Annotated in this window: 47 protein-coding genes, 2 pseudogenes and 1 riboswitch (2 of these 50 running past the window's edge); of the genes and pseudogenes, 29 read left to right on the forward strand and 20 right to left on the reverse strand. The window is 71.3% G+C overall.

The window, feature by feature from the left end; translation table 11 throughout:
- The 9 genes and pseudogenes from O5O46_RS19750 to O5O46_RS19790 form a co-directional block, all read left to right on the forward strand.
- Window positions 1–136 (forward strand): annotated as a pseudogene (locus O5O46_RS19750) (leucine zipper domain-containing protein); its annotated part reaches 80 nt to the left of the window's first position; the annotation flags it as partial.
- Between the two features lie 122 nt (window positions 137–258).
- Window positions 259–588: a hypothetical protein gene (locus O5O46_RS19755; RefSeq protein WP_269856823.1), complete on the forward strand. Its 330-nt coding sequence runs from the start codon at window positions 259–261 to the stop codon at window positions 586–588.
- A gap of 277 nt (window positions 589–865) precedes the next feature.
- The gene (locus O5O46_RS19760; RefSeq protein ID WP_269856824.1) at window positions 866–2,419 is read left to right on the forward strand and encodes a carboxylesterase/lipase family protein; all 1,554 of its coding nucleotides are present in this window, start codon (window positions 866–868) and stop codon (window positions 2,417–2,419) included.
- Between the two features lie 173 nt (window positions 2,420–2,592).
- A complete protein-coding gene (locus O5O46_RS19765) occupies window positions 2,593–3,531 on the forward strand; it encodes a LysR family transcriptional regulator (RefSeq protein ID WP_269856825.1) in 939 nt (312 codons plus the stop codon).
- Between the two features lie 213 nt (window positions 3,532–3,744).
- Window positions 3,745–5,019, forward strand: a complete 1,275-nt coding sequence (locus O5O46_RS19770; protein ID WP_443072578.1) for a CaiB/BaiF CoA transferase family protein — start codon at window positions 3,745–3,747, stop codon at window positions 5,017–5,019.
- Window positions 5,016–5,840 (forward strand): crotonase/enoyl-CoA hydratase family protein, encoded by an 825-nt coding sequence (locus tag O5O46_RS19775; protein WP_269856827.1) that lies wholly within the window; start codon window positions 5,016–5,018, stop codon window positions 5,838–5,840. The genes O5O46_RS19770 and O5O46_RS19775 overlap by 4 nt, the downstream gene beginning before the upstream one ends.
- The gene (locus O5O46_RS19780) at window positions 5,837–6,610 is read left to right on the forward strand and encodes an acetoacetate decarboxylase (RefSeq protein WP_269856828.1); all 774 of its coding nucleotides are present in this window, start codon (window positions 5,837–5,839) and stop codon (window positions 6,608–6,610) included. The genes O5O46_RS19775 and O5O46_RS19780 overlap by 4 nt, the downstream gene beginning before the upstream one ends.
- Window positions 6,607–7,578 (forward strand): 3-hydroxyacyl-CoA dehydrogenase NAD-binding domain-containing protein, encoded by a 972-nt coding sequence (locus O5O46_RS19785; RefSeq protein WP_269856829.1) that lies wholly within the window; start codon window positions 6,607–6,609, stop codon window positions 7,576–7,578. The genes O5O46_RS19780 and O5O46_RS19785 overlap by 4 nt, the downstream gene beginning before the upstream one ends.
- Before the next feature lie 60 nt (window positions 7,579–7,638).
- Complete coding sequence (locus tag O5O46_RS19790; protein ID WP_269856830.1) at window positions 7,639–8,823, forward strand: acyl-CoA dehydrogenase family protein; 1,185 nt, start codon at window positions 7,639–7,641, stop codon at window positions 8,821–8,823.
- 21 nt (window positions 8,824–8,844) lie between these two features.
- On the opposite strand, the gene O5O46_RS19795 is transcribed toward O5O46_RS19790, so the two are convergent.
- The gene (locus O5O46_RS19795; RefSeq protein ID WP_269856934.1) at window positions 8,845–11,901 is read right to left on the reverse strand and encodes a SpoIIE family protein phosphatase; all 3,057 of its coding nucleotides are present in this window, start codon (window positions 11,899–11,901) and stop codon (window positions 8,845–8,847) included.
- 293 nt (window positions 11,902–12,194) lie between these two features.
- A complete protein-coding gene (locus O5O46_RS19800) occupies window positions 12,195–14,435 on the reverse strand; it encodes a family 2 encapsulin nanocompartment cargo protein terpene cyclase (protein ID WP_269856831.1) in 2,241 nt (746 codons plus the stop codon).
- Between the two features lie 380 nt (window positions 14,436–14,815).
- Between O5O46_RS19800 and O5O46_RS19805 the strand changes: the two genes are divergently transcribed.
- Complete coding sequence (locus O5O46_RS19805) at window positions 14,816–16,822, forward strand: polyprenyl synthetase family protein (RefSeq protein WP_269856832.1); 2,007 nt, start codon at window positions 14,816–14,818, stop codon at window positions 16,820–16,822.
- A gap of 93 nt (window positions 16,823–16,915) precedes the next feature.
- The gene (locus O5O46_RS19810) at window positions 16,916–17,851 is read left to right on the forward strand and encodes a helix-turn-helix domain-containing protein (protein ID WP_269856833.1); all 936 of its coding nucleotides are present in this window, start codon (window positions 16,916–16,918) and stop codon (window positions 17,849–17,851) included.
- Window positions 17,852–17,899: 48 nt separating this feature from the next.
- Here O5O46_RS19810 and O5O46_RS19815 read toward each other — a convergent pair whose 3' ends face one another.
- Window positions 17,900–22,495 (reverse strand): cation-translocating P-type ATPase, encoded by a 4,596-nt coding sequence (locus O5O46_RS19815; protein ID WP_269856834.1) that lies wholly within the window; start codon window positions 22,493–22,495, stop codon window positions 17,900–17,902.
- A gap of 50 nt (window positions 22,496–22,545) precedes the next feature.
- Window positions 22,546–22,992 carry a hypothetical protein gene (locus O5O46_RS19820; RefSeq protein ID WP_269856835.1) on the reverse strand — a complete coding sequence of 149 codons (447 nt, stop codon included), beginning with the start codon at window positions 22,990–22,992 and terminating at the stop codon, window positions 22,546–22,548.
- 485 nt (window positions 22,993–23,477) lie between these two features.
- On the opposite strand from O5O46_RS19820, the gene O5O46_RS19825 reads away from it, so the two are divergent.
- On the forward strand, window positions 23,478–23,762 hold the full coding sequence (locus O5O46_RS19825; protein ID WP_269856836.1) for a hypothetical protein: 285 nt from the start codon (window positions 23,478–23,480) through the stop codon (window positions 23,760–23,762).
- Window positions 23,763–23,781: 19 nt separating this feature from the next.
- Window positions 23,782–24,105: an antibiotic biosynthesis monooxygenase family protein gene (locus tag O5O46_RS19830; protein ID WP_269856837.1), complete on the forward strand. Its 324-nt coding sequence runs from the start codon at window positions 23,782–23,784 to the stop codon at window positions 24,103–24,105.
- Window positions 24,106–24,163: 58 nt separating this feature from the next.
- Here the strand turns inward: O5O46_RS19830 and O5O46_RS19835 are convergent, their stop codons facing one another.
- Window positions 24,164–24,892: an amino acid racemase gene (locus tag O5O46_RS19835; RefSeq protein WP_269856838.1), complete on the reverse strand. Its 729-nt coding sequence runs from the start codon at window positions 24,890–24,892 to the stop codon at window positions 24,164–24,166.
- A 634-nt stretch (window positions 24,893–25,526) separates the two neighbouring features.
- On the opposite strand from O5O46_RS19835, the gene O5O46_RS19840 reads away from it, so the two are divergent.
- The 3 genes from O5O46_RS19840 (at window position 25,527) to O5O46_RS19850 (ending at window position 27,146) form a co-directional block, all read left to right on the forward strand.
- Entirely contained in the window at window positions 25,527–25,928 is a 402-nt protein-coding gene (locus O5O46_RS19840) for a hypothetical protein (protein ID WP_269856839.1), read from the forward strand.
- A gap of 79 nt (window positions 25,929–26,007) precedes the next feature.
- Window positions 26,008–26,196, forward strand: coding sequence for a putative ATP-grasp-modified RiPP (gene tgmA, locus O5O46_RS19845; protein WP_269856840.1), 189 nt, complete (start codon window positions 26,008–26,010; stop codon window positions 26,194–26,196).
- On the forward strand, window positions 26,196–27,146 hold the full coding sequence (locus O5O46_RS19850) for an MvdC/MvdD family ATP grasp protein (protein ID WP_269856841.1): 951 nt from the start codon (window positions 26,196–26,198) through the stop codon (window positions 27,144–27,146). Before tgmA ends, O5O46_RS19850 begins: the two co-directional genes overlap by 1 nt.
- Before the next feature lie 48 nt (window positions 27,147–27,194).
- Here O5O46_RS19850 and O5O46_RS19855 read toward each other — a convergent pair whose 3' ends face one another.
- Together O5O46_RS19855 and O5O46_RS19860 are read right to left on the reverse strand one after the other, a co-directional pair.
- Window positions 27,195–28,010: a peptidase gene (locus tag O5O46_RS19855; protein ID WP_269856842.1), complete on the reverse strand. Its 816-nt coding sequence runs from the start codon at window positions 28,008–28,010 to the stop codon at window positions 27,195–27,197.
- Between the two features lie 2 nt (window positions 28,011–28,012).
- On the reverse strand, window positions 28,013–29,302 hold the full coding sequence (locus tag O5O46_RS19860; protein ID WP_269856843.1) for a VWA domain-containing protein: 1,290 nt from the start codon (window positions 29,300–29,302) through the stop codon (window positions 28,013–28,015).
- Between the two features lie 243 nt (window positions 29,303–29,545).
- Here O5O46_RS19860 and O5O46_RS19865 point away from each other — a divergent pair, with 243 nt between their 5' ends.
- The 3 genes from O5O46_RS19865 to O5O46_RS19875 all read left to right on the forward strand — a co-directional run bounded on the left by O5O46_RS19865 (window position 29,546) and on the right by O5O46_RS19875 (window position 33,862).
- Complete coding sequence (locus O5O46_RS19865; RefSeq protein WP_269856844.1) at window positions 29,546–31,615, forward strand: phosphocholine-specific phospholipase C; 2,070 nt, start codon at window positions 29,546–29,548, stop codon at window positions 31,613–31,615.
- Window positions 31,616–31,771: 156 nt separating this feature from the next.
- A complete protein-coding gene (locus O5O46_RS19870) occupies window positions 31,772–32,977 on the forward strand; it encodes a hypothetical protein (protein ID WP_269856845.1) in 1,206 nt (401 codons plus the stop codon).
- A gap of 123 nt (window positions 32,978–33,100) precedes the next feature.
- On the forward strand, window positions 33,101–33,862 hold the full coding sequence (locus O5O46_RS19875) for an SDR family NAD(P)-dependent oxidoreductase (RefSeq protein ID WP_269856846.1): 762 nt from the start codon (window positions 33,101–33,103) through the stop codon (window positions 33,860–33,862).
- Between the two features lie 39 nt (window positions 33,863–33,901).
- Here the strand turns inward: O5O46_RS19875 and O5O46_RS19880 are convergent, their stop codons facing one another.
- Both O5O46_RS19880 and O5O46_RS19885 read right to left on the reverse strand, forming a co-directional pair.
- Complete coding sequence (locus O5O46_RS19880; protein ID WP_269856847.1) at window positions 33,902–34,780, reverse strand: hypothetical protein; 879 nt, start codon at window positions 34,778–34,780, stop codon at window positions 33,902–33,904.
- A gap of 129 nt (window positions 34,781–34,909) precedes the next feature.
- Window positions 34,910–37,339, reverse strand: coding sequence for a SpoIIE family protein phosphatase (locus O5O46_RS19885; RefSeq protein WP_269856848.1), 2,430 nt, complete (start codon window positions 37,337–37,339; stop codon window positions 34,910–34,912).
- 275 nt (window positions 37,340–37,614) lie between these two features.
- Between O5O46_RS19885 and O5O46_RS19890 the strand changes: the two genes are divergently transcribed.
- The 4 genes from O5O46_RS19890 to O5O46_RS19905 all read left to right on the forward strand — a co-directional run bounded on the left by O5O46_RS19890 (window position 37,615) and on the right by O5O46_RS19905 (window position 40,708).
- A complete protein-coding gene (locus O5O46_RS19890; protein WP_269856849.1) occupies window positions 37,615–38,004 on the forward strand; it encodes a VOC family protein in 390 nt (129 codons plus the stop codon).
- A gap of 126 nt (window positions 38,005–38,130) precedes the next feature.
- Complete coding sequence (locus O5O46_RS19895) at window positions 38,131–38,757, forward strand: LysE family translocator (protein ID WP_269856850.1); 627 nt, start codon at window positions 38,131–38,133, stop codon at window positions 38,755–38,757.
- 89 nt (window positions 38,758–38,846) lie between these two features.
- On the forward strand, window positions 38,847–39,665 hold the full coding sequence (locus tag O5O46_RS19900) for a PP2C family protein-serine/threonine phosphatase (protein ID WP_269856851.1): 819 nt from the start codon (window positions 38,847–38,849) through the stop codon (window positions 39,663–39,665).
- 59 nt (window positions 39,666–39,724) lie between these two features.
- A complete protein-coding gene (locus tag O5O46_RS19905; protein ID WP_443072579.1) occupies window positions 39,725–40,708 on the forward strand; it encodes an MASE1 domain-containing protein in 984 nt (327 codons plus the stop codon).
- 191 nt (window positions 40,709–40,899) lie between these two features.
- Here O5O46_RS19905 and O5O46_RS19910 read toward each other — a convergent pair whose 3' ends face one another.
- The 5 genes from O5O46_RS19910 to O5O46_RS19930 form a co-directional block, all read right to left on the reverse strand.
- Window positions 40,900–41,442 (reverse strand): type 1 glutamine amidotransferase domain-containing protein, encoded by a 543-nt coding sequence (locus O5O46_RS19910; RefSeq protein WP_269856853.1) that lies wholly within the window; start codon window positions 41,440–41,442, stop codon window positions 40,900–40,902.
- A 33-nt stretch (window positions 41,443–41,475) separates the two neighbouring features.
- Window positions 41,476–41,631 (reverse strand): DUF6131 family protein, encoded by a 156-nt coding sequence (locus O5O46_RS19915; RefSeq protein WP_269856854.1) that lies wholly within the window; start codon window positions 41,629–41,631, stop codon window positions 41,476–41,478.
- A gap of 93 nt (window positions 41,632–41,724) precedes the next feature.
- Complete coding sequence (locus tag O5O46_RS19920) at window positions 41,725–42,579, reverse strand: SAM-dependent methyltransferase (RefSeq protein ID WP_269856855.1); 855 nt, start codon at window positions 42,577–42,579, stop codon at window positions 41,725–41,727.
- A gap of 227 nt (window positions 42,580–42,806) precedes the next feature.
- Window positions 42,807–43,142 carry a hypothetical protein gene (locus tag O5O46_RS19925; protein ID WP_269856856.1) on the reverse strand — a complete coding sequence of 112 codons (336 nt, stop codon included), beginning with the start codon at window positions 43,140–43,142 and terminating at the stop codon, window positions 42,807–42,809.
- 74 nt (window positions 43,143–43,216) lie between these two features.
- Window positions 43,217–43,405 carry a hypothetical protein gene (locus tag O5O46_RS19930; RefSeq protein WP_269856857.1) on the reverse strand — a complete coding sequence of 63 codons (189 nt, stop codon included), beginning with the start codon at window positions 43,403–43,405 and terminating at the stop codon, window positions 43,217–43,219.
- Window positions 43,406–43,480: 75 nt separating this feature from the next.
- On the opposite strand from O5O46_RS19930, the gene O5O46_RS19935 reads away from it, so the two are divergent.
- A complete protein-coding gene (locus O5O46_RS19935; RefSeq protein ID WP_269856858.1) occupies window positions 43,481–44,014 on the forward strand; it encodes a hypothetical protein in 534 nt (177 codons plus the stop codon).
- A 63-nt stretch (window positions 44,015–44,077) separates the two neighbouring features.
- On the opposite strand, the gene O5O46_RS19940 is transcribed toward O5O46_RS19935, so the two are convergent.
- Window positions 44,078–45,685: a phospholipase D-like domain-containing protein gene (locus tag O5O46_RS19940; protein ID WP_269856859.1), complete on the reverse strand. Its 1,608-nt coding sequence runs from the start codon at window positions 45,683–45,685 to the stop codon at window positions 44,078–44,080.
- A 190-nt stretch (window positions 45,686–45,875) separates the two neighbouring features.
- Window positions 45,876–46,094: pseudogene (locus O5O46_RS19945) on the reverse strand (Lrp/AsnC family transcriptional regulator); the annotation flags it as partial.
- Window positions 46,095–46,266: 172 nt separating this feature from the next.
- Between O5O46_RS19945 and cobM the strand changes: the two are divergent.
- Window positions 46,267–47,028, forward strand: a complete 762-nt coding sequence (gene cobM / locus O5O46_RS19950; RefSeq protein ID WP_269856860.1) for a precorrin-4 C(11)-methyltransferase — start codon at window positions 46,267–46,269, stop codon at window positions 47,026–47,028.
- On the opposite strand, the gene O5O46_RS19955 is transcribed toward cobM, so the two are convergent.
- A complete protein-coding gene (locus tag O5O46_RS19955) occupies window positions 47,019–48,152 on the reverse strand; it encodes a cobalt-precorrin-5B (C(1))-methyltransferase (RefSeq protein WP_269856861.1) in 1,134 nt (377 codons plus the stop codon). The two genes, cobM and O5O46_RS19955, sit on opposite strands and share 10 nt — an antisense overlap.
- A gap of 11 nt (window positions 48,153–48,163) precedes the next feature.
- Between O5O46_RS19955 and O5O46_RS19960 the strand changes: the two genes are divergently transcribed.
- Window positions 48,164–48,913 carry a cobalt-precorrin-6A reductase gene (locus tag O5O46_RS19960; RefSeq protein ID WP_269856862.1) on the forward strand — a complete coding sequence of 250 codons (750 nt, stop codon included), beginning with the start codon at window positions 48,164–48,166 and terminating at the stop codon, window positions 48,911–48,913.
- A gap of 183 nt (window positions 48,914–49,096) precedes the next feature.
- Here O5O46_RS19960 and O5O46_RS19965 read toward each other — a convergent pair whose 3' ends face one another.
- Genes O5O46_RS19965 through O5O46_RS19975 form a run of 3 tightly spaced genes read right to left on the reverse strand, consistent with a single transcriptional unit; the run spans window position 49,097 to window position 52,508 of the window.
- Complete coding sequence (locus O5O46_RS19965) at window positions 49,097–50,614, reverse strand: precorrin-2 C(20)-methyltransferase (RefSeq protein ID WP_443072573.1); 1,518 nt, start codon at window positions 50,612–50,614, stop codon at window positions 49,097–49,099.
- Window positions 50,611–51,237 (reverse strand): precorrin-8X methylmutase, encoded by a 627-nt coding sequence (locus O5O46_RS19970; protein WP_269856863.1) that lies wholly within the window; start codon window positions 51,235–51,237, stop codon window positions 50,611–50,613. Before O5O46_RS19970 ends, O5O46_RS19965 begins: the two co-directional genes overlap by 4 nt.
- Entirely contained in the window at window positions 51,234–52,508 is a 1,275-nt protein-coding gene (locus tag O5O46_RS19975; protein ID WP_269856864.1) for a cobalamin biosynthesis protein CobG, read from the reverse strand. Before O5O46_RS19975 ends, O5O46_RS19970 begins: the two co-directional genes overlap by 4 nt.
- A gap of 84 nt (window positions 52,509–52,592) precedes the next feature.
- Window positions 52,593–52,747: riboswitch (cobalamin riboswitch) on the forward strand.
- Window positions 52,748–52,779: 32 nt separating this feature from the next.
- Between O5O46_RS19975 and cobN the strand changes: the two genes are divergently transcribed.
- The 3 genes from cobN to O5O46_RS19990 form a co-directional block, all read left to right on the forward strand.
- Window positions 52,780–56,394 (forward strand): cobaltochelatase subunit CobN, encoded by a 3,615-nt coding sequence (cobN, locus tag O5O46_RS19980; RefSeq protein ID WP_269856865.1) that lies wholly within the window; start codon window positions 52,780–52,782, stop codon window positions 56,392–56,394.
- A 118-nt stretch (window positions 56,395–56,512) separates the two neighbouring features.
- Entirely contained in the window at window positions 56,513–57,322 is an 810-nt protein-coding gene (locus O5O46_RS19985) for an ABC transporter substrate-binding protein (RefSeq protein ID WP_269856866.1), read from the forward strand.
- Window positions 57,323–57,388: 66 nt separating this feature from the next.
- A protein-coding gene (locus O5O46_RS19990; RefSeq protein ID WP_269856867.1) for a PE-PGRS family protein crosses the window boundary here: on the forward strand, window positions 57,389–57,671 show its start. 509 nt of this gene lie beyond the right edge of the window; 283 of the gene's 792 nt are visible here — the first part of the coding sequence; the start codon lies at window positions 57,389–57,391; the stop codon falls past the right edge of the window.

Raw genomic sequence — 57,671 nt, forward strand, 5'->3', positions numbered from 1 at the left:
CCACGTCGCCGAGGAAATGGGCAACTCCCGCATCACAGCCCACAAATGGGTCTGGCGCTGGCGAGCCGAAGGCGATCCGGGGTTGCATGACCGCTCCAGTCGTCAGCGCGCAACCACACATCCACGGGATACCGACCCTTGATCACTAGCCGACTTGCCACTCTATCGAGTGAAAAAGTGCTATTACACACTGAAGATCTTGAAAAAGGCTGATCCTGACGTCCGAGGCTCTACTCGTCAAAGAAGGGTGAGGCTCTTATGAATGCCTTCAGGAGCGCAGGCCGACTCGCCCTGGCCGCCTGCGCCGCGCTCGCGCTGGTGACCGGGGTCTCCGCCGAAGGCCACGCCGCCACCGGCAATTTCACCTACACCGACACTGACGGAGTGCCGCACACCTGGGCCGACCCGCCGAACGGTGAGTGCATCAGCTTCGGCCTGCCCGCGGTCAGCGCGGACAACGAAACGAACGCCACGGCGACCGTCTACGAGAACACCGACTGCAGCGGCGCCGTCCTGGACCGAGTTCCACCGAAGTCAGACAGGATCTGGGGGAGGTACCCCAACGCAGTGCGATTCAATTTCCTCTGATGCCCGAAGCGGGCAGGCCGTATCTGCACGCTGCTCGGCATCGGATCGTCCCGCGCCCTGACGGTCGCCGTCTCACCACACGCGCCTCCCACTCGGCGGTTGCCTGTCCGGGCGGCTTCCAGTCAAGGAACAACTCCTTCTGGTCACCGCGGCCTGTGCCAAAGTCCTGCCGGATAGCGTCGGGGTTGCATGGGGGCTCGTCGTCCCCGTGAGGCGATCCGCTCGGCAGGGCGCCAAGGCGCGGGTCGCGTCGCCCGCATCCGGCCCTGGGAGCCGCATGTCCGAGACCATCACCATCGTCGAGACCGCCTACGGCCCGGTGTCCGGCATCGTCGAAAGCGGGATCGCCCGCTTCCTCGGCATCCCGTACGCCGCCGCGCCGCAGGGCGTCCAGCGGTTCGCGGCACCTGAGCCGCCCGCGCGGTGGACCGGTGTGCGGGCGGCTCACGAGTTCGGCGCCACCGCGCCGCAGTTGCCTGTGCGGGGCAAGCTGGGCGAACTCATCCGCAACCCTGTGGTCGAGGGCGACGAGCACCTGAACCTGAACGTGTGGACCCCCACCCCCGGTGGGACACGATCCCTGCCGGTTCTGGTGTGGATCCACGGCGGTGGCTTCATCACCGGCTCCAGCGCCGTGACCGCCTTCGACGGTGCCACGTTCGCCCGCGACGGCGTGGTGTGCGTGTCCGTCAACTACCGGCTCGGCGTGGAGGGTTTCGCCTACGTCGAGGACGCGCCCGCCCAGGCCAACCGCGGCCTGCTGGACCAGATCGCCGCCCTGGAATGGGTCCGGGACAACATCGAACGGTTCGGCGGGGACCCGGACGACGTCACCGTCGCGGGCGAGTCCGCCGGTGCGATGAGCGTGCTCACGCTGCTCTCCCTGGACCTCGGCCTGTTCCACAAGGCCATCGTGGAAAGCGGCTCCGCCCACATCGTCCAGACCCGCCAGGACGCCGCGCTGGTCACCGCCGAGGTCGCCGAACGCCTGCGCGTCGATTCCACCGCGCACGCCCTGGCCGACGTGCCGGTGCGTGAACTCCTCCTCGCCCAGCAAGCCGTCTGCGACGACGTCGCCACCACGGTCAACGCGCGGCGCTTCGGGGTGTCCACCATCGCCGCCTGCGGTCTGGCCTTCATGCCCGTCATCGACGACACCCTTCTGCACCGCGCGCCGATCGACGCGACGGCAGAGGGCGCCGGGCACGGCATCCCCCTCCTCATGGGCACCGCCACCGAGGAGTTCCGGCTCTTCCTGGCGCCCACCCCGCTGGCTGCCCGGCCCGAGGAGAGGCCCTTCCGCGACAGCCTGCGGGCGTACGGCGTACCGGCCGACTTCTACGACCGCTACGCCGAGACCAACGCCCCGCCGTACGTGCGCGACAGTCCGCTGGACATCGCCTGCGCGGTACTCACCGACCGGGTCTTCCGCATCCCCTCGATCCGAGTCGCCGAAGCCCGCGCCCAAGCCCCCGCCCCCACCCATCTCTTCGAGTTCGGATGGCGCACCGACAGCGCGCCCAACGCCCCCGGTGTCGAGTTCGGTGCCTGCCACAGCCTGCCGCTGCCGTTCGCCTGGGACACCCTCGACAACCCCGACAGCCGGGAGTTCACCGGCCTCAACCCGCCACGGGAACTCGCCGACGCACTGCACAGCCGCTGGGTGGAGTTCGCGCGGGCGGGCGAGCTGAGCGGATGGGCACCGTACGACACCAGCCAACGCCCCGTCATGGTCTTCCACCGGAACGGCCAACCAGGCAACGAGGTCGTGCGGGACCCGCACGGCAACGAGCGCGAACTGTGGAAGGACCACCTCAACCCCCGACAGTGACGTGTCGGTGCGTCAGGCCGGTAGCCGGGGACTAACCACGCGCATTCCCGGCGGCACCGTCTCATCCGCGTCCCCGACAAGCTCACGCGGGTCAACGTGATCGACGGCCAGGGGCGCCGACGGCAGGGTGTTCCTTTCGGGGAGGTTCCCCGGCGCCCGGATAAGGTTTGGCGATGGAGATCTTCCATCTGCGCTACTTCGTGGCAGTCGCCGAGAACCTCAGTTTTTCCCGGGCCGCGCGTCAACTGCACATGGCCACCTCGCCGTTGAGCCAGCGGGTACGGGATCTGGAGCGGGAACTCGACCAGCGGCTGTTCGACCGGGATTCGCACCATGTGGCGCTGACGCGCGCCGGTGCGGCACTGCTGCCGGTGGCGAAGGACATCCTGAGCCGGTTCGACGACATTCCCTGGCAACTGCGCCGAGCCCTGGGGCCCGAGCGGCGGGCGGCATATGTGGGCGTCGTACCGGCCCTGCACCCGAGGCTGCGGGAGCGGCTTGTGCAGCTCGAAGGGCGCTGTGCCGAGGATTTCGACGTCAAGCGCTGGCCCGGGAACAGCGGGAACCTCCTGAGTGCGGTACAGCGCGGTGATCTGGCCATGGCGCTGCTCCATCTGCCCGTGCACGCCGAGGGAATCGAGGTGCTGGAGTTGCTGCGCGAGCCGCTGGGCGCGCTGCTGCCCGCCGCCGAATTCGGTTCGCGAAGCTCGGTGTCGTTGAGCGAACTCAGGGACCACACATATGTGACGTCGGCACCCGGGACGCTCCCGACGTATTTCGACCAGCTCAAGGTGCGCTTGAAAGCCGCGGGAATCCACAAGGAGACCACGCTCAACATCGGGGATTACGCCAGCGTACGCGAGATCGTGGCGAACGGTTCGATATTCGCCATCACATTGCTCGGTTCCGGGAATTCCGGCGGCGGGAGCACGGAAGGCACTTCCAGGGGTTACGGGAATGAAGCGAGTGTAGTGCTGCCGTTCCGGGACTTCTCGCCCGCCCTGCCGACCGGGCTGGTCTGGCGCCGGGACCGGGCCGAGCCGGAAGGCGACCTGCACGGCCTGGTCAGCGAGGCCAAGGAGGTGTTCTCCCCTCCAGTAGATCCGTCCTGACCAGGGTGAACCCCGCGACCGTGCAAGGACGGAAAAACGGCGTGACCGCTGCGGTCACGCCGTTTTTCGCGTATTGGTGTCACTGATCGCTTGGGTCTCTCCACCGCACCGGACTAGCGTTTTCCTTAGAGCCGGGAATGCCCCCGAAGAGGGTGGCGCTTTTCCCCTTCCTGTCCCGTTTCCCGTACTGGAGTGGTGATGGAATCCGCTGAAATGGCCGAGGTAGAACCGGCATGCTCCGCCGATGCGGGCAGGCCGGCCGAAGCGGACGAGCGGGGCGGCCCGCTGGCCGGAGTGCGCGTCATCGACATGGCCACGGTGGTGATGGGGCCGTACGCGGCGCAGATCCTCGGCGACCTCGGTGCCGACGTCATCAAGATCGAGTCACCGAACGACACCGTGCGGGTCGGCGCGCTGCACCGTACGCCCGGCATGACGCCGCTGAACCTCAACGTCAACCGCAACAAGCGCAGCGTGACGCTCAACCTCAAGGACGACGCTGAGCGCGCCAAGGCGCTGGAGTTGATCGGCACCGCGGACATCCTGATCACCAACATGCGAATCGGCGCCCTGCGCCGCCTCGGCATGGACTACGACAGCCTCGCCGCGGCCAACCCCCAGCTGGTCTACGCCCACGCCCAGGGGTTCCGCCCGGACTCCGACCGGGCCCAACTGGCGGCGTACGACGAGACGGTGCAGGCCGCCTCCGGGCTGCTGGACCTGGCGCAGCGCGCGGGTGACGTGGGCGCACCGGTCGTGCTGCCCAGCATCTTCGCCGACAAGGTCGCCGCGCTGACGATCGTGTACGCGGCGCTGGCCGCGCTCGTCCACCAGCGCGCGACCGGCCAGGGGCAGCACGTCGAGGTGCCGATGGTGGACACCCTGCTGGCGTTCAACCTGGTCGAGCATCTGCAGGGCCGGACCTTCGAGCCTCCGATGGGCCCGACCGGCTTCCCGCCGTCCATGAACAAGGGGCACCGGGCCCGCCCGACCAAGGACGGCCTGGCGATGGTCATTCCGTACAGCCCGAAGAACTTCCGCGATCTGTTCGCCGCGGCGGGACGCCCCGATCTGGCCGAAGACCCGCGCGTCAACGGCGAGTTCATCGACTCCGCGCGCGACGGCGAGGCGCTGTCCGAGCTGCTGGAGACGGTGACGCCAGAGCTGACCTCGGCGCAGTGGACGGAGGTGTGCACCAAGCACAGCATTCCCGTCGGTCCAGTGCTGCGGCTCGAAGAGGCCACCGAGGACCCGTACGTGCGGGGAGGCCATCTGCTGGATGTCGCCGAACACCCCAGTGAGGGCGCCTACCGGGTGATCGGCATACCGCTGGCCTTCTCCGCCACCCCGGCGTCGGTGCGTCGGCACGCGCCGCTGGCCGGCCAGCACACCGAGGAAGTGCTCGGCGAACTCGCCGGTACGCGAGGCACCAACCCCCGTAAGACGAAGGCCAATCAGACCGCTGAGTTCGATGAGGAGAACCGATGAGCGGCAGCATTCCCACGCCCACGACCCGCACACCCGAAACCCCCGCGACCACGCCAGCGGCCCCCGTCGTCGGAACACGCGACGTCGGCGGTGTCCTCGTCATCACGATCAACCGGCCGCGGGCCCGCAACGCCGTCAACGCCGAGGTCGCCCAGGGCATCGCCGCCGCCGTCGACCGCCTGGAGTCCGACCCCGGCCTGCGGGTGGGCGTTCTCACCGGCGCGGACGGCACCTTCAGCGCGGGTATGGACCTCAAGGCCGCTGCCCGCGGCGAACAGGTGAACATCCCCGGCAAGGGCTTCGCCGGGCTCGCCGAGGCCCGTACGGCCAAGCCGCTGATCGCGGCCGTCGAGGGATACGCCCTGGGCGGAGGCTTCGAACTGGCCCTGGCCTGCGACCTGGTGGTGGCCGCCGAGGGGGCCCGCTTCGCTCTCCCGGAGGTCAAGCGCGGGCTGATCGCCGGTGGCGGCGGAGTGGTACGGCTCCCCAGGCGCATCCCCTACCACCTGGCGATGGAGCTGCTGCTGACCGGCCGCACGGTCACCGCCGAACGCGCCCGCGAACTCGGCCTCGTGAACCGCCTCACCCCCGACGGCGAGGCGCTGTCCGCCGCCCTGGAACTCGCCGAGGAGATCGCGGCCAACGCGCCGCTGGCTCTGGCCGCGGTGAAGAGGACCGTCCAACTCGCCGACGGCGTACCGGAGTCGGAGGCGTTCACCGAGCAGGCCGCCGAGGTCGGCGCGCTGCTGCGCTCGGCCGACTTCACCGAAGGGGTACGCGCCTTCAGTGAGAAGCGCGCGCCTGAGTGGAGCGGGCGATGAAGCACGCACCCGCACCTCGACTGGGCCGGGCACATCTTGTGCGTGCCCTCAACACCCCCCTCACGGCGCCCGCGTACGCCCCCGCCACAGCCCGTTTCACCGACCGCGAGTACCTCAACATCGTCTATCGCACCGACCCCGACGCACTGCGAGCAGTGGTGCCCGAGCCGCTGCGCGTCGACGAGCCGCTGGTGCGGTTCGAGGTGATGAAGATGGCGGACGTCACGGCATACGGCCCGTATGTCGAGGCCGGACAGGCGATCCCGGTGCTTTACGGGGACGAGCGCGGCGAGTATCTGCACGCGATGTACCTGGACAGTTTCGCCGCCACCGCCGCTGGCCGCGAGGTGAGCGCCTATCCGAAGGCGATGGGCGCACCCGCCCTGTACGCCGAGCACGCCGCGCTGGTCGGGACGCTGGACTACGGGAGCGTGCGGGTCGCCACCGCGACGATGGGCTACAAGCACCATCCGCTCGACCCGGGGCTCGCCCGCGAGCAGATCGCGGTACCCACCTACATGCTCAAGATCGTTCCCGGCTACGACGGCACTCCACGGGTCTGCGAGCTCGTCCGCACCCAGATCACCGATCTCGTGGTCAAGGAGGCCCACACCGGGCCCGCGCGGCTGCAGTTGTTCGAGCACGTACTGGCGCCGCTGGCGGATCTGCCGGTGCGCGAGATCGTCTCGGCCAGCCACATCGTCACGGATCTCACGCTGGACAGGGCCGTTCCCGTCCACGACTACCTGACCGAGGAGGATCCCTCGTGACACCCCGTGCCCTGACACCCCGACCGCCCACGGCCCCGACGTCGGTCGCCGTCGTCGGCGCCGGCACCATCGGCCTGGCATGGGCCGCGCTGTTCGCCGCCCACGGAATCGAGGTGGCCGTCACCGACCCGCGCGACGACCTGGACCAGGCCGTCGACGAGGCGATGCCGATGCTCGCCGCCGGACTGCCCGGCAGCGAAGCAGCGGTCCTGCGCGACCGCATCCGCACCACCCACGACCTGGCCGAGGCCGTGGACGACGCACGGCTCGTGCAGGAAAACGGCCCGGAGAACCTTCAGTTCAAACAGCGGCTGTTCGCCGACATCGCCCGCCATGCCCCGGCCGACGCGGTACTGGCCACCTCCAGCTCCGGCATCGTAGCCTCCCTGATCGCCGCGCAGCTGCCGGACGAGGTCGCCGCGCGACTGCTGGTCGCGCACCCCTTCAATCCCCCGCACATCGTCCCGCTCGTGGAGATCGTTCCGGGCGAGCGCACCGCGGAGGAGGTCATCGAGACGGCCATCGCCTTCTACCAGGCGCTGGGCAGGACGCCGGTACGGCTGCACAAGGAGGTCCCCGGGTTCGCGGCCAACCGGTTGCAGGGCGCGGTGCTCCAGGAGGCGATCCATCTCGTCCTCAGCGGTGTGGTCGAGGCCAGGGAGCTCGACACGGTGATGAAGGCGTCGCTGGGCGGCCGATATGCCGCCATCGGTCCCTTCGAGAGCTTTCACCTCGGCGGCGGCCCCGGCGGCATCCGGCACATGATGCGGCACCTGGGTCCCGGCCTCGCCGAGAGCTGGCAGAGCCTCGGCCATCCGGTGCTGGACGCCGATGGCATCGCCACGCTGGTCGCCCAGACCGAGGCCGCGTACGGGAAGGGCCCTGAGGCGTACCAGAAGCGCGCCATGCTCCGCGACCGCAAACAGCTCGCCTTGAACGCCGCGCTGCGCCGGGCCGAACAGGCCTGAGCCCCCTCCCCCGCGTTCAGGGCACAAGAACCTTCGATACCCAGCCCACAGGAGTCAGCCATGCCCAAGCCGGCCAACCCCACGCCCGATTTCTTCGGCTACGCCGAACTGCTCAGCGATGCCGAGCGGGCCGAACTGGCCACCATCCGCGACTACTTGGAAAACGAGGTCAAGCCACTGGCCAACGCCGCCTGGGACCGGGCGGAGTTCCCCTTCGCGGTGATCGAGAAGATGGCCAAGCTCCAACTGGCCGGATACTCCTACCCCGAATACGGCGACGGCCGCCACCGCAGCGAACTGTTCTCGGGCTTCCTCAGCCTCGAACTCAATCGCGTCGACCCGTCGTTGGGGGTGTTCTCCGGAGTCCACACCGGCCTGGCCATGGGCAGCATCCATGGAGGCGGCAGCCAGGAGCAGCGCGACCGCTGGCTGCCGGACATGGCCGCGATGAGGAAGATCGGCGCCTTCGCCCTGACCGAGCCCGAGGGCGGCTCCGACGTCGCGGGCGGAATGCGCACCACCGCCCGGCGCGAGGGCGACACATGGATCCTCAACGGCGCCAAGCGGTGGATCGGCAACGGCACCTTCGCGGATCTCGTCGTGGTCTGGGCGCGCGATACGGCCGATGACAACGTCAAGGGTTTCGTGGTGGAGAAGGGCACTCCCGGGTTCACCACCACGAAGATCGAAGGCAAGATCGCGCTGCGGACCGTGCAGAACGCCGACATCGCCCTCAACGAGGTGCGTGTCCCCGATGCCAACCGCCTGCAGCGGGTCGACAGCTTCCGCGACACCGCCGCCATCCTGGCGCGCACGCGGGGCGGGGTCGCCTGGCAGGCGCTGGCGGTCGCGGTACGCGCCTACGAGCTCGCCCGTGAATACGCCGTCACCCGGGTGCAGTTCGGCAAGCCCATCGGCGCCTTCCAGCTGATCCAGGACCTGCTGGTGAAGATGCTCGGCAACGTCACCGCCATGTTCGGCATGGTGGTCCGCCTCCACCAGTTGTCGGCCGCGGGCCGCGGCAGCGCCGAACAGGCCGCTCTGGCCAAGGCGTTCACCACCACCCGGATGCGCGAGTGCGTCGCCTGGGCCCGCGAACTCTTCGGCGGAAACGGCATCGTGCTCGAATACGAGATCGCCAAGTTCTTCGCGGACGCCGAGGCCGTCTACTCCTTCGAGGGCACGCGTGAGATGAACACCCTCATCGTCGGCAAGTCCATCACCGGCCACAGCGCCTTCGCGTGACGAGCGCTCCCCGCTGGCGGGTCAGGCGCCGGTGCCGGGTGGGATTTCCAGTTCGAACCAGACCACCTTGCCGTGGCGGGTCATGCGGCTGCCCCAGCGGTGGGCGAGCTCGTTGACAAGCCGCATGCCGCGACCGCTCTCCAGGTCCTCCTCGACGGGGCGCAGCAACGGGATCTGGCGGCTGGTGTCGGCGACCTCCACGGTGAGTGTGCGGTCCCGGAACAGGCGCAACTGCCGTGGTGGGCCGGCGTGCCGCAGGGCGTTGGTGACCAGCTCGCTGACCAGCAGTTCGGTGATCTCGGCGAGTGAGCAGAGCCCCCAGGACGCAAGGGTGCCGCGGGTGAACCGGCGCGCCTCGCCCGCGAGGGCCACGTCCTCGGCGAGCGGCAGCGTGGCGATCTTGTCCTCGGGGACCGGAAGCACCCGCGCCATGATCACCGCGATGTCGTCCTCGGATCCTTCGGGCACCAGCGCGGTGAGCACCGCGTCACAGCTCTCCTCCAGATCGCGGCCCCGGTCGGCGAGGGTGCGGCACAGCAGCTCCAGGCCCTCGTCGATGTCCTGGCCACGCCGTTCGATCAGGCCGTCGGTGTAGAGCGACAGGATGCCGCCCTCCGGCATGGTGATCTCCACGCTCTCGAAGTCCACTCCCCCGACACCCAGCGGAACACCGGCGGGCAGGTCGACCGGCCGGCTGCCGCCGCCGGGGGCCACCACGACGGGCGGCAGGTGTCCGGCGCACGCCAGGGTGCAGCTGCGGTCGACCGGGTCGTAGACGGCGCACACGCAGGTGGCGAACTGGCCGTCGCCGACCCCGGAGGCCGTCTCGTCCAGCCGGGTCAGCACCTGGTCGGGCTGCATCTCCAGGGTGGCCAACGTACGGGCCACGGTGCGTAGTTGGCCCATCGTGGCGGCGGCCCGGATGCCGTGGCCCATCACATCCCCCACCACCAGCGCGACGCGCCCGCAGGACAGCGGGACCACGTCGAACCAGTCGCCGCCGACCTCGCTGCCCACGCTGCTCGGCAGATAGCGGTGGGCGATCTCCATGCCCAGCGTGTGCCGGGTCTCCTGGGGCAGCAGGCTGCGTTGCAGGGTGAGCGCCGTCTCCCGCTCGCGCCGGTACAGCCGGGCGTTGTCGATGGACACCGCGGCGCGGGCGACCAGTTCCTCGGCCAGCGCCGTGTCGGCGGGCGTGAACGGCTCGGGATGGCGGGTACGGACGAACTCCACGCCGCCGAGCACCGCGCCACGGGCGAGCACCGGCACCATCAGATAGGAGTGGACGCCCGCGGCAAGGCCGGGCGCCACCCGGTCCTGCGAGCTGACGATGGCGGACAGGCTCTCCTCGTCCACCTCCGGCACCAGCACCGAGCGTCTCCTGCGCAGCGCCTTCGCGTAGAGCTTGCGGGACTCGAAACGGGAGACCTCACCCACCGCGTCGGCGACGTTGGTCATCCCCGAGTCACCCGACTCGCCGACCGCGACCGCGCGCAGCACCAACTCCTTGTCACCGCGCAGCTTGTCGGGTTCCTCACCGCTCAGCACGGGCTCCAGCAGGTCGACGGTGACGAAGTCGGCGAACCGTGGGACGACCACCTCGACCAGTTCCTCCGCGGTGCGCTGGAGGTCCAGTGTGGTGCCGATGCGGCTGCTGGCCTCGTTGATCAGGGCGAGTTGCGCCCGAGCGGCGTTGGCCTCGCGCAACGCAGCCTGACGCTCCATCAGGTTCTCGTGTTCCCGCAGATAGAGCCGGGCGTTGTCGATCGAGGCCGCCGCCCGCGAGATCAACTCGTCGCCGAACGTGCTGTCCTGGGCGTCGAACGGCTCACGGTCGACGCTGCGGCCGTAGACCACGATGCCGAGCACCGTCGACCGGGCGACCAGCGGCGCCACCCGAACCGGCTGGGCCCTGCGGGCCAGATAGCCGCTCACCCGGTCGGCCCGTACGTCGGTGAGCGGCGGCAGCTCGGCGCCGGGGACGATCACGGTACGCCGCCCGGTCATCGCCTGTTCGTACGGTGAGCCGGACGGTATGCGGTACACGCCCTCGGTCGGCAGGTCGGCGGCGGGGAACTCGGTGCTGGCGGAGGCGAGAGCCAGCCGCCGCACGTAGACCGACTGCGCACCGCCCACCGGTTCCGGGTCCATCCCGCCCACCAGCCGGTCAAGTACATGCACCGCACATACATCTGCGAGCTGCGGGACCATCGCCTCGGACAGTTCCCGGGCCGCCCGGCGCAGGTCCAGGGTGGCGCCGATCCGGGCGCCCGCCTCGGCCAGCAGGGAGAGCCGCTGCTGGGCCTGCTCCGCCTGGGCCTCGGCGTGGAACCGCTCGGTGACGTCGATGATTGAGGAGCAGACGCCGAGCACCTGGCCGGACGGCGCCTCCAGACGGAAGTACGAGGCCGACCAGGCCCGGTCGTGCTCCGGATCACCCGGTGTACGGCCGTGCGACCGGGCGTCGACCACCGGCTCGCCGGTGGCCAGCACCCGCCGCATCACCTCTTCGATCTCCTTGGCGTTGATGCCCGGCAGCACCTCGCTGAGCGTTCCGCCGATGTGCTGCTCGGACGACAGGCCGTTCATCCGGGCCAGCGCGTCGTTGATCCGCATGAACCGCAGGTCGGTGTCGTAGACGGCCAGGCCGATCGGGGACTGGCTGAAGAAGCCGTCCAGGATGGCCAGGTTCTGCTCGACCGTGCGCAGCGCGGCGACCTCGGACGCGGTGGCGAGCACGAACCGCCGTCCCTCCGGGCCGACGATCGGGTAGGTATGGAACTCCAGCTCGACGTTGCTGCCGTCACGGTGCCTGACCGGAAAGGTCCCGGACCAGCCGCGCCCGGAGGTGATGCTGTCGAACATCGACAGCACCTGCGGCCACTGCTCCTCGTTCACCAGCAGCCGGGCGGCGAACTGGCCCACCGCCTCGCTCGCCGGGTAGCCGACGAGCTTCTCGGCGTCCTCGCTCCAGTGCAGGATCCGCCCGTCCGAGTCGAGCAACGCGGTCGCCAGGGGAAGCAGCCGATGCCCCTCCAGCCGCGCCCCTGCCGCGTTCTGCGACTCGTACCGGTGCATTGCCAAGAAACCGCCAGTCCCGCGCTCACCTGCCCACCGCCGCACCTCCAGGGTGCTACGCCGCCCGCCGGACGGCGAGCGCAACGCCGCCCCGGCCGTCCGTCCGAGTCCCTGACCAGCGCTGACGCGGGTTCTGGCCACCTGCACAGGGGCGGCACCTCGCCGTGGCGGGCGCGGGAACTCCAGGCACGGCAGGACGCGATCTTCGCCTCCGTGCCGGTACCCCCAGGGGGCGGGAGCTGGCCTCCCCCGCGCCGCGCAGGTCGGCGGGTGCGTTCGGCTGAGGTGCCGCGTCAGCGTGCCGTTCGGGTGGCTTCGGTGAAGGCGATGCGCGCGGCCGAGGTCCCCAGACCGGTGGGGGCCCCGAAGCGGGACGCGGCGCCCACCTTGTAGCGCAGTTCGGATTCCTTGTACCGGTTGCCGTCCCGGTGCCAGGTGAGGATTCCGGCCATCCAGTCCTGAAGCTCCCGGACATAGTCGTCCAGAGCCTGGCGGGCGGTCTTCCCGAGCCGGAAGTCGTCGCACAGCACGGGGAGTTCGTGCGCGGCGACGTGCTGGAACTGGCGCATCCGGGAGTTCATCAGGTCCTGGATGATGCCGAGTCCGGTGGGATAGTCGCAGTTGAAGAAGTTCTGGACGACGAGTACGCCGTTGTGCACCTCGCCCTCGAACTCGATCTCCTTCTGGTACGAGTAGACGTCGTTGACCAGGCAGGCGTAGTCGGTGGCGGAGTTCTCCAGCGAACGCATCGGCCCGCTCCGGTAGATCTCCGGTGGCACTTCCTTTCCGTGTGCCAACCGGCTCAGGCTCATGGTGAGTTCAGAACCGAAGGTCCACCGGCGCATTTCGATGTAGTCCACCGGGTCGGGAATGCGGTTCTGCGCCTGGTTGGTGAGTTCCCACAGCCAACTGGAGATCATGCCCTCGACGGCGGTACGGAACCTGCGCCTCGCGTCGGCGGACAGCGGGCGTACCGTGCGCGACCACAGATCGGACAGGGCCCGCTCCAGCGGGCTCGTCGGGGCGGGGGCGGTGTCGGGGTCGATCGGCATGTGGGCCGACAGCCGTTCGTTGCAGATCTTGGCGGCGGCCAGGTTGCGGGCCCGGCCGAAGACCGCCGGGTAGTAGTCGTCCGCGTAGGTGCCCCACGCCAACCACTGTGACGACAGGTCGAGTTCATCGGGTGACGCCTGCCGATGGATGCCCGCCGCGCACAGCGGGAAGTCGAAGGCGATGAGTTTGTGCTCGTCCCAGATGTGCGAGCCGGGAACACCGGGCTGCGGCTTGAGCAGCCCCATTCGGTGCGCCCATTCCACCACGTTCCGGCGTGCCGACTGCAGATGCGGACTGAGGGTGGTGCCGAACGGCATGTAGAGGTCGGGAATTCGGGACGGCCCGACCTTCTGGAACGGCACATGGGTGAAGCCGCGGGCCCTTTGGGCCTCGGCCCCTGCCGAAGCCAGCCTGATATCCGCCGCCGAAGTTCCCAGTCCACTGGGAAGGAACGCGGACCAGCGGGCGGAAGGGGCGGTCTGCCCGCCGCCGTTCATATAGCGGCTGGAGCGCATGTGCCATTCATGGCCGCCCGACTGCCAGTCCTGAAGTCCCTTGACATAAGCCAGGACACCGGCGCAGGACTGCGGGTCGATTCCCTTCTCCGCGAAGAGCGGGGGAAGTTCCGTCAGGGTCGTGGACTCGAACTGCTGCAACCGGGAGGTGAGCAGGTCGTTGACGGCGTCCGCGGCCTGCTGGGTGGTGCAGTTCAGGAACTTCTCCAGTACCAGGACACCGTTGCTCAGTTCGCCTTCCTCCTCGGTCTCCCGCTGGTAGGAGAACAGGTCGTTGCGCAGGTGCACTCCGTCGGAGAAGGTCTCCTTCAGCACCCGCATCGGCCGGGATTCGGCGATCACCGCGGGCACCTCGGCACCCACCGCGTGTTCCACAAGACCTGCGGACCATGGCGCTCCGCCGACCTTGCGGCGCATCTCGATGTACTCGACGGGATTGGGCACGCGGCCCGCGTTGATGTTGGACAGCTCCCACAGCGACTCGTTCAGCAGGTTCTCGGTGCTCTCGGCGAACCGGGCCCGCCAGTCCATGGACATCGTCGGCACGGTGCGGCGCCACAGGTCGATCAGGCCCGCCTCAACGGGGTTCGTGGGCACCGGTGTCGCCGCGGTCAGGTCCATCGGCATGAAGGCCGGGAGGCGGTCGAGGTACCTCTTGCCGCCCTCCCGGTCCCCCGACCGCTTGAAGACCTCCAGGAAGTGGTCGTCGAAGAAGAAGACCCACACGTACCAGTCGGTCACCAGCGAGAGTTCCGGGCCGTCGCAGTCGGGGTGGGTGTACGAGCACAACAGGGCGTAGTCATGGGAGTCGAGGTCGCGTTCCTCCCAGATACCTGAGCCCTCCAGCATCCCCATGTCACGGGCCCACTTCTTGGAGTGCGCACGGGCCTCCTCCAGTTGGGGATTCAGCCGCGCCGGATAGGGCATGTAGAAGTCGGGCAGTTCAAAAGGCTGGGACTGGGTCACTTCGGCGCCCTCTCTGGAATTCCATGGCCAAGGAAACGGATATGGGCGGCCGGGGGTAAACCACCCACCGGGCCGGTTGGATTCGCGGAAAAACAGCCGGAAACAAGCGGCCGGGGACGGCGCTTCGAGGCATGCAGAGTTCGACGGCGTCTGCGTCGACCGCCCCTCCCCATGCCGTGCCACTCGGTCGCAACAGCACTACCCGTAGTGGCACTCAGCTATCCAGCCCCACAAACAATCATATAAACATAGGCATATTGTGCTGTGAAATGCCGCGGGCCCGACGAGCGCCCGCGGCCGCCCGGACGTCGTTACCGGTAACGGCTCGGCATGACGGCGAGCCCGGGTCCAACAACCTTGCGCCGTAGAGGAGTTCGCCTGTGACACAGTCCGCCGACGCCCGTAGCCTTCCGCACCTGGACGCCGATCTGCGCCGCGTCCGCGAGGTCATCGGCCCGGTGCGCATCCCGGGGCGCCCCGATCTGGCGGGGCTGGTCGGCGAACGGTCCGAGTCCACGCGCCGCTGGGTGCGGCCCACCCTGGCCCTGCTCTCGTACTACGCGCTCAGCGGGCCCGACCGCCCGGCCGACGAGCGGGTGATCAGGTGCGCCGCGGCCGTGGAACTGATCCACGTCGGCTCGCTCTACCACGACGACGTGATCGACCAGGCCAAGCAGCGCCGGGGCGAGCCGAGCCACAACGCCCTGTGGGGCAGCGGACTGGCCGTGCTCGGCGGCGACTTCGTGCTGCTGCACGCCCTGGGGCTGCTGGCGGAACATGACTCCCGCGTGACGCTCGCGGGCGTCCTGGCCGGCGAGGAGATGTGCGCGGGCATGGTGGCCGAGGCCGCCGACCGCTATCTGCGCTCCCGAAGCGAAGGCTCGTACTGGCGGGCCATCGGCGGAAAGACCGCCGCACTGCTGTCACTGTCGTGCCGACTGGGAGCCATGCTGGCCGGACAGGGCGCCGAACAGGAGGAGGCGCTGGCGCGCTTCGGTCATCGCCTGGGGCTGGCGTACCAACTGCGCGACGACATCCTGGACTTGACCGCGGCGTCCGGCCAACTCGGCAAGCCCGTCAACAACGATCTGGTCGAGGGCGTCTACACCCTCCCCGTGCTGTGGGCGCTGACCCGCGAGCCGCGGCTGGCACCGCTGCTGCGCCGCGGCATCACCCGCCACGAGGCGGCCCGGGCACGCGACCTCGTGCTGGCCTGCGGCGCCGTCGCAGACGCCCAGGCGCGGGCGGACGAGCTGCTGCGGGAGTCCCTCGACCTGCTCGGTACGGTGCCGGACCGCTTCTCGGTCCGAGCGGCCCTCGCCGACTACGCACGGGCGGTGCTGGCGCCGCCCGCCCCGAGCGGCGACGTCCCACCACCGCGTACGCCCGTGCACACACCCCCACCACGCGTCAACGCGCACCAGGGGCGGGCCCGAAAGCATGTGACCGGATGGCTGCGGGACACCGGACTCGCCGTCACCCCGGAGGAACTCGACCATCACCGCTGGGCGGACGTGGTCGACGGCTGCGCACGGTGGTTCCCGGACGCCGACGCCGACGTGCTCGAACCGCTCAGCTGCCTGGTGACGTGGGTGGCCGTGCTGGACGACCTCTTCGACGATCCCGCGCTGCGGGAGCCGCAGGACATCGCGGCGCTGCACCGCGGGCTCACCGCGATGCTGCACCAGGACGGCGGGGACGCCGGTGCGCACGGTGCCATCGCCCGCGCCTGGGCGGAGCTGCTGCCGCGGTTGTGCCGGAACCGGTCGACGGCCTGGCGGCAGCGCATGATCGGTCATGTCGAGGAGTGGTTCGCCGCCTGCGCGTGCGAGGCAGAGCACCGGATCAGCGGTTACCTGCCCGGCGTGGCGGACTACCTGTCACTGCGCATGGCGGCCAGTGGCTGGGACTTCGCGGTGGACGTGCTGGACCTGACGTTGGACGAGGAGATTCCGCCATCCGTGCGGGACCACCCCTTCGTCCGCCGCATCGAGCAACTCGCCGCCCTGGCCGGGCTCGCCCAGAACGACCTGGAGACGCTCGACCGGGACGAGGCCGCAGGCAGCCCGTACAACCTGGTGCGGGCGGTGCGCCAGGAAACCGGCTGCTCCCGCGAGGAGGCCGTCGAGACGGTGCGCGAGCAGGCCCGCGAGCACCTCGACCTGCTGCACGCCACCTGCACCTACGCTCCCGCGCTGGTCCGCACCATCAGCGCCGACCCCGCCGAACAGGCCGCCTGCGCACGGCTGGTGGCCAGCGCGACCGACCGGTTGACCCTGATGCTCGACTGGCAGCGCCACAGCGCCCGCTTCCGCGGCGCCGCGGACCCCGCCGCGACCAACCTGGCCCGCCTACGCGCCGAGATCGCGCTCCGCACCGGCCCATGAGGGGCCGCTCGGCGCCACGGCGCGCGCGAGAATCGCGCGCCGGGCGTCGCTAGGCTTGAGTCTCCCCTGACGGGAGGCTCCAAGGTGACGGGCATGGACGACGACGCCCTGTGGACGATCGGGGAACTGGCCCGGATGACCGGCCTGACGGTCAAGACCATCCGGTTCTGGTCCGACGCCGAAGTGGTGCCGCCGACCGACCGCACACCCGCGGGTTACCGGCTCTACGGCCAGGACGCACTGGCCCGGCTCGGTCTCGTCCGTACGCTGCGCGACCTCGGCATCGACCTCGCCACCATCCAGCAGGTGCTGGACCGCGAGATCAGCGTCGCCGAGGTCGCGCGGGCGCACGCCGAGGCCCTGGACGTGCAGATCCGCACCCTGCGGCTGCACCGGGCCGTGCTGCGCACGGTCGCCGGACGCGGGTCCACACCGAAGGAGACGCAACTGATGCACAAGCTCGCCACCCTCTCCGAGCGGGAACGCCGCCGCCTGATCCATGACTTCATCGACAGCGCCTTCGGCGGCCTGGACGTGGACGCCACGTTCCTGGCGATGATGCGGAACGCGATGCCCGACCTGCCGGACGAGCCGACGACCGAGCAACTGACCGCGTGGGTGGAGCTGGCCGAGTTGGTACAGGACGACGGTTTCCGCGCGGCGATGCGCCGGGCCGCCGCCGACCAGGTCCGGGCCCGCGAGGAGGTCGGGCAGCCCGACGAGGACGCCGCCCGCCGGCTCGCCGAACTGATCCGGGAGCGCACCGCCGCGGCGCGGGACGCCGGTGTCGAGCCGGACTCCGCGGCGGCCCGGCCGGTGGCCGACGAGCTGGTCGCCGAGTGCGCGCGGCTGTGCGGCCGGGCGGACGGCCCGGAGTTCCGCGCCTGGCTGCTGGAGCGTATGCGGATCGGCCATGACTCGGGCTACCAGCGGTACTGGGAGCTGGTCGCGGTGATCAACGGCTGGCCGCCCGCGCCCAGCCTGACACCCGCCGTCGAGTGGCTGATCGCCGCGCTGCGGTCCGCCTGACCGGAAGGTCCGTGGCGGCGGTGGGATCCCACCGCCGCCACGGCGCGGTCAGCGGACCACCCGCACCATCGGGCGCAGCCGCGACTCCAGGTCCGCCACCACCCGTTCCGCGGCCGGCAGCACCCGCGGGCCGAGCGCCGCGACACCGATGGCGGTGGTGACGCCCGCCCACGCCACCGGGCCGAGCGGTGTGCAGTCGAAGAAGTGGCTGACCACGGGCGTCTGCACGAGGGCGACCAGTGCCGCGGCCGAGCCGAGCACGGTCAGCAGCACCAGCGGGCTGTGGCGGCGGCCGATGACCGTCTGGGTCAACTGGGCGCCCACCACGCCGCACAACGCCATGGTGCTGGTGCGCCGGGCGCTGCCGGGGGTGAGGGTGCCGATCAGCCATGCCGTACCGGCGCCGAGGCCGGTGATGACACCACGGTGCCGGATCTGCCGGGACAGCGGCTCGCCGAGGGCGGCGATGCCCACCGGTGCGGTCCCGGTGGTGGCGGACCGCGCGTCGAACGAGCCGTCGCCGGTGCCCTGTTCGGGGTCCTGCGGGGTGACCGCGACCGCCATCGCCGGGAACATGTCGGTGAGCAGGTTGACCAGCAGCAGCTGACGGGTGGACAGCGGCGAGGCGCCGGACATCAGGGTGCCGAGCACGGTGAAGCCGACCTCTCCCGCGTTGCCGCCGATCAGGATGCTGATGGCGTCCGCCACGCTGCTCCACAGCGCCCGTCCCTCGGCGATGGCGTCGATGAGCACCGAGAGTTCGTCGGTGGTGATCACCAGGTCGGCGGCGTTGCGGGCGGCGGCCGAGCCGCGTACCGCGAGGCCGATACCGGCGTCGGCGGCCCGGATCGCGGCGGCGTCGTTGGCGCCGTCGCCGACCATCGCAACGACCCGTCCGGCCTCCTTGAGCGCCTCCACCACCTGGAGCTTCTGCTCCGGCGCCACCCGCGCCACCACCCCGCAGTCCCGCAGCCGCTCGGCTCGCCCCGCACGGTCCAGGGCGGCCAGTTCGTCACCGGTGACCACGGTGACGTCCGCTGGCCAGCCCAGTGCGATCGCCACCGCCCGAGCGGTCTGCGGATGGTCGCCGGTGAGCATCACCGGCCGCACCCCGGCCCGCCCGAGCCCGGCAACCAGCGGGGCGGAGCTGGCTCGCGGGGCGTCCGCGAGGGCCACGAAGCCGACCGGTTCCAGTTCCTCAAGCGGCCTGTCCAGTACGTCACTTGCCTCACCGGGGGCCAACCGGCGTCGGGCTACGGCCAGTACGCGCAGTCCCTCGGCCGCCAGCGACTGTGCCTTCGCGGTGACATCCGGGTCGACGCCCACGCAGCACGGCAGCACCACCTCCGGTGCGCCCTTGACCACCAGGACCTCGGCGCCGTCGTCGTCGATCCCCGCGGCGGCGGCATACCCCCGGCTCGCTTCGAACGGCTGCACCTCGACGGGCGTCCAGCCGGGGTCCTCTGGGGCGGCGGCGAGGACGGCCTCGTCGGTGGCGTGCGCGTGGATACCGGTGTCCTCGGCGACGCGCGGGCAGGCCCGTGCCGCGATCCGCAGCACGGGCGCCGCTTCGGGGGCGTCGGCCGGGTGCGCGGCACCGTCGGCGGTGAGCGTGCGGACGACGTGCAGCCGGTTCTCGGTCAGGGTGCCGGTCTTGTCGAAGCAGACGGTGTCCACCCGGCCCAGCGCCTCCAGGGCGCGCGGGGTACGCACCAGGACGCCGTGCCTGCTCAGCCGTCGCGCCGCGGCCATCTGCGCGACCGTCGCCACCAGCGGCAGCCCCTCCGGCACCGCGGCCACAGCGACCGCGAGGCCGCCGCGGACCGCCTCGCGTACCGGTCGGCCGCGGATCAGCGACAGTCCGGTGACCACCGCGCCACCGGCCAGGGTCAAGGGCAGTACCCGGCTGGTCAGTTCGTGCAGACGCGCCTGCACCCCGGCCGCAGGCGGCACATGCGAGGCGAGGTGCTCGGCCCGCCCCGCCTCCGTCTGCTCTCCGGTGCCCACCACCACGGCCCGGCCCTGGCCGGCCACCACGGTGGTGCCCTCGAACACCATGCACCACCGGTCGGCGACCGCCGCCCGCGGGCAGGCGTCCACCTCCTTGCGGGTGGGCAGCGACTCCCCGGTGAGCGAGGACTCGTCCACCTCCAGGTCGTCGGACTCCAGCAGCCGTGCGTCGGCCGGGACCACGTCGCCGGTCCGCAGCTCGATCACCTCGCCGGGGGCCAGCCGCCCTGCCTCGACCACGGTTGTGGCGCCCGCGCCCTGGTCGGCCACCCGGCGGGCGGTGCGCCGCTGGCCTTCGGCGAGCGCGGACAACGCCCGTTCGGCGCGCAGTCGTTGCACCCCGCCGACCAGCGCGTTCACCCCCATCGCGCTGGCCACCAGCAGCGCGTCCACGGTGGACCCGAGCAGGGCCGACGCGGCGGCGCCGACCACAAGCACGGGCGTGAAGGGATCGTCAAGTTCGGACCGTACCGCCCTCGCCAGACGCGCTGTCAGGCGTGCCGGGGCGAACACCGGCAGTCGTCCCACGGCGCCCGCGCGGCGGCGCAGCACCTGGAGCGCGCTCGGCGCGGTGCGCGGCATACTGGCCAACCGGGCCAGTGCCTCCTCGGGTTGCAGTGCGTGCCAGGCCACCCGCGGCCGGGGGTGCGGGGCGGGGCGGGTGCTGACCCGGGCCGCGGCGCGCCAGCCGGAGACCAGGGCGGAGGCGGCGGCCACATTGACCGGGCTGAGCCGGAAACCCAGGCTGAACGGGGTGCGTTGGGCCCGCGAGCCCCGGGTGAGCACGAGCAGCCCGGACAGCGCGGCGCCCGCCTCGGCCAGGACCTTGGAGTGCCGCCCGACGGTCCGCGCGGCGGGTACGGCGGCCAACAGCCGCCACACTCCCTCAAGTCCGTCCAACGCGAGGAGGTCCGCGCCCCACACCACCGCGCTGTCCTCGTCGATGACCGCCACCGCGACATCGCTGCTCAGCAGCCCGGCGAGCACCTCGCGGCCGTCCTCGGCCAACTCCCGTTGGCCGTCGCCGACCTGGCAGGGCACGCGGGCCACCGTGAGCACCACCCGGCCGTCCCGCCGCAGTTCGCCCACCACATCGGCCAACGGCCGGTCCGACGGCACGAGTTCATCGACCAGGGCGGCGAACTCGCCGAGCGAGGCGTCGTCCACCACCACGACCCGCAGTCCGGCCCGGCGAGCCGCGTCCAGCCCGGCCTCGGCCAGCGGGTCCACCTCCCAGCCGACCAGTACCGTACCCACGTCCCTGTCGTGCGCCGACGCCACCATCAGGCCGGTGTCCGACGCCTCCTGGCCGGGCACCGGCCGCAGCCGCAGCCCCAACTCGGCGGTGGGCAGCGCCCATTCGTCGGGCGGCCGCAGCGCCGCGGCGGCGGCGCGCCACAGCCGGTCGTGGTCCCAGTCGTCGGCGCTGGGGTGGACGTCGAGCACGGTACGGCGGTCGCCGCGCAGCGCCTCCGGGTGCAGCACCACGGTGTCCACGACCTCCAGTTGCCGCAGCCGCTCGCCGTCGCGCACCAGCACCCCCTCGCGGGCCAGTGCGCCGCCCAGTACGGCGGTGAAGGCCGCGGGGCCGTAGCGGGCGGCCTTGGGCGACCCGGCGAGCACGGCTTCGGCGGCCTCCCGGGTGTCGCGGGTGAACAGCAGCGTGGCGGCGGCGCCCACCAGGCTGCCGGTGACCGCCTGGTCGGCGTACTCCTCGCCGGGGTAGGGCCGGATCTCCGGCCGCTCCACCTGGCCCGCGAGGCTGAGCCGATCGGGGGCGCAGACGGTGTCATGCACGGCGTCGAAGGCGGCGGCGCGGGCGAACGCCTCGGCCAGCTGGGCGGTGCGCAGTGCCGCGTCCAGCACCAGCGCGGTCGGCGACTGGCCGAAACCGTGGGCGGCCGCGTTGGCGGTGGCCAGCAGCAGGTCCGCCGGAGCGGTGCCCAGTCGGCGGCGCAGTAGGCGGCGCACCCGGGAGTCCTCGCGGAGCAGGGTGACCACGGCGGTGACCATCTGCGGGGAGCGCTGGAGGCCGACGGTGCGGGCGGTGAACGCGGTGGTGATGCCCGCCAGGTCGCAGGCGAGCGCCAGCGCCCCGGTGCGCACGCTGCCGACGTCCCCCGGATGGACACGCTCCAGCACCCGCTCCCCGGGGTGCGCCAGCCCGTGCTGCTCGGCCAGCCGGTACACCTCCTGGGCGACCTTCTCGACGGCCGCGTCCTCGCTGGCCTGCACCACCAGTCGGGCCAGGCCGCCGTCCCAGTAGGCGGTCAGCACATCGGGGTGCTCTGCCAGCGCGACGGCGATCTTCTTCGCCGCGGTCTCCAGGTCCTTCAGGCCGCGCTCCGCCGCCTCAGGCGACGGCCGCAGGGCGATGTGCAGCCGGGATCCGGCGCGCCAGTAGCCGGTGCCCGGCGCCATGGCGTGCCGGGCGACCCGACCGAGGCGTACGGCGGTGTCGGTCAGCGCCGCCGCGCCGCTCGCCGTGGCGTGCGCGCCGGCGCCCGCGACCTCGGCCGCGATCCGGACGGCGGCCCCGGCGGGCGCCGCCACGCGCCGGGTGATCCGGGCCGGAGCGGCCACGGCGAGTTCGAGCCCGATCAGCGGAAGACGGGGCAGAAGTCGCAGAACCATGCCTCACCTTGGCGGGGATCCGGCGATCGGACCGGACATGACGCGCGGTATCAGGATTTTTGCCTGCTTGTGGCGGATGACGAGGTGCGCCGGGTGCGGGTGGCGGAGGCGGTCCGCTTGGGGGTGGACTTCTTCTTGGGGGTGGTCTTCTTGGCGGTGGTGCGCTTCTTCGCCGCCGTGCCGCGCTTGGTCGCGGTGCGCTCGGACGCCGTCTTCGCCTTGGGCCGGGCCGCGGCGGCGGGCCGCCCGGTCTGCTGGGCGGTTGCTCCGCCGTTGTGCTCGGGGCGCGGCTGGGTCAGCCATACGACGGCGGCGCCCGCGGCGGCCACCGGCCACTCGACCAGGCCCGCGACTCCCAGCAGGCCGGCCCCGGCGTAGGCGGCGACCCGGCGGGCGTGCGGTGACATGACACCGACGGTGTCCAGTACGCCGTCCACGACACCCTTGACGACAGGAGCGCCGGGAACGTGGTTCACCGCCTCGGTCACCGTCTGCATCGGATGTGACAATCTCGACATCACTGTCGAGGGAGTATCGGCACTCTCACTCATGGTGTCTCCGATCGCGGCTGCGGGGCGGGACACGCCGTGCCTCAACCGGCGGCCCACCGTCGTTCAACTTTCCCTCCCCTTTTGTTCATCAGAACTCTCCTTGACAACCTACGGCAATAACCGCAAATCTCGTCATATGTAAGTACCGCGTTAGGTTGAATGCTTCGCTCGGTACTGATGTTCATGAGCAGTGGCGCCCCTCTGGTGGGGCTGCCGGCCCGTTCGATGGCACCCGCGCGTGTCCTGGCCGCGAGGAGGTGAGGGGAATGAGTTCCCGGCCCAGTCCAGAGCCCGACCCGCGTTCCCCGTTCCCGTCCGATCGCGGCTCGCGCGCCCGCTGAACCACGCCCGAGACGCCGCCCCGCGCGGCCCGCGCTGGTCCCGGTGTGCGCACCGCACGCGATCCGGCCCGCTCCATGAGGAAGACAGCCATGCGCATCGAACTGACCTGGCCGCGCACCGGCGCCGCCGACCGCACCCTGACCGTCCCCGTACCCGACGTCCCTGTCGCCGGGCTGCTGCACCATGCGCGCCGGGCCTGGACCCCCTCGACGGCGCGGCGGATAGCCACCTACGCCCGGCCCGTCGTGGACAGCGCGGCCAGCGCCGCGGGCGCCGGGCTACTGGTGCAGCTCGCCCTGCCCTTCGCCGCCCGGCTGGCCAGGCAGGCGCTGCCCGACACCACGACCGGCCCCGGTCGTCCCGCCGGGCACTGAGGTACGGCAGGATGACGCCATGAGCGTCGTCAAGATCAACGTACTCACCGTCCCGCCGGAGATGCGGGAGACCCTCGAACAGCGCTTCGCGGCGCGGGCCGGGGCCGTGGAGAGCTCGGACGGCTTCGAGTGGTTCGAACTGCTGCGCCCGGTCGAGGGCACCGACCAGTACCTGGTGTACACGCGCTGGCGCACCGAGGAGGACTACCAGAAGTGGGCCTCCGAGCGGATGGGGCCCGCGCACAGCGGCGCCCCCGGAGAGGGCCAGCGCAGGCCCGCCGCGACGGACGCCACGCTGTGGTCCTTCGAGGTCGTTCAGCACGCGGCCCCGAAGACCGGCTGAGAACGGACCCCTGGACGGCGGTACGCGGGCCGTCCGGCCCGCGTACCGCCGTCGTGCTTCAGCCAGCCACCGGGCCGCCCCGCCAGCTCGGCGGGGGGCGGTGGCCTACGGCGGCGTCGAAGGCCGCGCGGGCCAGCAGCCGCGTGGAGTCCAGCATTGGCAGCGGGGAGACGTTGGACGTCACCAGGAGCGGGATCTCCGTGCAGGCCAGGGCGACCGCGTCACAGCCCCGGGCGGCCAGCCGCTCGATGACCCGGACGTAGTCGGCGCGCGAGGCGTCGGTGAGGACGCCGTTCACCAGCTCCTCGAAGATGACCCGGCTGACGGTCTCCCGGTCCCCTGCGTCCGGTACCTCGCAGGCGATCCCCCGCTCGGCCAACGCCCTTGGGTACACAGGGCCCTTCATCAGGAAGCCGGTGCCGAGCACCCCCACCCGGGCACGGCCGTCGCGGGCGGCGCGGTCGGCGACCACCTCGGCGATGTGCAGCCCCGGAAGCGCAAGTTCCGGGCCTGGGCGCTCCAGGGCCTCGTGTGCGGTGTTGTCCGGGCAGACGAAGAAGTCCGCGCCCGCGCGGGCTAGTCGGTCCACGCTCACCGCCAGCGTCTCCCGGATCGTGTCGTGGTCCCCGTTCTCCCAGGCGGGCATGGAGCGCGCCAGGGCGATCAAGTCCAGTGTCACATCGGGATGTTCGTGCGGGCCCAGTTCACGGAACCCTTCCTGACAGAAGGTCCGGAAGCACAGCGCGGCCCCTTCCGCACTGTGCGCGACAATGCCGAGGTGGTGCATGAAGCCTCCTGTGGTGTCAAGATGTGATGTGTCGTCAGCGCACTGGTCAGCACTGTGGAAACTCACGTCCCCGTCGTAAAGATCTCACTCATGGGACCAACGACCATGACGGAAATCGCCGTTCCGAATACCGTTAGTCATGAGTCGCCCGGGGCACGCGTAGCGCATGGTTCCGCCGCTACCGCGGAAGTCCACCGACTTCCACCGAGGCGCATCACTCGTGGTGGGCAGCTGGCTGCGATCCGTCAACTCGGTTGCGCCTCCCCGGTGTACCGGGGAATTTACCACCATTCGGGACCTCCGCATTCCCCGGCTGGCCTTCGCAACCGTATCGGCCCTGGCGTCGTCATTCCTGTCGTGTCAGCCTCGATCCCCCCGCACGCCTGGCAGAGCCCCTGCCGACGGCCGTTATATTCCACCGCCCGGTACCAAGCGGGTGCCCGGTGTAACGGCCGCCGGTGGATTCCCCGCACTGTCCCGGACACCGCCCCGGTGGCGGTGGAGAAGAAGGAGCACCGATCCGTGATGCCGCCTTCGAACCCGTTCCCCCGCTTCCCCGTATGTTCCATTGACTGTGCGCGCCCGAGGGCTCGTGACGCAGCCGCGCACAACGAGACGCAGGAACTGGCGACTGATGGCAACTAACGGCTACTCACCGGCGACCGACGGTGTTCCGGGCAAGCATGGCCCCATCCCGACGCTCGTCTATGTCTGTGAACCGGATTCCGCCACCGCGGAACAGCTCGCGGATCTGTGCCGAATCCACGCCGCACACCGGGCGTGGTGGGTGGTGGACACCGTGATCGAGGCGACGCCCGACGCCCCGTTGCAGCACCGCGAAGGATGGCAGCGGGTGAAGGCGGCCCTCGCCCGCGGGTCCGTGGACATAGTCATCACCTGGAGCCCGGTGTCCGTGGCCGCCGGGCTCGCCGAATTCCAGGTCCTGCAGGCGGAGTTCCGCGTCAATGAGGCGGTTCTTGTCGCGGTGACCGGTATACCCGACCCTCCACCCCCGCAGCACAGTCCCGCGGACTGACCCACCGCCAGGAACCTCCCGGAGCCCCAGCAGAACCCCACGAGTACGCGGGGCCCCACCTACACACCTTGGAAAGGCCATGCAGCCATTCGCCCTCACCTACGCCCGGCGCCCCATACCTGAGCCGGAGACGTCCTTCGCCTACGACCCGGAGCAGCAGCTGAACGTACTCGCCGACGGCACTCCGGCCGTACGGCGCCCCAAGGTGCTACTGGAAGCCGGTTCCACGACCTCGACCGCCGGGTCCAAGACACATTTCGACGACTGATGACGGTCCTGATCCTCACCGGTCCCGGGGACGTGACCGCCGACATGGTGGTGGACCATCTCAACACGATGGGCACCCCGGTGCTGCGTGTCGATCCGGCCGACTTTCCGGAAAGGGCCTCGCTGTCCGCGACGTTCGCGTCCGGGGCCCTTTCCGGAAGGATCACCACCGGACACCGCTCCACCGATCTGCGCGAGATCCGCGCGATCTGGGTGCGCCGTCCCGGTCAGCCGGGCGCCGGTGCGCGCACCCAGGCGGCCTGGGTGGCTTTGGAATCGGATCACGCCTGGTACGGAACGCTGCGCGCGCTCCCGGACGTACGGTGGATGAACCATCCCGACGCGCACACCGCGTGCCGTTACAAAATGCGGCAACTCGTCCTCGCCCAATCAGTCGGATTCCATGTCCCGGCAACGCTGTTCACCAGTGTGCCGGGTGACGCCACGGGTTTCGCGGAAACACATGGACCGCTGGTGTGCAAGTCGATTTCCGGCCACGCGCCCGACGATCCGCCGCTGGCGCTGCCCACCACCCCGGTACCCGCCGGCACGGATTTCACCGCCGTCGCCGAGGCACCAACCTGTCTGCAAACCCTGGTCGACAAACGAAGTGACATTCGGCTCACCGTGGTCGGCTCCGAAATGTTCTGCGCCCGCGCCGACCAACTCGCCCCAGGCCAGCCGGAACTGGACTGGCGCTACGCCGACCCGGAATCGGTGCGCTGGTACCCGGTTCCGGTACCGCCGGACATCAGGGCGAGAACCGAGGGGTTTATGCGGTTGACCGGGCTGGTGTACGGGGCGTTCGACTTCGCGGTCGCGGCCGACGAAACCTGGCACTTTCTGGAGTGCAACGCCTCCGGTCAGTTCGGATTCATCGAGTTGGCCGCGGGACTTCCCATCTCCCGGGCAATGGCCGACTGGCTTACTGGAACCGCAAATTCCAGCTGAGACGACCGACCCGGCCAGGAGGCGTCCAAGCCCCCTGGCCGGTGCCGTTCAGCGGGCCGCGGAGAACCAGCGGCGCGGATGGCGGGTCAGGCCGTAGCCGAACACTCCCGCGACGGCCGCCAGCACACCGCCCCCGATCGTCCACAGCCACCGCGTGGACAGGCTGGAGAACCAGCCCTTGGCCCGCTCCACCGGCCGCGGCGCGGACGCGGCGGCGGACGGCGCGGCCGAGGCGACCGCGTCCGGCGCGACCGTCGCGCCCGGGTTGACCGGTGGCGACAGCGGGGCCTTCAGGCTCGCGCCGTCCGGCTGGGCGTCACCGTTGTGGGCGGTGATCCGCAACTCGGCCTGGATCGGCAACCCGAGGTCCTGCTCCGGCAGATCGGTCGCCGAGAGCCGCAGGTAGTAGGTGCCCGGCAGCGGATCGCCCGACCAGGACTCGGCCCACGAGCGGACCTGGCGCAGGGTGCAGCCCAGCGACACGGTGGTGTCCCCGGTCGCGGCGGTGACGGTCTGCGCGCCCGCCGTACAGGCCTGGCGGCGGCGCAGTCCGTCGAACGCCTCCACGGTCCAGGTGGCGTTGCCGTGGCGGCTGGTGGCGGGTGGCATGGTGAGCGTCACCTCGACCCGGTCGGTCTGACCGGCCGCGGCGGCGAACGACCAGTACAGGTAGTCGCCGGTGGAGGCGGACAGTTTCGCCGTCTGCCCGGGCCGCACGGTGGTCGCGGTGAGGAAGGACGTACCGGCGGTGCCGACCGTGTCGGACGGGCTCGGTGAGGCGGAGCCGTCGGCCGCGGCCGGTCCCGCGGTCAGCAGCAGGACGGCGCCCGCGGCCGACAGCGCGGCAAATCGCTTGGCGCGCATGGTCAGTTCTCCTTCCAGACGGCGATCCGCCAGCGGGCCAACCAGCCGGTGACCAGCCCGGCGAGCAGTCCGACCACGGTCAGCAGGGCGAGCAGGGCCCAGCCACGGCCCAGGTCGGGGCCGTGCGGAGCGGCCGAGGAGTCCACCACGTCAACGGTCAGCTCCAGCGGCATGCCGGGTGTGGTCTGCACCCCGGCCAGGGCGGAGAAGGAGTTGCTGACCACCAGGCAGACGACGTCCGCCCCGGACGTCCCGGAAGCCCCCGGGCCGGACGCGGACGGCGAAGGGGAGGGCGTCGCCTCGGTGTCGGACCACCGCAGCCCGGTTGACACCACGTCGGTGCGTCCGCTGCCCGCGTCCGTACCGCGTACCAGCTCCCGGCCGTCCCCGGCGGTGGCACGCAGCAGCACCCCGTAGTCCGGGTTGAGCGTGCGGTCCAGCGACATGCTCACCGAGGCGCGCAGCTCCTGACCCGGTCGCACCGGCACCCTGTACCAGCGGTGCTCGGCGAACCGCTCCCGGTCGGCGTAGACGCCGGGGGCCAGGATCGGGGCGTTGGCGCAGCCGTCGGCACCCGACACCTGGCTCGGGGTGTCCTGGTAGGTGTCGTTGGCCCGGTTCACCAACTGGTTGAGTCGGCCGGTGAGTTGGTCCTGGTGCTGAACGGCGGTGTAGGTGCCGCCGGTTGCGGAGGCGATGCAGGTGAGCTGCCGTCGGACCTTGTCGTCCAGGGTGAGTCCGAGGGTGTCCACCACCAGGTGGGTTCCCTGGGCGGCGAGTTCACGGGCCACGTCGCACGGGTCGGGGGGCGCGCAGTCGTCCTCACCGTCGGTGATCAGGACGATCCGGCGTGTGGTGTCACCGGTGCCCACGTCCTTGGCGGCGGCGCGCAGGGCGAGCCCGATGGGGGTCCAGCCGGTGGGGCGCAGGGTGGCGATCGCGGTCTTGGCCTCGGTCTTGTCGACCGGGCCGACCGGCGATATCTGCTGGGTGTCCCGGCAGCCGACCGTCTTGTCCTCGCCGGGGTAAGTGGAACCCAGGACGCGGATGCCGAGTTGGGTCTGCTCCGGGAGCGCGTCCACGACCTCGTCAAATGCCTGCTGGGCCACGGATATCCGGCTGCGGCCGTCGATGTCGGCGGTGCGCATCGAGCCGCTGTCGTCGAGCACCAGCTCGACCTTGGGCGGTTCCTTGGCGGTGGGTTCGTCGGCTACGGCAGGCGGCGCGCCGAGCATGTTCAAAGCGGCCAGCACGCTGAGCAGGCCGACCGCGGACCGTCTTCTGTTGATCACCAGACGATGGTAGTGATCTTCAGCTCACCTTCTTGCCGAGATCGTTGCCCGCACAACCATGGATCCTCGCGCCCGCGGGAGGTAGAACTGTTGCCGGAGTCGAGCCGACGATCATGGACGACGGAGGTTAACGGAGGCTTTCCCCTGGCTTTCCACCTTCGCCGACCGTCGTTCCCGGTCGCCTGGTGAGACTCCACCCGGAACTTCGTTCCGTCGTGAACCAACCGAGGAGACAAGCTCTTTATGACCGGCATCAACCGTCGCAGATTCATGCAGCTGGCGGGCGGCACCGCCGCCACCACCATGCTCACCAGCGCTATCGCCCGCGCGGCGGAGATTCCGGCAAGTCGGCGTACCGGCACCCTGCGGGACGTGGAGCACATCGTCGTCCTGATGCAGGAGAACCGTTCCTTCGACCACTACTTCGGCACGATGCGCGGCGTACGCGGGTTCGGTGACCCGCGCCCGGTGACGCTGCCCAACGGCAAGCCGGTGTGGTACCAGTCCGACGGCACCAAGGACGTCCTGCCGTTCCACCCGGATGCCGACAACCTGGGCCTGCAGTTCCTCCAGGACCTCGACCACGGCTGGGACAGCGGCCACCACGCGCTGAACCAGGGCAAGTACGACCAGTGGGTGCCGGCCAAGACCGCGACGACGATGGCCTACCTCACCCGCGAGGACATCCCGTTCCACTACGCGCTGGCCGACACGTTCACCATCTGCGACTCGTACCACTGCTCGCTGCTCGGCCCGACCGACCCCAACCGCTACTACATGTGGACCGGTTACGTCGGCAACGACGGCACCGGCGGCGGCCCGGTCATCGACAACGCCGAGAAGGGCTACTCCTGGACGACGTACCCGGAGCGGCTGGAGAGGGCCGGCATATCCTGGAAGATCTACCAGGACGCGGGCAACGGCCTGGACGCCAACGGCTCCTGGGGCTGGACCCAGGACGCGTACATCGGCAACTACGGCGACAACTCCCTGCTGTACTTCGACGCGTACCGCAACGCCGCCCCCGGCAGCCCGCTGTACGAGAAGGCCCGCACCGGCACCAACGCCAAGGACGGGCAGGGCTTCTTCGACATCCTCCGGGCCGACGTGAAGGCGGACAAGCTCCCGCAGATCTCCTGGATCGCCGCGCCCGAGGCCTTCACCGAGCACCCGAACTGGCCGGTCAACTACGGCGCCTGGTACATATCCCAGGTGCTGGACGCGCTGACCTCCAACCCCGAGGTGTGGAGCAAGACGGCGCTGTTCATCACCTACGACGAGAACGACGGCTTCTTCGACCACGTCGTTCCGCCGATCCCGCCGTCCTCCCCGGCGCAGGGCAAGTCGACCGTGGACGTCAGCGGGGACCTGTTCACCCCCAAGGGCTCCGACACCAGCGTGGCCGGGCCGTACGGCCTGGGCCAGCGGGTGCCGATGTTCGTGGTCTCGCCGTGGAGCACCGGTGGCTACGTCTGCTCCCAGGTGTTCGACCACACCTCCATCATCCGCTTCATGGAGCGGCGCTTCGGGGTGCACGAGCCGAACATCTCCCCCTGGCGCCGCGCGGTGACCGGCGACCTGACCACGGCCTTCGACTTCTCGAAGACCAACCCCAAGGTGCCGACGCTGCCGGACACCAGCGGCTACATCCCGCCGGACCACAACCGGCACCCCGACTACGTGCCGAAGCTGCCGGCCAACCCCGAACTGCCCAAGCAGGAACGGGGACTTCGCCCCGCCCGGCCGCTGCCGTACGACCTGTCCGCGGACAGCCGGGTCAACGCCCACAACGGCCAGCTGTCGATCGACTTCGCCAGCCACGGCAGGGCCGGTGCGACGTTCCACATCACCTCCTCGACCCAGCAGGACGGTCCGTGGACCTACACGGTGGAGGCCGGACGGCACCTGTCCGGCAGCTGGCACCTCGGCTCGGGCAAGCAGACCGCGTACGAGTACACCGTGCACGGCCCCAACGGCTTCCTGCGGCAGTTCAAGGGCCACGCCGGCGCCACCGGTCCCGAGGTGAGCGCCCGGCACCAGGGCGGCAGCGGACAGGTGAGGCTGGTGCTCAGCAACGAGGGCACCACCACAGTCCACCTCACCGTCACCGACGCCTACGGCAACGACCACCCGGCCAACTACCGGCTGCGGCCCGGCGCCCAGGTCGTCCACACGGCGACCCCGCACCGCAGCCACGGCTGGTACGACCTGTCGGTCGCCTGTGAGCAGGACCGCACGTACCTGCGCCGGTTGGCGGGCCATGTGGAGACCGGCCAGGTGAGCACCAGCGACCCGGCGATAGCCACCGACTGAGGTCCATCGCCGCTCGCACACCACGAAGGGTGCCGTCCGCCGGGCGGCACCCTTCGTCGTACCGCGGTCAACCCCCGTCAGCCTGCGCGGATCCGGCGCGATCTGCGAGTACGCTACGCGCCTCGGCACAACCCCCACTCCCCCACACGGTCCGCGATGTCCACACTCACCCAGCACCCCCACCTGCTCGGCGGTCCACCGCGGAGCGCCGTCTCCCAAGCGGCACGGCCGATACGGCGGTGGCTGTCGGCAACGCGCCGGGCCGCTCCGGCGCTCGCGGGCTACGCCGTGGTCCGCGGAGTGAGCCTGGCGCTGTTCACGGTGTGGGGCGCCTGGCGGGGCACCCCGGTGTGGCACCGGATGGCGACGCTGTGGGACGCCGCCGCCTATCTGCGCGTCGCGATGGCCGGCTATCCGACGGCCATGCCCGCGCCGGACGCGCACGGTCATCGCTACTGCGACCTGGCGTTCTTCCCGCTGTACCCGATAGCGGTCAGGGCGGCGCACGCCGTGCTGCCGGTATCGCCGCCGGCAGCCGCGCTGCTGGTGGCCTGGGCGGCGGCCGGTGCCGCGGCGGGCGGGATCTTCGCCGTCGCCGAGCGGCTGTACGGCCATCGCACGGGGGTGGCCGCCGCGTTGGTGTGGGCGGCGCTGCCGCACGCGTTCGAGGCCAACCTCGGCTACACGGAAGCCCTGTTCGCGGCGCTGACGGCGTGGACGCTGTACGCGGCGCTGACGGGGCGTTGGCTGTGCGCCGGGGCGTTGAGTTCCGCGGCGTGTCTGACCCGGCCGACCGGTATCGCGCTGGCCGCGGCCGTGGCCACGGCCGCACTGGTACGGGCCCGGCGGGCGCCGTGGTGCTGGCGGGCGCTGCTGGGCGCGGCCGTCGCGCCGCTGGGGTGGTTCGTGTTCGTCGGATGGGTGGGGCACCGGCTGGGGCGATGGGACGGGTACTTCGTGGTGCAGATGGCGTGGAACTCGCACTTCGACTTCGGTGCCAGCACCGCCGAACAGGTACTCCAGGTGCTGCGGCGGCCACTCGCCCAGGGGATCGACGCCGTCGCGGTCACGGTGGTGCTGCTGGCCGCGGTCGTGCTGTTCGGGTACTGCTGCGCCGCGCGTCAACCGACGGTACTGGTGGTGTTCAGCGGGGCGATGCTGACCATCACGCTGGGCGACGCCGGGGCGTTCCTGTCCCGCGCCCGCTTCCTGCTGCCGGTCTTCCCGCTGGTGCTTCCGCTGGCGGTCGCGCTGGGCCGGGCCCGGTCCCGCCGCACGGCCGGGCTGACGCTGGGTGCCGCGGCCCTGGTCTCGGCCGCGTTGGGGCTGTACCTGACGTTCATCAGCACGGCGTCGCTCTAGCCGCCGACGGGTTGACAGATTGGCCGGATCCGCCACCCACGGGGTACGCGCCGCCACGGCTCCTCGCCTACCGTCGCGACATTCCGCAAGTGCCGTATGCCTGCGAGGAGTTACGGAGGCCCCATGCCGACGACGAACCGGTTGGCCGGAACCGTGGCGCTGGTGACCGGAGCCTCCAGCGGGATCGGCGAGGCGACGGCCCGGGCGCTGGCCGCCGAGGGCGCGGCGGTGTCCCTGGTGGCCCGGCGACGAGACCGGCTGGAGCAAGTGGCGGACACCATCCGGTCGTTGGGCGGCACCGCCGTGGTGCGTCCCGCCGACCTCACCGACGAGGCGCAGGCCCATACGGCCGTCGACCGGAGCGTGGCGGCCCTGGGCGGCCTGGACATCCTGGTCAACAACGCGGGGCTGATGCTGCTCGGCCCCTTCGAGGAGGCCGCCTCCGACCAGTGGCGGCGCATGGTCCAGATCAACCTCATGGGCCTGATGTACACCACCCAGGCCGCCCTGCCCCATCTGGTACGGGCGGCGGCCGACGGCGCACGCCAGGTGGCCGATCTGGTCAACGTCAGCGCCGTGGCTGGGCGCCGCACCCGCGCCGGACGCGCGGTGTACAGCGGCACCAAGTTCGGCGTGGGCGCGCTGACCGAGGGGCTGCGCCAGGAACTGCACGACCGCCATGTGCGCGTGTGCGCGATCGAGCCGGGCAGCACCGTCACCGAACTGCGCACCCACAACCCGCCCCACATCCGGGCGCAGTTGGACGCCCGCCGTCTGCACCGCCTGGAGGCCGACGACGTGGCCGAGGCCGTCGTCTTCGCCGTCACCCGCCCGCGCCACGCCTCGGTCAGCGAACTCCTGATCCGGCCCACCGACCAGCCGTGAGGCCGGTCAGCGTGGCGGTGCTCGTCCGTCGCGGCCCGGTCAGCCGTTGAGTTGGGCGACCGCCTCGGCGGCCAGGATGTCGAGGCCCGGCTGCCGCCGGTCGGGGCGGGACAGGAACAGCGCGGTGTGGTAGCGGCCTTCGGCCTCCTTGCCCGCCGGGTCCGCGCCCGCGGCGGTGAGCACCTCGATGGCGTTGCGTTGCTCGGTCGGGTCGGTGAACAGACGCTGCGGGTAGGTTCGCTCGGTGTCCTGCTCGGTGGCCAGGCCGTGACCGGCCAGGCAGTTGGCCACGGGCGCGTACGACACGGTGCGCAGCACGAACGCCGCGACCCATACCGGGAGTTGGGCGGACTCCAGCAGCGCCTGGAAGGTGCGCTCGGAGATGTAGCCGACTCCTCCGGTGACGGTGATCAGGCCGGTACCGGCCATGGCACGGCGCAACGGTTCACTGGGCGGCGCGGACTCCAGGTCCTCGGTGAAGCCGTCGTCCAGCAGCCCGACGTCCAACGCGTACCGTACGGGGTTCGCCGCGGCGTCCAGTCCGATGACCCGGATCGGGTCGGCGCGGCGGCGGGACGCATAGAACTCCTTGTCCCGCTCGATGAGTTCGTCCCGGCTGCAGGTCTGCGCGTCGGGGCTGGTGTAGTGGTCGTACAGCTCGCGCAGGGTCACGTGGTGGTTGAGCAGTGCGGCGTTGATTCCGTACGAGCAGCACAGGTCGAGGATGGCCACCGGGCCGTGGTGTCCGGGAATCGCGGCACGTGCCATGTGCACATGCCGGAACACCGGCTGGGCGTGATGCGGGATTTGATATTCCAGCGGCGCGAGTCTGCGGAAGTAGGCGCGCGGGTCGGGCTGGTCGTAGATGTCGTCGAAGCAGCTCTTGCCCGGCAAAGTGTGGTTCCGCCTACGGGTCATGCAGGCTCTCCTCGCTGGCGTCGATCACGTGGGTGGCGTCGATCACGCTGAGCAATATCATGGAGTTTGTAGCGATGACGGCACGGCTGTGGTAGAGCGCGTGTCGAAAACCGGTCACTTCCCGCCGCGTTACGCCGCGTTGCGGGACAGCTCCGCCCAGATGATCTTTCCCTCCGGCGTGTAGCGGGTGCCCCAGCGGCGGGAGAGCTGGGCGACCAGGAAGAGGCCACGGCCGCCCTCGTCGGTGGTGCGGGCATGGCGCAGTCGCGGCGAGGTGCTGCTGGAGTCGGCCACCTCGCAGATCAGCGCGGCCTGCCGGATCAACCGCAGTTGTACCGGGCCGGAGGCGTAGCGGATGGCGTTGGTGACCAGTTCGCTGACGATGATCTCGGCGGTGAACACCAGGTCGTCGAGCCCCCACCCCTCAAGGCACCGGGTCGCCAGGACCCGGGCCTCCGACACCACCGCCGGATCGGACGGCAACTGCCAGGAGGCCACATGGTCCGGACCCAGCGCATGGGTACGGGCGATCAGCAGGGCGACGTCGTCATCGGGCGGCCCGGTCAGCAGCGCGTCCAGCACCGCGCCGCAGATCTCCTCCAGCGGCCGGTCCGTGTCCGAAAGCACCGTGCGCAGCCGGTCGAGCCCCTCCGCCACATCACGCCCGTCGGCCTCCAGCAGGCCGTCGGTGTACAGGGCCAGCAGGCCGCCCTCGGCGAGTTCGAACTCGGCGCTCTGGAACGGCATTCCGCCCATTCCCAGACGCGGCCCGGGGGGCAGTTCCGGAAAGGTCACGGTACCGTCCGGTGCCACGATCGCGGGCGGCGGATGGCCCGCCCTGGCCATCGCGCACCTGCGGGTGACCGGATCGTAGACGACGTACAGACAGGTGGCGCCGACCCCCGGCTCGGCCTGCGCCGCCTCCTCGTCCTCACCGCCGGGCGGCAGCACCAGGTCGTCCAGGTGCGCCAGCAGTTCGTCGGGCGGCAGGTCCATGTCCGCCAGGGTGCGCACGGCGGTACGGAAACGTCCCATCGAGGCCGCCGCGCTGATCCCGTGTCCGACCAGGTCACCGACGACCAGGGCGGCCCGGGCACCCGACAGCGGGATCACGTCGAACCAGTCACCGCCCACGCCCCCGCTGGCGCCCGCGGGCAGATAGCGCGAGGCGACCTCCAGGGTGGTACGGGTGGTCAGCTTGTGCGGCAGCAGATCGCGCTGGAGGGCGAGCGCCGTACTGTGTTCACGGGTGAACCGGCGGGCGTTGTCGATGTTCACGGCCGCCCGGGCCACGACCTCCTCGGCGAGCAGCAGATCGTCCTGCTCGAAGGGGTCCGGCCGCTGCCAGCGGACGAACGTGGCGACACCCAGCACGTTGCCGCGGGCGCGGATCGGGACCAGCATCAGCGACCGCAGCCCGAACGTGCGGAAACTGTCCGACCGGATGATGTCCGCGGCCATCCAGCCGCCGGGCCCGGTGTCCGGCTCGGTCTCCAGGAAGGACGTGCCGTCCGCCAGGCACCGGGCCCACGGTGAGTCGGGTTCGACGCGGACGGTGTCCCCGGTCGCCGCGGCCGACTCCGGGGTGCCCTCCAGCACCGACTTCTGCCCGGCCCGACGCAGTTCCCGGATGTCCAGCAGCGGTCCGCCACGTGGGGCGTCGCCGCGCAGCACGGTGTCCAGCAGGTCGACGGCGACGAAGTCGGCGAGCCGCGGGACGCCGATCTCGGCCAGCTCCTGCGCCGTACGAGCGACGTCCAGGGTGCTGCCGGTGCGCGCCCCCGCCTCGTTCAGCAGCGCCAGCCGTTCCCTGGCCCGCCACCGCTCGGTGACGTCAACGACCATGTAGCACACGCCCAGCACCCTGCCGAACGCGTCGTCCAGCCGGAAGAACGACGTGGAGTAGGCGTGCTCGCGGTTCGGATCGGCCGGGGTGCGCCCGCGGTACTCGAAGTCGATCGTGGGCTGCCCGGTCTCCAGTACCTGACGCATCTGCGCCTCGACCTTCTCGGCCTCCAACTCGGGCAGCACCTCGGCGAAGCGCTTGCCCAGCCGCTCCTCGCGGGGGATGCCGCCGGTGCGCTCCAACGCGTCGTTGAGCCAGACGAACCGCAGGTCAGGGCTCATCACCGCCATGCCCACCGGTGAGCTGGCCAGGAACCGCTCCAGCATCGCCCGGTTGACCTCCCACCACGGGGTGCGGCCGATGTCGATGGCGGCGAGCAGCCAGCCCCGCGGGGTGTCCAACGGCCAGATCCACAGCCCGAGCCGCAGCGGATGCCCGTCCCGGTGCCGTACGTCGACCAGACCCGCCCAGCCCTCCGGCGTCGGCCGTTCCCGCACCGAGGCCAGCACCCGGGCGGCGTCCTCGGCGTTCACCAGCAGTCGTGTGACCGGTTGGCTGACCACCTCGGCGGACGGATAGCCGAGCACCGCCTCCGCGCTGATACTCCAACTGACGACGAGGCCCTTCGCGTCCACCACTCCGATCGCCACGCCCATCAGGTCGAAGGGCGGCACTGCCCCTCCGGGCGTGGTGGTGCGGTCGAAGGCATCCATCGCGCTACCTCGTCCACCCGTTCATGCACGGCGCTCCCGTTCCCCGGCTTGCTCGCTCCCGACCAGCGAGTGGTCCTCCCAGCATCGCACCAATGCTTCTGCCGGGTCGGCCGAGCGCAGGGGGCCGCGGCCCCACCGAGCGGGTGGCTTCGCGTTCGCAAACCGCTTTCGCCCGCTCTGCCAGGCCACCTAAGATCACGGCACGGCATCGCGCGTCGGTCACCGGCTGGGTGAGGCGTGGAGGTGCCCGTGGAGTGCCTTTGGAGGCATTCACCGTGTCAGTCGAGTTGAACCACACCATCGTCTTCGCCCGGGACAACCGGGCTTCCGCCGAGTTCCTGGCGGACATCCTGGGCATGTCGGTCGGAACTCCGTGGGGTCCGTTCGTTCCCGTCGCCACCAGCAACGGCGTCACCTTGGACTTCGCCACCGCCGACCCCGAGACGATCACTCCGCAGCATTACGCCTTCCTGGTGTCCGACGAGGAGTTCGACGCCGGCCTCGCCCGGATCCAGCGGGCCGGAATCGCGTACTACGCCGATCCACGCCTCGAACAGCCGGGGCGGATCAACCACCACCACGGCGGTCGCGGCGTGTACTTCTTCGATCCGGCGGGCCACGGCATGGAACTCATCACCCGCCCGTACGGCAGCCACGCGGCATAGCCGTTGCCCACACGGTGGAGCGGGGCGCAGCACCCCGCTCCACCTCCCTTGCGCACGGCCCCAGTTGGGCACCAGGCCGGCGGAAATCCGGTCGCCCGGCGATCAGCCGGCCGGGAGGATGAGGGGATGCTGAGCACCCTCCTCCCCTTCCTCGGCGCTTGCGTGGTCATCGCCGCCGTCCCCGGCCCCAGCACTGCGCTGATCATCCGCCACTCGCTGCGCGGCGGGCGGCGGGCCGGATTCGCGACCGTACTCGGCAACGAGACCGGCGTCTTCCTGTGGGGCGTCGCTGCCGCCCTCGGCCTCACCGCCCTGCTGGCCGCCTCGCAGCTGGCGTACGACGCCATGCGGTACGTCGGAGCCGCGGTACTGGTCTGGTTCGGCTTCCAGGCCCTGCGCGCCGCCCGACGCCAGGACGTGGGCGACGCGGCGGCCGGGTCCGCCCCGGCCACGCTCTCGGCGTGGCGGGCGTACCGCACCGGGGTGTTGGTCAACCTGGCCAACCCCAAGGCGGCGATCTTCGCGATGTCGTTCCTGCCGCAGTTCGTTCCGCACGGCGCGCCCCAACTGCCCGCCGTGACAGGGCTGGCGATCGTACAGGCGCTGTTCGAGGTGGCCTTCTACGGCATGTACGTCTGGTTCGTCCACCGTATGAAGTCGCTGTTCGACCGGGCGTCGGTGCGGCGGCGGATGGAGCGGATCTCCGGCGCGGTGCTGCTGGCACTCGGGCTGCGGCTGGCCTTGGAGGGCTGACCGGCACGGCGGAAGCCACACCCCGCGGATATGATGAGCCCGGGGTATCCCGGGCTGCGGCCCACGACCCGAAGCACCTCGGAGGGTCCATGACCCGACGCCGTCCCACCCGGTCCGCCGACGACCTGCTGACCGCGCTCGGGCGGCTGACCGCCCAGGCGCTGGAGCGGGCCGAGCTGCAGAAGGCACGGGTGGACCTGGCCGTCGCGTTGCAGCGCGAACTGCTTCCGGCCGTGCTGCCGGACGTGCCCGGACTGCGCTCCGCGGCCCGCTACGCCCCCGCCCGGCACGGCCTGGACATCGGCGGTGACTGGTACGACGGCTTCTGGCTGCCCGATGGCGCCGTCGGGTTCTCCATCGGCGACGTACAGGGCCATGACGTCGAGGCGGCGGCGTTCATGGGGCAGATCCGCATCGGACTGCGCGCGGTGGCCGCCGGGGTCGACGACCCGGGCGAGGTGCTGAGCCGGGCCAACGACCTGCTGCTGTCGATGGGCTGCGGCCTCTTCGCGACCTGTAGCTTCCTGCGCTTCGATCCGGCCACCGGAGAGCTGGCCGACGCCCGCGCCGGGCACGTCCCCGCGGTGTGGGCCACCGCGGACGGCGGCTGGGGCATCCTGGAGCCCGCCGGTGGCGTACCGCTGGGCATACTGCCCGGTGAGGCGTATCCAGTCACCACGCGCCGGATGTCGGACACGGAAGTGCTCGTACTCTTCACGGACGGTGTGGTCGAAGGTCCGTCGTTCTCCATCGAGGCGGGTATCGAGCAGGTGGCGCGGCTGGCCCAGGACGGGGTCGGCGGCGATCCCGGCGAACTGGCCAGTCAGGTGATCAAGGTGGCCGACCTCACCGGCCACACGGATGACGCCGCGGTCCTGGTGCTCAGCCGTGGGCACGGGGTGACGTAACCGCCCCCGCCGCGCGTGTCACGGGCGACGGCGGCTGACGAGGCTGTCTGATGGCTGCTGTGGTGCGCAACGAGGAAGCCCGGCGGCTCGCGGGGACGGTCCTGCGGATCCTTGTCGTAGCCGCCGCCTATTTCGTGACCGGCCGGCTCGGTCTGTTGCAGCGAGTCATCGTCGCCGGGGCGGTGGTCACCCCTCTGTGGCCGCCCACCGGGATCGCGCTGACCGCCCTGCTGCTGATGGGGCCGCGGATCTGGCCGGGCATCACACTGGGCGCAGTGGCGGTCACCTGGTCGATCGGACAGCTGACGCCCGTTGACGCGGGGATCATGGTGGGGAACACGCTGGCTCCCGTGTGCGCCTTCCTGATGCTCCGGCGGGCCGGGTTCCGGCTCGATCTGAACCGGCTGCGGGACGGGGTCGTGCTGGTGTTCCTGGGCGCGCTGACCGGGATGCTGGTCAGCGCGACCGTGGGGGCCGGTTCGCTGGTCGCCTCCCACTTCCTGCCGGCCAGTCGGTTCTGGGGGGCATGGGCGGCCTGGTGGGCCGGGGACGCGATGGGAGTCCTGGTCGTCACACCGCTGCTGCTCGTCGCCCGTCGGGCGCGCTGGCCCCGCGACGTGCACGTGTACCGGTGGGCGGAGGCCGCGGCGCTGCTCGCCTGCGCCGCAGTGGTGACGCTGCTGGTGACCACCACCCAGATGTCGCTGCTGTTCCTGGTCTTTCCCGTGCTCGTCTGGGCGGCACTGCGCTTCCAACTGGCCGGTGCGGCGCCCTGCGTGCTGTTCATGTCCGTGCTGGCGGTGTTGGCGGCGACCCATCGGACCGGGCCGTTCGCGCACCACGGGCTGTTCGCGGTGATGGTGAACCTCCAGGCGTTCAACGGCTCCGCCGCGCTGACCGCGTTGCTGCTGGCGGCGCTGATCACCGAGCAGCAGAGCACTCTGCGCAGGATCCAGGAGGCCTGCGAGGAGCTGACCGAGGTCGTCGCCCGGCTCGCACCGGGCGACAACACGCGCCGCCAGCGACCCGAGGACCCGCGATAGCGGCTACCGGCAACCGTCCGCGCTGCGGGTGTGCCAGGCCCCGGCCGCTGGCCGGATCGGTCCAGTCACTTCGGCCCCGGCGTCCTGCTCGGCGACGAGGGTCTTGTTGGCGCCCGCGTCGCAGTACACCGGAGTAGGTGGGCCTGCCGTCGGCGGGGCACTGCAGGGTCTGCGTGGGAGGCGGCGGGATCCTAACGGCCAGCCTTGGTGAACTCCGTGACGAACGCGTCGTCGAACGCCTTCAGATCCGCCGGTTTACGGCTGGTGATCAGGACGTTGGGACCGTCCGTGCAGACCCGCACCTCCTCATCGACCCAGTTGCCACCCGCGTTGCGGATGTCGGTCCTGATGCTGGGCCAGGACGTGAGGGTACGGCCACGTACGACGTCGGCCTCGACCAGCGTCCACGGGCCGTGGCAGATCGCCGCGACCGGTTTCCCCGCCTCGACGAAACCCCTGACGAACGCGACGGCCTTGGGGTCCATCCGCAGGAAGTCCGGATTGGCGACGCCACCGGGAAGGACCAGACCGTCGTAGTCCTTCACGGAGGCGTCGGAGACGGTCTGGTCGACCTTGAAGGTGTCGGCCTTGTCGAGGTGCTTGAAGGCCTGGATTCGCCCGGGCTTCGTGGAGACGAGAGTGGGCGTGCCGCCGCCCTCGTACACCGCTTCCCATGGATCCGTCAGCTCGATCTGCTCGACGCCTTCGGCGGCCACGAGGAAAGCGACCTTCATGGGTTTCGGCTCCCTTCCCAGCGCCGGCAGCGCCTACCAGTAGTGCCGTCGGCCGAACACCGCGTGCCCCAGCGAGCCGAGCAGCCACAGGATCGCGCCGATGACGAGCAGGATGATGCCGATGGTCCACAGAATGGCGATCTTCAGCAGGAAGCCGACGATCAGCAGAATGATGCCGAGGACGATCATGGTGTCCTCCAGGTCCGCTTTGCACTGACGAGGTGCGCATACCCCTTTCCGGTACACATAACCGGCCGAAAAAACGCGCCTGACCTGCGACGACTACCGGCCGCCAGCGGCGGTGACGGCGCGGAAGACTCCCCACACCAGATGGCCGTTTCCACAGGCTCGGATCCACAGCGGAAGGTTCTCCCGCAGCCGGTCCAGATAGTCGGGACTGATGACGTCCGTCAGCTCCTCGGCGTGCTTGCGGACCTCCTCGTCGAGCCGGACGTAATGCGTCAGCAGATGCTCGCTCAGGTCCTCGAACTCGACCGGTGAGAATCCCAGTTCGCCAAGTCGCCCGCGGTAGAAGCCGGGTGTGGCGAACTGCCCCATCGCGAGGCGCTCCGCGAGCGGTGCCAGTTCTTCCGCGGGCGCGTTCTCGGTGGCCATGATGTCCGTGAAGACGAACGCGCCACCCGGCTTGAGCAAGCGTGCCGCTTCACTCAGCGTCTTCGCCCGGTCACCGCTGTGGCACAGCGCCTCCTGGGACCACACGACGTCGAAGGACCGGTCAGGCGCCGGAACGTCGTTGAAGGATCCGGTGATGACCTCGATCAGTCCGTCGAGGCCGCGGGCGGCGTTCGTTTCGCGGTGCCGCTGGTTCTGGGACTCGCTGATGTTGACCGCGACGACCCGGCAGCCGAAGTTCGCCGCCAGGTAGCGGTCCGCGCCGCCGTAGCCGGACCCCATGTCCAGCACGCTGCGGCCGGGCCCCAGCAGGTCGGCCGCCTTCGCCGCCACCCGCTCGACCGTGCGCCGGGAGGCCGCGCGGATCGCCTCGTGCGGCTGCGCGTAGATTCCCGTGTGGATGTCCTCGCCACCCCATACCGAGGCGTAGAAAGCGTCGACGTCAGCGCTTTCGTAGTAGCCGCGCGCCGCGGCCGCCGCCTGGACCGTGTTGTGATCATTCATAGCTGCTGCCTTGACCAGGCGGTCCCACGGCAAACCTCGTAACCGGATCCGGGGTGAGTACCGGACACCCGTGATGGGTCATCAGGCCGGTACGGCAACCGGGCCGCCCCCGGGCCCTGCATGGCGGAGCGGTTGGCGGTGCGGGGGCGCTCTGCGCTTCCCGCGTCTGCCAACCGCTCACCAGCGTTGCTCAGGCCGGAACGCCTGGGCTGTGACAGTTGCCGTGGTCAGTCCCAACCACCGCCCCAGTCGCCTCCGCCCCAGCCCCCGCCCCAGTCATCGCCCCAGTAGCCACCACCCCAGCCCCCGCCCCAGTAGCCACCGCCCCAGCCCCCGCCCCAGTAGCCGCCGCCCCAACCGCGGCCATGGTCGAACCCCCGGCCGAAGCCGTGCCCGTGGCCCCAGCCGTAGCCCCCGTCTCCGCCGCGAACGCTCACGGTGGCGACGTGGGTCGTGTGCGGTGTCGCTGATGCGGTTGCCAGGCCGCCGACGGTCGCGAACGCACCGGCCGTGAGAACCCCGGTGGCCGCAGCCACGGCGAGGCGCCGTATCGGCTTGCGCATGGCGCTCTCCTTACCTCTATGGACGCGGCGGGTTGCCGCTCCTCCACTCCAGGGTGTGCCCACTTCCACGACATCTACAAGCAAATCACCATAAAACTGATATAAATCGGAAAAACCTGACGACCCGCCGCATCGGTGGCGTCCTCGACTACCGGATCGTCAGCACCGAAATCCCTGGTCAAAGCGTCCGTCCAGACCATCACCGCTGACGTGCACACCGCGACACAGCCCACGCCCGTCCATCCCCCGGTGACCCACAGCACGCCGTCACTCCTCCGCGTGATCGTCCCTGGACAAGGCACTTGCGCCAGGTCGTACCGGCGTAACCTGCCCGAACCATGACGGATTTTGCGGATGAGGCACGGTCGCGTACCGCGCATCTGTTGCGGATGGCGAACACGGTGGATGCCCGGCTGCGGGCGCAGATCATCGAGTACGCGGATTCGACGCCGGATCCGCCGGTGATGGGCCCGACCGGGATCGCCACGGCGGGCTGTCCGCGATGCCTGCGGACCATGTGGCGGCAGCGCGACGGCTGGGTGTGCGCGTCGTGCGGCCATGTCGAGGAGGAGCTTCCGGTGAGGTGCCCCAACTGCCGGACGGTGATGAAGTCCCCGCCCACCAGCGCGCCGGATCGCTGGTGGTGCGCGCGATGTAGCCGGGTGGCGACGGTTGGCGACTCCACGACGGAGATCGAGAACCGCGAGCGGGGACGGCTGGAGGCGGTTCGGCTGCTGGACCGGGCGATGGCGGAGCGCGCCGACGGGCGCGGGGACGCGGAGGCCACGGCGGTGTCCTGGGCGTTCTCGGCGGCGGTCACCGAGCGGGAGCGACTGCGGATGGAGCGGGCGACCCTCCGGCTGCGCGCCTGACAGGGCCGTAAGGGCCGACGCGGTCCGGACCGTCCGTACGGGCGGACCGCTCCCTCGTCCGCGTCAACGCGGACAGACGCCCTGCGTGTAGTCGACCGTCGCGGTCCCTCGCGAGTACGTCCACTCGGGGTCGAGCAGTTGGGTCCGCAACTGCCGTGCCGCGGCCGGGCTTTCGACGATGTAGCCGAAGTCCTGCAGCCAGGACGGGTAGAGGTTCTTGGAGCCGAGGTAGAACGCGGAGTCGTCGACGGAGACCACCTTGTGGTGCAGTGCGTACGGGCGGCCGTCGGCCCAGTTGTCCGTCCGGGCGCTGCGGAACGAGGCCAGTTGCAGGTTGGCGCACATCTTCACGTCCGCGGTCCGCCGGTCACCGGTGATGCGGGCGAGGCGTTCGCGCAGCGTGTCGCTGATCTCCGAAAGGGACCGGATCTGCGAGTAGCCGCCGCTGCCGACCAGTCCGCGGTTCGCCGGGTTGCTGACCACGATCCGTACCTTCACTCCCTTGGCGAGCTTGGTGGCCAGGGTGTCGTACAGCCGGATGTCATAGCGCGGCAGCGGCGGGCAGGTGCCGTTGAGGTCCTGCTGGGAGATCTCGATCCGGTTGTGCGCGCTTGCGATCAGTGAACGCAGCGCGCTCTCCTCCGGGTTGACGGTGTCGTAGTCGCGGTCCGCGTTGGTGTTGTCGTGCACACCGATACCGCACCGGGTGTCCGGCGCGGTGGGCAGCGTGGGCTTGAACGACGATTCCGGGTCCGAGTCCTTGATGCCGACGCCCAGTCCACCGACCGCGATCACCGGGACGTCTCCCCGCGCCTTGACGGGTTCGGGGTTGGCGTCCTTCTCCAGGCTGGGCATGCAGGCGGCTCCGCTGGAGGCGGCCAGCCAGACCGCGTTGGGGTTGCCGGAGTTCCGGCAGGTCCAGGTCCACAACGTGTCCAGGTACTTTCCCGCGGTACGGGCGGCGGGTCCACGCAGCGCCAGGTCGACGTCCGACACGGGGTGCGTGGTGTCGATGTAGTCGTCCTTCCAGTTGTTGATGCCACCGGTGATCACGGACTCGCCGTCCACCACGATGAGCTTGGTGTGGTTCCAGGAGAACGACGCCTTCGACGCGGTCATCGAAGCGACGTTCAGGGTGATGCGGTCGGCGGCCTTGCCGAGTCTGTCGACCAACTCGTTCCTGTACAGCGCCGGTATCACGTTGAGGTGGTAGACCGGCGCGGCCCCGACCAGCACGCGCACCCGCAGCTTGTGCCCGTCCGCCACGGCCGCCTTCAGTCCCTCGACGATGGCGTCCTGGAAGGCGCCGTTCGGCAGTGGCGCGAGCGAGGAGATGTCAACGGTGCGTCGGGCCTTGGAGATGTTCTCGGTCATCTTGGCGAGCAACCGCCGGGTACCCACCCGGTCCGCGCACTTGGGATCGCCCCAGCACCCGGGCGTCTGAAGCAGCCAGCCCCCCGGGGCGCCGGCGGGTGCGTCCAGGCTGTTGCCACCGCTGCGCTCCCACACCTGCCCTTCGAGCCCGGGCGAGACCTCGCGCAAGCTGCGCTGCACGGCGTCGAGATGCGCAGTGGGCACCGCGGCCCGCGCCGGCGCGGCGGGGAGCGCGGCCAGCACGGCACTCAGAAGGGCGGCACAGGGCGTCAGACGGCGGAACCGGTGGCGGAGCAATGGTGCTTCCTTAGCATCGAGTTAACGGGATGTGAACTACAAGGATCTACAAGGGAACGCAAAGTCTTCCGCCCGCCGAAGCTACCCGCTCCCCACCCATCACGTCCCGCCCCCGACGTCACTCCTCAGCCAAGCACCCCAGAGTTGGCCCGATTTGGTCGCCGCACCAACAGCAGCACGAGCGCGGCCATCAGGCCCGACTGCTCGACGGCCTGGGGCCGTTGGGGTAGGCCAGGTGGCCGGGGCGTTTGGCGGGTGCGCCGACCAGGACCGTGTCGGCGGACTGGATGCCCAGGCCGGAGAGGTCCTCGGTGGTGAAGCGGTAGAGGGATTCGAGGTCGGGAAGCCAGAGGGCGGCGTGCAGGTTGGCCTGGCCGGTGGTGGCCAGGGCGCCGTGCACGGCGGGGTGCCGGGCGAGGCGACTGCACGGCCGGTTCCTGGAGTTGCTGCGTGACGTGCGCTGATGTGCGAAAGGCCAGGGGGGTCAAGCCCGGCCCCGACCGGCGGTTCGCCGTCCCGGCTCAGTAGAGTTCGGTGCCGCCCATCATCGGCCGCGTCCGCGTGGCCCGAGGAGAGAAACATTGACGGTCTACTTCATCGGCGCCGGGCCGGGCGCCGCCGACCTGATCACCGTGCGCGGCCAGCGCACGCTGGCCCGCTGCGGGGTCTGCCTGTACGCGGGCAGCCTGGTGCCGCGCGAACTGCTCGCCGAGTGCCCGGCCGACGCCCGGCTGGTCGACACCGCCCAGCTCAACCTGGACCAGATCACCGCGGAACTGGTACGAGCCCATGAGCAGGGGCACGACGTGGCGCGGCTGCACTCCGGCGACCCCTCGGTGTTCAGCGCGGTCGCCGAGCAGATGCGCCGTCTCGACGCGGCGGGCGTGCCGTACGAGGTGGTGCCCGGTGTGCCGTCCTTCGCGGCGGCGGCGGCCGCGCTGAAACGGGAGTTGACCGTTCCCACGGTCGGGCAGACGGTGATCCTGACCCGGCTGGCGCACCGCGCCACGCCGATGCCGGACGGCGAGGACCTCGCGACGCTCGGCCGCAGTGGCGCACTGCTCGTACTGCACCTGGCCGCCCGGTACGTCGACCGGGTCGTGACGGAGTTGCTGCCGCACTACGGGGCCGACTGCCCGGCGGCCGTGGTGGCGATGGCCAGCCGACCGGACGAGCTGGTACTGCGCGGCACGCTCGGCGACATCGCCGAACAGGTCAAGGCGGCGGGCATCGTGCGCACCGCGGTGATCCTGGTGGGCCGTACGCTCGGCGCCGAGCAGTTCCGCGACAGCCATCTGTACTCGGCCGAGCGCGAGCGGCACGGCGCCTGCGATCAGCCGTAGGCGGCGGGTTCCACCCGGCCGACTATGGTTCCGGCGCGGTCGACGCAGATGACGTCGACCGCGACCGGGGCCTCCCGCAGCACGCCGAGGGCGGTGGTCCTGGCGGCGGCGGCCACCAGGTCGCCCAGCGGCACGCCCCGCGCGGCGCACAACTGGACCGCTTCCAGGCCGGTGTTGGCGCCCGCCACGGCGGCGGCCAGCTCATCGTCGGCGCCGCCGTGGCGGGCCAGCTCGGCGAGGAAGCCCTTGTCCACCTGGGAACGAGAGGAGTGCAGGTCGAGATGGCCAGCGGCCAGCTTGGACAGCTTCGCGAAGCCACCGGCGATGGTCAGCCGCGGCACGGGATGGCGCCGCAGGTACTTCAGCACCGCGCCGGCGAAGTCGCCCATGTCCAGCAGCGCGTCCTCCGGCAGGCCGTGCACCGCGACCGCGACCTTCTCGGAGGTCGACCCGGTGCATCCGGCCACATGGGTCCGCCCGGCGGCGCGGGCGACGTCCACGCCGCGCCGGATGCTGTCGATCCACGCGGAGCAGGAGTACGGCACGACGATCCCGGTCGTGCCCAGGATGGACAGCCCGCCGAGAATGCCCAGCCGGGGGTTCCAGGTGGATCGGGCGATCTCCTCGCCGCCGTCCACCGAGACCTCGACCTCGACGTCCGCCGTTCCACCGTGCGCCCGGGCGACCTCGGCGATGTGCTCGCGCATCATCTGGCGGGGCACCGGGTTGATCGCGGGTTCGCCGACCGGCAGCGGCAGTCCCGGCCGGGTCACCGTGCCGACGCCGGGACCGGCCCGGAAGACCACGCCGGTGCCGGGGCCGCCGTGCCGAACCGTGGCCCTGACCAGCGCCCCGTGAGTGACGTCCGGGTCGTCCCCGGCGTCCTTGACCACGGCGGCCATCGCCCGCCCGTCCGCCAACTCCTCGGCGGCCAGGGCGAAGGCCGGCCGCTGCCCCTTAGGCAGGGTGATGGTCACCGGGTCGGGGAACTGCCCGGTCAGCAGCGCGGTGTACGCGGCCGTGGTGGCCGCCGTGGCGCAGGCGCCCGTGGTCCAGCCGTGCCGCAGCCCGGTGCGCTCCAGCTGTGCCGACCGGCCGCCCTTCGGCTTCGTACCCTCAGCCACCGGACGGTCCGATGAGCGCCCGGCGGCATGTGCTGATCCTCGGCGGTACCACGGAGGCCCGACGGCTCGCCGCCGAGCTGGCCGCCGACCCCGGGCTGCTGGTCACCAGTTCGCTGGCCGGGCGGGTGGCCCAGCCGAGGCTGCCCGCCGGGCAGGTGCGCATCGGCGGCTTCGGCGGCGTCCAGGGCCTGGCGCAGTGGCTGCGCGAACACCGGGTTGACGCGCTCATCGACGCCACTCATCCCTTCGCCGAGAAGATCAGTTTCAATGCGGCCGAGGCGGCCGCCCTCGCCCATACTCCCCTGCTCGCCCTGCGCCGTCCCGGGTGGGTGTCCGGTCCCGGCGACCGCTGGCACGAGGTCGGCTCGCTGGCCGAGGCGGCGGACCTGCTGCCGTCGCTGGGGCGGCGGGTCTTCCTCACCACCGGCCGGATGGGACTGGCGGCCTTCGCCGGGCTGGACGAACTGTGGTTCCTGGTCCGCTCGGTCGACGCTCCCGAGCCGCCCTGTCCGGCACGGATGGAAGTCCTGCTGGACCGGGGGCCGTTCACCGTCGAGGGCGAGTCCGAGCTGATCCGGCGCCATCGTATCGAGGTGCTGGTGACCAAGGACAGCGGCGGCCCTGCGACGTCCGCCAAACTCACGGCCGCCCGCGAAGCGGACGTGCCGGTCGTTGTCGTGCGTCGGCCCCCCGTCCCCGACGGCGTGCCCGTCGCCCCGGACGTGGCTGGGGCGGTCGCCTGGCTTGGCTCCCTGGGGTAGCACCCTCGGCGGGCCTTGTACGGCTCAGCGGGGTGCGGCACCGCCGAACTCCCGCCCCGTGGTTGCTCGCCGTCGCGGCGGAACGAACAGCCGGGGACGAGCCCCGACACCCCGCCGCGACGGCGAGCGACCACGAGGAACCGGAGCGGCGGTGCCGAACCTCCCGCACCCGGAAACCCGGGGCTACCCCTCGGAGGGGTAGTCGCGCGGCGTCCACACCACCGTGGTGCCGTCGCCGCGGCGCACCGTTCGGGTCTGCGAGGAGCCGACGAGCAGGATGCAGCGCATGTCGACCGTCGCGGGGTCGAGGGTGTCCAGCGTGTGGAACCGCACCGCCTGTTCCGGACCGCCGACGTCCCGGGCGACCACCACCGGGGTTTCCGGCGCGCGGGTCTCCAGCAGTACCTTCAGCGCGCTCTCCAACTGTGTCCTGCGGCTGTGGGACGCCGGGTTGTACAGCGCCAGCACCAGGTCGCCGGCCGAGGCGGCGCGCAGCCGCTCCTCGATGATCCGCCAGGGCTTGAGCCGGTCGGAGAGCGAGACCACGGCGTAGTCATGGCCGAGCGGCGCACCGGCCAGCGCGGCGGCGGACTGCGCGGCCGTCACCCCGGGCACCACCCGTACCCGCACGTCCAGGTACGGATCGGCGGACGCCGCCTCCAGCACCGCGGTGGCCATGGCGAACACGCCCGGGTCGCCGGAGGAGACCACCGCGACCCTGCGTCCGCGCCGGGCCAGGTCCAGGGCGAACTCGGCGCGTTCGGCCTCCACACGGTTGTCGCTGGCGTGCCGCCGCTGGCCGGGCCGGCGCGGTACGCGGTCCATGTAGGTGGTGTAGCCGACCAGGTCCTCGGCCGCGGCGAGCGCCGAACGGGCCTGCGGGGTAAGCCACATGGGACCGGCCGGGCCGAGCCCGACGACGGTGACCTCTCCCTTGGCGCGCTCATCGGTCGTCGGCCGGGTGTCAACCCGGCTGGGCAGTACTGCCATCGAGAAGTACGGCACCGACTCGGGGTCGACGTCGGCGAGCGGTGCGATCCGCTCGCCGCCCATCGTGGCGCGCTCCACGTAGTGGGCGTCGGCCAGCCGACCCGCCCGCTCCAGTGCGCCCCGCACCGCCGGGAAGGTGCGGCCGAGCTTCATCACCGCCGCGGAGTCGGCGCTGGCCAGCCGGGCGGCCAGTTCGTCCTCCGGGAGGGTGCCCGGCAGTACGGTCAGCACCTCCTCGCCCTCCACCAGCGGCCGCCCCAGGCGGGCCGCGGCGGCGCTCACCGAGGTGACGCCGGGCACCACCTCGGTCGGGTAGCGGTCGGCGAGCCGCTTGTGCATGTGCATGTACGAGCCGTAGAACATCGGGTCGCCCTCGGCCAGTACCGCGACCGAGCGTCCGGCGTCCAGGTGCACGGCCAGCCGGGCGGCGGCCTCGGCGTAGAACTCCTCCATCGCACCCCGGTAGCCGCCGGGGTGGTCGGTGGTCTCCGTGGTGACCGGGTAGACCAGCGGCTCCTCGATGTGCTCGGGGCGCAGATGGCGTTCGGCGATGGAGCGGGCGATGCTACGGCCGTGCCGGGCGCTGTGGTACGCGATGACGTCGGCGCCCGCGATGACCTCGACCGCCCGTACGGTCATCAGGGACGGATCACCGGGGCCGAGGCCGACGCCGTAGAGGCGGCCGACCGGCTGTGCGGCTTGCGTGTTCACTCTTCCTCGCTCGCTATCGCGTTGATCGCGGCGGCGGCGATCGCGCTCCCGCCGCGCCGTCCGCGTACCACCAAGTGCTCAAGGCCCGACGGATGTTCGGCCAGTGCCTGCTTGGACTCGGCGGCGCCGACGAAACCGACCGGAACGCCGATCACGGCGGCCGGGCGCGGGCAGCCCGCCTCGACCATCTCCAGCAGCCGGAACAGCGACGTGGGCGCGTTGCCCACCGCCACCACCGCGCCGTCCAGCCGGTCCCGCCACAGTTCCATGGCGGCGGCCGAGCGGGTGGTGCCCAACTCGGCGGCCAGACCGGGCACCGAGGGGTCGGACAGGGTGCACACCACCTCGTTGTCGGCGGGCAGCCGCTTGCGGGTCACCCCGCTGGCCACCATCGCCACGTCGCACAGGATCGGGGCGCCCGACCGCAGCGCGGCGCGGGCATCGCGTACGGCGTTCTGGCTGTAGCCGAGATCACGTACCAGGTCGACCATGCCGCAGGCGTGGATCATGCGGACCGCGACCTGGGCCACGTCGTCGGGCAGTCCGCTCAGATCCGCCTCGGCGCGGATGGTGGCAAAGGACTGGCGGTAGATCGCCGGGCCGTCCTTCTCGTACTCGATCACGTGGTCCTCGTCTGGGGTGTGCTGCGGGCCGCCGCCACGGCGGCCGACATCTGCTGGCTGCCGGGCAAGTCTGCCCGATCGGTTCCGGCCACGCTGACCTGGTATCCGTCCGCGGTGGCCAGTACGTCGACCCAACGGTCGCCGCCGGGGTGCCCGCAGCGCCGTGCGCACCCGGACCAGTGCACGGGCAACAGCTTTGCCGTCGACGGCCGTTGGGCCGCCAGGGCCTCCGCCGCGTCACGGCGCACGTCGGCCAGCGACTTGGCGCAGCCGGGCAGTCCGGTGCAGGCGCTGGCGCCGTGCCAGGGCGAGCCGGAGTCGGCGATGAGCCCCGCCTCGGCCAGGATTGGCACCTCGGCCGCCGACGCGCCGGGCAGCACCACGCCGCGCCAGGGCGTCAGCCGCAGCTCACCGCTGCCGCGCGCCGCCGCCTCGGCCAGCAGCCGCCACTGCGGAGCGGACGCCCGGCCGAACCGCAGCCCCAACGACAGACCGGCCACCGTACCGTCGCTGTCGTGTACGACCCCGAACCCGGGCGGGGGGCCGAAGTCGACCGTCTCAGCCGGGGTGGACGCACCGAGCCGAGCCCGGATGAGGCTGCCGTCCGGGTCCACCTCCCTTACCCGCCAGGCGCGTTGGCCGCCGTCGCGCAGCACTGCCAGGAACTCCTCGGCCGCCCGCAGCGCCTGGCGCGGACCGTCCTCGGCGGGCATCGCGATCCCGCTGCCGGGTGCGACCGGTCCCACGTGGAGCACCGCCCGGCGGTCCGGCAGCGCGATCAACGTCACATCGCCGCCGAGCGCCGCCACATCGCCCCGGCCGTCATCAAGGGCGAAAAGGAACCGGCCCGACAACCCGGTCGCGGCGTCGCTCACGCACAGCAGGCGGTCCAACTCCCGCGTCCACGCCTGCACGTCGGCGTGTCCACAGCCGTCCACCCCCGCCAGCGGTGAGGCGACGATGTTGCGCACCCGCTCGTGCCGGATCGACGGCAGCAGGCCCGCCGCGCCCAGCCGGTCGGCCAGTTCGCCGCCCGCGTCCGAACGCAGGCCGCGCAGTTGGACGTTGCCCCGCGAGGTCAGATCGAGATGTCCGTCACCCAGTTCCTCGGACAGCCGGCCCAGCGCCTCGGCCTGAGCGGCGGTCAACAGCCCGCCGGGCAGCCGTACGCGGGCCAGCGCACCGTCGTCCGCCGGGTGCAGGCGCAGCGCGCCGGGGCAGGCGTCGTCGCGCCCGCGGCCGACCGGGGGCGCGCCGAAGGGGCTGGTCACGGCGGCTCCGAGGGTCGTTGGCAGGGCGGCGGCGGGTCTCAGCATGTAGGACATGGGCGACTGTCGCAAGCCTTACTATGCTCGCGGACGTTCCAGCACGGCGCGTCCTTGCCCGTGACGGCAACTGGGAGGAAACCGGTGCGATTCCGGTGCGGTCCCGCCACTGTCACCGTGTCGCGATGACGCAACAGCGTCGCGTGCCACGGAAGCCAGGAACTCCCCGCCGTCCTACACCAGCCCGGGGCGCGGACCCCGAGGAAGGCATGCCGACGTGATCCTGCTGTTGTCGACGTCCGACACCGACCTGCTCAGCGCCCGCGCGGCGGACGGTCCGGTGCCGTACCGCTGGGCTAACCCGGCGCGGCTCGACCTGGACGAACTGCCCGCGCTGCTGGAGGGCGCCGACCTGGTGGTGGTGCGGCTGCTCGGTGGGATCCGCGCCTGGCAGGACGGGCTCGACCTGCTGCTGTCCGGGCCGCGCCCGGTGGTGGTGCTCACCGGTGAACAGACCCCGGACGCCCAGCTGATGGCCTCCTCCACGGTGCCGATAGGCATCGCCACCGAGGCGCACGCCTACCTGGCGCACGGTGGCCCGGGGAACCTCGCCCAGCTCGCCCGCTTCCTGTCCGACACCGTGCTGCTGACCGGGCACGGTTTCGCCGCGCCCCAACCGGCGCCCGCCTGGGGGCCGTTGGAGCGCGAGGAGCGCGCCGGAGCGGACGCTCCGGTGGTCGCGGTGCTGTACTACCGGGCGCACCACATGAGCGGCAACACCGGATTCGTGTCGGCGCTGTGCTCGGCGATCGAGGACGCGGGCGGCCGGGCGATGCCGTTGTACGTCGCCTCGCTGCGCGCCCCGGAACCGGGGCTCTTGGAGGCGCTCGGCACGGCGGACGCCATCGTCACCACCGTGCTCGCCGCGGGCGGCACCCGCCCGGCAGACGCCTCCGCCGGGGGCGACGAGGAGGCGTGGGACGCGGGCGCGCTGGCCGCGTTGGACGTGCCGATCCTCCAGGCGCTGTGCCTGACCGGGTCGCGCACCGCCTGGGAGGAGAACGACGAGGGCCTGTCCCCGCTGGACGCGGCGACCCAGGTCGCGGTACCGGAGTTCGACGGGCGGCTGATCACCGTGCCGTTCTCGTTCAAGGAGATCGACGCCGACGGCCTGCCGGTCTACGTGGCCGATGCGGAGCGCGCCGCACGGGTCGCCGGGATCGCCGTGCGGCACGCCCGGCTGCGGCACGTGCCGGCCGCTGACAAGCGGCTGGCGCTGGTGCTGTCCGCGTACCCCACCAAGCACTCGCGGATCGGCAACGCGGTCGGCCTCGACACCCCGGCCAGCGCTGTCGCCCTGCTGCGGCGGCTGCGCGAGGAGGGCTGGGACCTCGGCCCGCAGGACGGTCCCGACGCGCTGCCCGGACTGGCCTCCGGTGTCGGCGACGACCTGATCCGGGCGCTGATCGAGGCGGGCGGCCACGACCAGGAGTGGCTCACCGACGAGCAGTTGGCCCGCAACCCGATCCGCATCCCGGCCGCCGACTACCGCCGCTGGTACGGACGTCTGCCCGCCGAACTACGTGAGCGGGTGGAGGAGCACTGGGGTCCGCCGCCCGGTGCGCTGTTCGTGGACACCAGCCGCGACCCGCAGGGCGAGATCGTGCTGGCCGCGCTGCGCGCGGGCAACCTGCTCGTGCTCATCCAGCCGCCGCGCGGCTTCGGCGAGAACCCGATCGCGATCTACCACGACCCCGATCTGCCGCCGTCGCACCACTACCTGGCGGCCTACCGCTGGATCTCCGCCGCCCGCGAGGACGGCGGCTTCGGCGCCGACGCGATGGTCCACCTCGGCAAGCACGGCAACCTGGAGTGGCTGCCGGGCAAGAACGCGGGGCTGTCCGCCGCGTGCGCGCCGGACGCGGCGCTCGGCGACCTGCCGCTGGTCTACCCGTTCCTGGTCAACGACCCCGGTGAGGGCACCCAGGCCAAGCGCCGGGTGCACGCCACGCTGGTGGACCACCTGGTGCCGCCGATGGCCCGCGCCGACTCCTACGGGGACATCGCCCGGCTGGAACAGCTCCTCGACGAGCACGCCTCCATCGCCTCGATGGACCCGGCCAAGCTCCCGGCCATCCGCGCGCAGATCTGGACGCTGATCCAGGCCGCCAAGCTCGACCATGACCTGGGGCTCGAAGACCGCCCGCACGACGCCGAGTTCGACGACTTCCTGCTGCACGTCGACGGCTGGCTGTGCGAGATCAAGGACGCCCAGATCCGCGACGGACTGCACGTACTCGGCCAGGGTCCGACCGGTGCCGAGCGGGTCAACCTGGTGCTGGCCATTCTGCGCGCCCGGCAGATCTGGGGCGGTACCACCGCGCTGCCCGGCCTGCGCGAGGCGCTGGGCCTGGACGAGTCGGCGGCCACGCGGGCCGGTGCCGACGACGCCGAGGCCCGCGCCCGTGCGCTGGTGCAGGCCATGGAGGACGCCGACTGGGCCCCGGAGGCGGTGTCCGAGGTGTGCGCCGGGCTGCCCGAGGACGTGCGCCGGGTGCTGGACTTCGCGGCCCGCCAGGTGGTACCCCGGCTGGCCCGTACCGGCGACGAGATCGAGGCGGCCGTGCACGCGCTGAACGGCGGCTTCGTGCCCGCGGGTCCGTCCGGCTCCCCGCTGCGCGGACTGGTCAACGTGCTGCCGACCGGCCGCAACTTCTACTCCGTCGACCCCAAGGCGGTGCCCAGCCGCCTCGCCTGGGAGACCGGACAGGCGCTCGCCGACTCGCTGTTGGAGCGCTACCGCACGGACAACGGCGACTGGCCGCGCTCCGTCGGCCTGTCGCTGTGGGGCACCAGCGCTATGCGCACCGCGGGCGACGACGTCGCCGAGGCGCTGGCGCTGCTCGGGGTGCGGCCGGTGTGGGACGACGCCTCGCGTCGGGTCACCGGTGTCGAGGCGGTGCCGCGGGAGCAGTTGGGGCGTCCGCGCATCGATGTGACGCTGCGCATCAGCGGGTTCTTCCGTGACGCGTTCCCGCATGTGGTGGCGCTGCTGGACGACGCGGTACGGCTGGTCGCCGGGCTGGACGAGCCCGACGAGGCCAACTTCCTGCGGGCGCACGCCCGTGCCGACCTCGCGGCGCACGGTGACGAACGCCGGGCCACGGTCCGTATCTTCGGCTCGCGGCCGGGCACTTACGGCGCCGGGCTGCTCCAGCTCATCGACAGCCGCGACTGGCGCACCGACGCCGACCTCGCCGAGGTCTACACCGCCTGGGGCGGCTACGCCTACGGCCGCGGCCTGGACGGCCGGGCGGCCCGTGAGGAGATGGAGACCGCCTACCGCCGTATCGCGGTGGCCGCCAAGAACACCGACACACGCGAGCACGACATCGCCGACTCCGACGACTACTTCCAGTACCACGGCGGCATGGTCGCCACCGTACGGGCGCTGACGGGCAAGGCCCCCGAGGCGTACATCGGGGACAGCACCCGGCCGGAGACGGTGCGCACCCGGTCACTGCTGGAGGAGACCTCCCGGGTGTTCCGGGCCCGGGTGGTCAACCCCCGGTGGATCGAGGCGATGCGCCGCCACGGCTACAAGGGGGCCTTCGAACTGGCCGCCACCGTGGACTACCTGTTCGGCTACGACGCCACCACCGGCGTGGTCGCCGACTGGATGTACGACAAGCTCGCCCAGACCTATGTGCTCGACCCGGAGAACCGGGCGTTCCTCCAGGAGGCCAACCCCTGGGCGCTGCATGGCATGGCGGAGCGGCTGCTGGAGGCCGAGAGCCGCGGCATGTGGGCCAAGCCCGATCCGGCGGTGCTGGAGGCGCTGCGGCAGGCGTTCCTGGAGACCGAGGGCGACCTGGAGGGTGGCGAGAACTGAAATCCCGGGAACCCGGTGCCACTTCGGGCCGACTACTGGGCAGTGGAGCGCGGCCGGTCACCCCGGCGGTGACCGGCCGGACGCTCGCCTGACCATGGCCTGAACGGAGAACCACCGCATGTCCGCTGCCCGCGCCCTCGTCCGATCCCTCGCCGCGTTGAGCGCGGGGCTGCTCGCGCTGACCGGCTGCGGTGGTTCGGGTACCGCCACGTCGTCGTCCTCCGGTACGGCCGCGCCGTCGAAGGGCGGTCCCACCGTGGTGGCCACCACCACCTGGGAGGCGGCGCTGGCCAGGGCGGCCGGGGCCAGCGACATCAAGTACATCGTGCCAGCGTCGATCCGCCACGCGCCGGACTACGACCTCAAGCCGTCCGACCTGGCGGCGGTCGCCGGGGCCGACTACGTGCTGTACGCCTCGTTCGAGCCGTTCGCGGCGCGGATCAAGGATGCCGCGGGCTCCAAGGCGAAGCTGGTCGAACTCAACCTGGACAACGATCCCGCCACGACCTCGGCCGATGTCACCAAGCTGGGCGGGCTGTTCGGCACCCAGCGGGACGCGCAGAGGTGGAACACCGACTTCGACGCGCACTGGAAGTCGTGGGCCCAGCAGGTGAGGGCGGCCTGGCCCGGCGGCAAGCCCCCGGTGGTCGTCACCCAGACGTACACCACCTGGGCGGCGAAGCTCGCCGGGGCGCGCCTGGTGGGCAGCTACGGCCCCAACCAGGTCACCCCCGCCCAGCTCGCCCAGTTGTCCGCCAGGAAGCCGCAGTTCGTGCTGGACAACGAGAACATGTCCACCGGAACGGTGCTGCCCGGCTCCGGCGCCAGGCAGTTGGACATCGTCAACTACCCCGGGCAGGACCTGGACTTGACCGCCGTCTACCGCAACGCCGCGGACCAGATGGCGAAGGCGTTCGCGGGCTCCTGACCGAACGGGCCCGGATGCGCTCCCCACCCTGCCGGGGCGCGGGGCCGGGATGGCACGATGTCGGACATGACCACCGGGCCTGTGGCACGCGCCGTCCGCGCCGCGATGTTCGCGGCCGTCTGCGTGGTCACCACGGCCCTGGGCCACGCGCTGATGTCCTCGGACACCGTGCCCTGGTGGGCGCTCCTGGCCGCCTTCTGCGGAACCAGCGCGGCGGCCTGGTGTCTGGCCGCCCGGGAGTGCGGAGCGCTGGTGGTCACCGGTGCCACGGTGGTGGCACAGCTCGGGCTGCACTCGCTGTTCAGCCTGGCACAGGCGTCCACGGACACGGGCGGTTCGGTCGAACGGC

Origin of the sequence: Streptomyces sp. RPT161 (genome assembly GCF_027533845.1) — a bacterium.
GTDB lineage: Bacteria > Actinomycetota > Actinomycetes > Streptomycetales > Streptomycetaceae > Streptantibioticus_A > Streptantibioticus_A silvisoli_A.

Excerpts from the sequence above, each read along its gene's own strand:
- O5O46_RS19755 (WP_269856823.1), top strand. The coding sequence starts at position 259 with ATGAATGCCTTCAGGAGCGCAGGCCGACTCGCCCTGGCCGCCTGCGCC.
- O5O46_RS19760 (WP_269856824.1), top strand. The coding sequence starts at position 866 with ATGTCCGAGACCATCACCATCGTCGAGACCGCCTACGGCCCGGTGTCC.
- O5O46_RS19765 (WP_269856825.1), top strand. The coding sequence starts at position 2,593 with ATGGAGATCTTCCATCTGCGCTACTTCGTGGCAGTCGCCGAGAACCTC.
- O5O46_RS19770 (WP_443072578.1), top strand. The coding sequence starts at position 3,745 with ATGGCCGAGGTAGAACCGGCATGCTCCGCCGATGCGGGCAGGCCGGCC.
- O5O46_RS19775 (WP_269856827.1), top strand. The coding sequence starts at position 5,016 with ATGAGCGGCAGCATTCCCACGCCCACGACCCGCACACCCGAAACCCCC.
- O5O46_RS19780 (WP_269856828.1), top strand. The coding sequence starts at position 5,837 with ATGAAGCACGCACCCGCACCTCGACTGGGCCGGGCACATCTTGTGCGT.
- O5O46_RS19790 (WP_269856830.1), top strand. The coding sequence starts at position 7,639 with ATGCCCAAGCCGGCCAACCCCACGCCCGATTTCTTCGGCTACGCCGAA.
- O5O46_RS19795 (WP_269856934.1), bottom strand. The coding sequence starts at position 11,901 with ATGCACCGGTACGAGTCGCAGAACGCGGCAGGGGCGCGGCTGGAGGGG.
- O5O46_RS19810 (WP_269856833.1), top strand. The coding sequence starts at position 16,916 with ATGGACGACGACGCCCTGTGGACGATCGGGGAACTGGCCCGGATGACC.
- O5O46_RS19815 (WP_269856834.1), bottom strand. The coding sequence starts at position 22,495 with ATGGTTCTGCGACTTCTGCCCCGTCTTCCGCTGATCGGGCTCGAACTC.
- O5O46_RS19820 (WP_269856835.1), bottom strand. The coding sequence starts at position 22,992 with ATGCAGACGGTGACCGAGGCGGTGAACCACGTTCCCGGCGCTCCTGTC.
- O5O46_RS19825 (WP_269856836.1), top strand. The coding sequence starts at position 23,478 with ATGCGCATCGAACTGACCTGGCCGCGCACCGGCGCCGCCGACCGCACC.
- O5O46_RS19830 (WP_269856837.1), top strand. The coding sequence starts at position 23,782 with ATGAGCGTCGTCAAGATCAACGTACTCACCGTCCCGCCGGAGATGCGG.
- O5O46_RS19835 (WP_269856838.1), bottom strand. The coding sequence starts at position 24,892 with ATGCACCACCTCGGCATTGTCGCGCACAGTGCGGAAGGGGCCGCGCTG.
- O5O46_RS19840 (WP_269856839.1), top strand. The coding sequence starts at position 25,527 with ATGGCAACTAACGGCTACTCACCGGCGACCGACGGTGTTCCGGGCAAG.
- tgmA (WP_269856840.1), top strand. The coding sequence starts at position 26,008 with ATGCAGCCATTCGCCCTCACCTACGCCCGGCGCCCCATACCTGAGCCG.
- O5O46_RS19850 (WP_269856841.1), top strand. The coding sequence starts at position 26,196 with ATGACGGTCCTGATCCTCACCGGTCCCGGGGACGTGACCGCCGACATG.
- O5O46_RS19855 (WP_269856842.1), bottom strand. The coding sequence starts at position 28,010 with ATGCGCGCCAAGCGATTTGCCGCGCTGTCGGCCGCGGGCGCCGTCCTG.
- O5O46_RS19865 (WP_269856844.1), top strand. The coding sequence starts at position 29,546 with ATGACCGGCATCAACCGTCGCAGATTCATGCAGCTGGCGGGCGGCACC.
- O5O46_RS19870 (WP_269856845.1), top strand. The coding sequence starts at position 31,772 with ATGTCCACACTCACCCAGCACCCCCACCTGCTCGGCGGTCCACCGCGG.
- O5O46_RS19875 (WP_269856846.1), top strand. The coding sequence starts at position 33,101 with ATGCCGACGACGAACCGGTTGGCCGGAACCGTGGCGCTGGTGACCGGA.
- O5O46_RS19880 (WP_269856847.1), bottom strand. The coding sequence starts at position 34,780 with ATGACCCGTAGGCGGAACCACACTTTGCCGGGCAAGAGCTGCTTCGAC.
- O5O46_RS19885 (WP_269856848.1), bottom strand. The coding sequence starts at position 37,339 with ATGGATGCCTTCGACCGCACCACCACGCCCGGAGGGGCAGTGCCGCCC.
- O5O46_RS19895 (WP_269856850.1), top strand. The coding sequence starts at position 38,131 with ATGCTGAGCACCCTCCTCCCCTTCCTCGGCGCTTGCGTGGTCATCGCC.
- O5O46_RS19900 (WP_269856851.1), top strand. The coding sequence starts at position 38,847 with ATGACCCGACGCCGTCCCACCCGGTCCGCCGACGACCTGCTGACCGCG.
- O5O46_RS19910 (WP_269856853.1), bottom strand. The coding sequence starts at position 41,442 with ATGAAGGTCGCTTTCCTCGTGGCCGCCGAAGGCGTCGAGCAGATCGAG.
- O5O46_RS19915 (WP_269856854.1), bottom strand. The coding sequence starts at position 41,631 with ATGATCGTCCTCGGCATCATTCTGCTGATCGTCGGCTTCCTGCTGAAG.
- O5O46_RS19920 (WP_269856855.1), bottom strand. The coding sequence starts at position 42,579 with ATGAATGATCACAACACGGTCCAGGCGGCGGCCGCGGCGCGCGGCTAC.
- O5O46_RS19925 (WP_269856856.1), bottom strand. The coding sequence starts at position 43,142 with ATGCGCAAGCCGATACGGCGCCTCGCCGTGGCTGCGGCCACCGGGGTT.
- O5O46_RS19935 (WP_269856858.1), top strand. The coding sequence starts at position 43,481 with ATGACGGATTTTGCGGATGAGGCACGGTCGCGTACCGCGCATCTGTTG.
- O5O46_RS19960 (WP_269856862.1), top strand. The coding sequence starts at position 48,164 with ATGAGCGCCCGGCGGCATGTGCTGATCCTCGGCGGTACCACGGAGGCC.
- O5O46_RS19985 (WP_269856866.1), top strand. The coding sequence starts at position 56,513 with ATGTCCGCTGCCCGCGCCCTCGTCCGATCCCTCGCCGCGTTGAGCGCG.